Annotated in this window: 33 protein-coding genes, 1 tRNA gene, 1 pseudogene and 1 riboswitch (1 of these 36 cut by a window edge); of the genes and pseudogenes, 23 read left to right on the top strand and 12 right to left on the bottom strand. The window is 73.7% G+C overall.

The window, feature by feature from the left end:
• Together ACFVFS_RS18200 and ACFVFS_RS18195 are read left to right on the top strand one after the other, a co-directional pair.
• A partial coding sequence (locus ACFVFS_RS18200; protein WP_380625245.1) for an SUKH-4 family immunity protein occupies positions 1-1414 on the top strand: 1414 nt, incomplete at its 5' end.
• Between the two features lie 268 nt (positions 1415-1682).
• Entirely contained in the window at positions 1683-3053 is a 1371-nt protein-coding gene (locus ACFVFS_RS18195) for a hypothetical protein (protein WP_380625243.1), read from the top strand.
• Between the two features lie 87 nt (positions 3054-3140).
• Here the strand turns inward: ACFVFS_RS18195 and ACFVFS_RS18190 are convergent, their stop codons facing one another.
• Positions 3141-3803 (bottom strand): hypothetical protein, encoded by a 663-nt coding sequence (locus ACFVFS_RS18190; protein WP_380625242.1) that lies wholly within the window; start codon positions 3801-3803, stop codon positions 3141-3143.
• A gap of 404 nt (positions 3804-4207) precedes the next feature.
• Here ACFVFS_RS18190 and ACFVFS_RS18185 point away from each other — a divergent pair, with 404 nt between their 5' ends.
• Positions 4208-4609 (top strand): beta/gamma crystallin domain-containing protein, encoded by a 402-nt coding sequence (locus tag ACFVFS_RS18185; RefSeq protein WP_380625240.1) that lies wholly within the window; start codon positions 4208-4210, stop codon positions 4607-4609.
• Between the two features lie 97 nt (positions 4610-4706).
• Here ACFVFS_RS18185 and ACFVFS_RS18180 read toward each other — a convergent pair whose 3' ends face one another.
• Positions 4707-6023 (bottom strand): nucleotide sugar dehydrogenase, encoded by a 1317-nt coding sequence (locus ACFVFS_RS18180; protein ID WP_380625238.1) that lies wholly within the window; start codon positions 6021-6023, stop codon positions 4707-4709.
• Positions 6024-6749: 726 nt separating this feature from the next.
• Between ACFVFS_RS18180 and mfd the strand changes: the two genes are divergently transcribed.
• The 3 genes from mfd to ACFVFS_RS18165 all read left to right on the top strand — a co-directional run bounded on the left by mfd (position 6750) and on the right by ACFVFS_RS18165 (position 12699).
• Positions 6750-10379, top strand: a complete 3630-nt coding sequence (gene mfd / locus ACFVFS_RS18175) for a transcription-repair coupling factor (protein WP_380625236.1) — start codon at positions 6750-6752, stop codon at positions 10377-10379.
• 180 nt (positions 10380-10559) lie between these two features.
• On the top strand, positions 10560-11963 hold the full coding sequence (locus tag ACFVFS_RS18170; protein WP_380625234.1) for a sensor histidine kinase: 1404 nt from the start codon (positions 10560-10562) through the stop codon (positions 11961-11963).
• 73 nt (positions 11964-12036) lie between these two features.
• Complete coding sequence (locus ACFVFS_RS18165) at positions 12037-12699, top strand: response regulator (RefSeq protein WP_380625258.1); 663 nt, start codon at positions 12037-12039, stop codon at positions 12697-12699.
• A 162-nt stretch (positions 12700-12861) separates the two neighbouring features.
• On the opposite strand, the pseudogene ACFVFS_RS18160 reads toward ACFVFS_RS18165, so the two are convergent.
• Positions 12862-13338 (bottom strand): annotated as a pseudogene (locus tag ACFVFS_RS18160) (phosphatase PAP2 family protein); the annotation flags it as partial.
• A gap of 326 nt (positions 13339-13664) precedes the next feature.
• Between ACFVFS_RS18160 and ACFVFS_RS18155 the strand changes: the two are divergent.
• A complete protein-coding gene (locus tag ACFVFS_RS18155) occupies positions 13665-14711 on the top strand; it encodes a MazG family protein (RefSeq protein ID WP_380625232.1) in 1047 nt (348 codons plus the stop codon).
• Between the two features lie 52 nt (positions 14712-14763).
• On the opposite strand, the gene ACFVFS_RS18150 is transcribed toward ACFVFS_RS18155, so the two are convergent.
• Entirely contained in the window at positions 14764-15189 is a 426-nt protein-coding gene (locus ACFVFS_RS18150; protein ID WP_380625230.1) for an SDR family NAD(P)-dependent oxidoreductase, read from the bottom strand.
• A gap of 197 nt (positions 15190-15386) precedes the next feature.
• On the opposite strand from ACFVFS_RS18150, the gene ACFVFS_RS18145 reads away from it, so the two are divergent.
• From ACFVFS_RS18145 to ACFVFS_RS18115, 7 genes are all read left to right on the top strand, one after another.
• A complete protein-coding gene (locus tag ACFVFS_RS18145; RefSeq protein WP_380625228.1) occupies positions 15387-16673 on the top strand; it encodes a cytochrome P450 in 1287 nt (428 codons plus the stop codon).
• 231 nt (positions 16674-16904) lie between these two features.
• Positions 16905-17053, top strand: a riboswitch (cyclic di-AMP (ydaO/yuaA leader).
• Positions 17054-17058: 5 nt separating this feature from the next.
• Positions 17059-17988: a transglycosylase family protein gene (locus ACFVFS_RS18140; protein ID WP_380625226.1), complete on the top strand. Its 930-nt coding sequence runs from the start codon at positions 17059-17061 to the stop codon at positions 17986-17988.
• A 243-nt stretch (positions 17989-18231) separates the two neighbouring features.
• The gene (eno, locus tag ACFVFS_RS18135; RefSeq protein WP_350551731.1) at positions 18232-19518 is read left to right on the top strand and encodes a phosphopyruvate hydratase; all 1287 of its coding nucleotides are present in this window, start codon (positions 18232-18234) and stop codon (positions 19516-19518) included.
• Between the two features lie 149 nt (positions 19519-19667).
• The gene (locus tag ACFVFS_RS18130) at positions 19668-20177 is read left to right on the top strand and encodes a septum formation initiator family protein (RefSeq protein WP_380625224.1); all 510 of its coding nucleotides are present in this window, start codon (positions 19668-19670) and stop codon (positions 20175-20177) included.
• Positions 20149-20820: a DUF501 domain-containing protein gene (locus tag ACFVFS_RS18125; protein WP_380625255.1), complete on the top strand. Its 672-nt coding sequence runs from the start codon at positions 20149-20151 to the stop codon at positions 20818-20820. The genes ACFVFS_RS18130 and ACFVFS_RS18125 overlap by 29 nt, the downstream gene beginning before the upstream one ends.
• Complete coding sequence (locus ACFVFS_RS18120; RefSeq protein WP_380625222.1) at positions 20817-21758, top strand: exopolyphosphatase; 942 nt, start codon at positions 20817-20819, stop codon at positions 21756-21758. Before ACFVFS_RS18125 ends, ACFVFS_RS18120 begins: the two co-directional genes overlap by 4 nt.
• 429 nt (positions 21759-22187) lie before the next feature.
• Positions 22188-23558, top strand: coding sequence for an NAD(P)/FAD-dependent oxidoreductase (locus ACFVFS_RS18115; protein ID WP_380625220.1), 1371 nt, complete (start codon positions 22188-22190; stop codon positions 23556-23558).
• A 185-nt stretch (positions 23559-23743) separates the two neighbouring features.
• Here ACFVFS_RS18115 and ACFVFS_RS18110 read toward each other — a convergent pair whose 3' ends face one another.
• Together ACFVFS_RS18110 and ACFVFS_RS18105 are read right to left on the bottom strand one after the other, a co-directional pair.
• Entirely contained in the window at positions 23744-26302 is a 2559-nt protein-coding gene (locus tag ACFVFS_RS18110) for an ABC transporter permease (protein ID WP_380625218.1), read from the bottom strand.
• Between the two features lie 54 nt (positions 26303-26356).
• Positions 26357-27130: an ABC transporter ATP-binding protein gene (locus ACFVFS_RS18105; protein WP_380625216.1), complete on the bottom strand. Its 774-nt coding sequence runs from the start codon at positions 27128-27130 to the stop codon at positions 26357-26359.
• Between the two features lie 412 nt (positions 27131-27542).
• On the opposite strand from ACFVFS_RS18105, the gene ACFVFS_RS18100 reads away from it, so the two are divergent.
• From ACFVFS_RS18100 to ACFVFS_RS18090, 3 genes are all read left to right on the top strand, one after another.
• Positions 27543-27624 (top strand) — tRNA-Leu (locus ACFVFS_RS18100).
• Positions 27625-27768: 144 nt separating this feature from the next.
• Positions 27769-28677: a Bax inhibitor-1/YccA family protein gene (locus ACFVFS_RS18095; RefSeq protein WP_380625214.1), complete on the top strand. Its 909-nt coding sequence runs from the start codon at positions 27769-27771 to the stop codon at positions 28675-28677.
• 92 nt (positions 28678-28769) lie between these two features.
• Positions 28770-29219 (top strand): hypothetical protein, encoded by a 450-nt coding sequence (locus ACFVFS_RS18090; RefSeq protein WP_380625212.1) that lies wholly within the window; start codon positions 28770-28772, stop codon positions 29217-29219.
• A gap of 91 nt (positions 29220-29310) precedes the next feature.
• On the opposite strand, the gene ACFVFS_RS18085 is transcribed toward ACFVFS_RS18090, so the two are convergent.
• The 3 genes from ACFVFS_RS18085 to ACFVFS_RS18075 form a co-directional block, all read right to left on the bottom strand.
• Complete coding sequence (locus ACFVFS_RS18085) at positions 29311-30255, bottom strand: hypothetical protein (RefSeq protein ID WP_380625210.1); 945 nt, start codon at positions 30253-30255, stop codon at positions 29311-29313.
• A gap of 302 nt (positions 30256-30557) precedes the next feature.
• Positions 30558-31778: an acetyl-CoA C-acetyltransferase gene (locus tag ACFVFS_RS18080; RefSeq protein ID WP_380625208.1), complete on the bottom strand. Its 1221-nt coding sequence runs from the start codon at positions 31776-31778 to the stop codon at positions 30558-30560.
• Between the two features lie 59 nt (positions 31779-31837).
• Positions 31838-32923, bottom strand: coding sequence for an SGNH/GDSL hydrolase family protein (locus tag ACFVFS_RS18075; RefSeq protein ID WP_380625206.1), 1086 nt, complete (start codon positions 32921-32923; stop codon positions 31838-31840).
• A gap of 220 nt (positions 32924-33143) precedes the next feature.
• Here ACFVFS_RS18075 and ACFVFS_RS18070 point away from each other — a divergent pair, with 220 nt between their 5' ends.
• The 4 genes from ACFVFS_RS18070 to ACFVFS_RS18055 all read left to right on the top strand — a co-directional run bounded on the left by ACFVFS_RS18070 (position 33144) and on the right by ACFVFS_RS18055 (position 37437).
• On the top strand, positions 33144-34547 hold the full coding sequence (locus tag ACFVFS_RS18070; protein ID WP_380625204.1) for a cystathionine beta-synthase: 1404 nt from the start codon (positions 33144-33146) through the stop codon (positions 34545-34547).
• 468 nt (positions 34548-35015) lie between these two features.
• Positions 35016-35354 (top strand): hypothetical protein, encoded by a 339-nt coding sequence (locus tag ACFVFS_RS18065; RefSeq protein WP_380625202.1) that lies wholly within the window; start codon positions 35016-35018, stop codon positions 35352-35354.
• Positions 35355-35534: 180 nt separating this feature from the next.
• Positions 35535-36872: an Ig-like domain-containing protein gene (locus ACFVFS_RS18060; RefSeq protein ID WP_380625200.1), complete on the top strand. Its 1338-nt coding sequence runs from the start codon at positions 35535-35537 to the stop codon at positions 36870-36872.
• A gap of 55 nt (positions 36873-36927) precedes the next feature.
• A complete protein-coding gene (locus ACFVFS_RS18055; RefSeq protein ID WP_380625199.1) occupies positions 36928-37437 on the top strand; it encodes a DUF1203 domain-containing protein in 510 nt (169 codons plus the stop codon).
• Positions 37438-37455: 18 nt separating this feature from the next.
• Here ACFVFS_RS18055 and ACFVFS_RS18050 read toward each other — a convergent pair whose 3' ends face one another.
• Both ACFVFS_RS18050 and msrA read right to left on the bottom strand, forming a co-directional pair.
• Positions 37456-37824 (bottom strand): cupin domain-containing protein, encoded by a 369-nt coding sequence (locus ACFVFS_RS18050; protein WP_380625197.1) that lies wholly within the window; start codon positions 37822-37824, stop codon positions 37456-37458.
• A 145-nt stretch (positions 37825-37969) separates the two neighbouring features.
• Positions 37970-38635: a peptide-methionine (S)-S-oxide reductase MsrA gene (gene msrA / locus ACFVFS_RS18045; RefSeq protein WP_380625195.1), complete on the bottom strand. Its 666-nt coding sequence runs from the start codon at positions 38633-38635 to the stop codon at positions 37970-37972.
• A 142-nt stretch (positions 38636-38777) separates the two neighbouring features.
• On the opposite strand from msrA, the gene ACFVFS_RS18040 reads away from it, so the two are divergent.
• Positions 38778-39932, top strand: coding sequence for a cystathionine gamma-synthase (locus tag ACFVFS_RS18040; protein ID WP_380625193.1), 1155 nt, complete (start codon positions 38778-38780; stop codon positions 39930-39932).
• Positions 39933-39951: 19 nt separating this feature from the next.
• Here the strand turns inward: ACFVFS_RS18040 and ACFVFS_RS18035 are convergent, their stop codons facing one another.
• The gene (locus tag ACFVFS_RS18035; RefSeq protein WP_376093185.1) at positions 39952-40440 is read right to left on the bottom strand and encodes a MarR family winged helix-turn-helix transcriptional regulator; all 489 of its coding nucleotides are present in this window, start codon (positions 40438-40440) and stop codon (positions 39952-39954) included.
• 122 nt (positions 40441-40562) lie between these two features.
• On the opposite strand from ACFVFS_RS18035, the gene ilvA reads away from it, so the two are divergent.
• Positions 40563-40866: the beginning of a threonine ammonia-lyase gene (ilvA, locus tag ACFVFS_RS18030; protein WP_380625190.1), read on the top strand. It continues 908 nt past the right edge of the window; 304 of the gene's 1212 nt are visible here — the first part of the coding sequence; it begins with the start codon at positions 40563-40565; its stop codon lies off the right edge, out of view.

The raw sequence follows: 40866 nt of genomic DNA, 5'->3' as shown, positions 1-40866 counted from the left end.
GAACCCGGCCTCCGCCCCGCCGCCGCCCCCGCCGGCCGGTCTGCGCGGCGGCTCCGCCCCGGCCCCGGCCCCCGCCGGCGGCCGCAGCGCCTCCAGCGCCCCGCCGCCCCCGCCCCCGGCGGGTCTGCGGCCCAGCGACGCCCAGGCCGCCCCGCCCGTGCCGCCCGCGGCACCCGCTCCGGGCGGGGTGGCGTACGAGCGCACCCAGCTGGCGGGCGCGATCGACCCGGCGCTGCTCGGCGGCGCCCCCGTCGACCCGGGCACCCCGCCGTCCGGCGGTCCCGCGGTCCCGCCGCCCGGCGCGGGCGCGCCCGGGTCCGGTTACGGCTACCCGGGCGGCCCCGCTCCGGCCGGCGCCCCGGTGCCCGGACCGGCCCCCGTTCCGGCCGCCCCGCCGGCGCCCGTCCCCGGACCGCCGCCGGGCGCCCCGGTGCCGCCCGGCGTGCCCGCCGTCGGCCCGGGCTACTTCGCCGCGCTCAGCTACCGGGGCCCGGACGGCTCGGAGCAGAAGCTGCTGCACCGCAGCGAGCCCGGCACCCCGCACCCGGAGTGGAAGATCCTCCAGGACCTGCGGCGGCTCAACGTGCCGCCGGAGCAGGTGCTGGAGCTCTACACCGAGCTGGAGTCGTGCGACCTGCCCGGCGGCTACTGCAACCGGATGATCGCCGCCTCCTGGCCGAACGTCCGGCTCACCCACACCGCCGACTACGGCCGCGACCACCAGTCCCGGCAGGCCGGCATGGCCCAGCTGCTGGACCACCTGGACGAGCTGCACCAGCTGGCCTCCGGTCCGCAGCGGGTCCGGCCGTTCCGGGTGCCGCTGCCCGCGCCGGGCACCGTCCCGGCCCTGCCGCCGCTCGCGCCGCAGCAGCTCGCCCAGGAGACGGGTCAGGCCTTCGGGCCGAACGTGTTCCGCTTCGAGCAGCGCGCGGTGGCCCGCCAGGGCGTGCCCGAGCCGGTGGCGCAGACGCTGATGTGGTCGGGCCTGCCGCGCGAGTTCGGACCGTTCTTCTGGGCACAGGCCCAGGAGGGCCGGCCGATTCCGACGCTCGCCGAGCTGGCCGCCGAGCGCGGCCTGCCGGGCGGCCCGGACTTCGGCGGCTACCTGGTGCTCGGCAACGACTACGGTCGGCAGCTCTGCGTGCAGTACGGCACGGCGCACGTTGTCGCGGTGGACCTGGAAGGAACCGGTGAGCCCCCCCGGTTCGTCAACACGGGTGTACCGGAGTTCGTCCGCTCCCTGGCCCTGCTGGGCCGGATGTGGCGGCTGCGGTACGGGCTGACCCCGGACCAGGCCGGTCGCTGGACGACCGACTTCCAGGCCCAGCTCGCCGCGATCGACCCGGCTGCGCTGCAGTCCGCGGACACCTGGTGGGCCGTGCTGCTGGAGCAGTTCTGGGACGGCCTGCTCTAGGCAGGCCGTGCCGGATCCGCGCAGGTGGCGGGGGGTCGTTCCGGTGCCCCGGAACGGCCCCTTCGGCGTACCGGCGCGGCGGTGCCTCATTGGGGTTTCGTCCACATCCGCGCAAAATAGGTCAAGAGGATGGTCGCAAACGTCCATCCTCGGCATGTTTCGATCCGCCTGACGTCCGAATCCCGACCGGGTTCCCCGACCCGGCTCCCGAGCGGACCGATCCGTCCGATCATGGGCTCCGCAGCCCGCGACACGAGGGGAAGAGCCCATGAGCGACGCCGTCCCCCAGTACGGCTTCACCGTTGCCCGGCGCGGTTACGCGCCGGAGCAGGTCGACCGCGCCCTGACCGCGCTCACCGCGCAGCGCGACGAGGGGTGGGAACGGCTGAGCGTGCTCGGCGCCGGACTCCGCGAGATGGAGCGCCGGCTGGCCGAGATCCAGCAGACCGCCGCCGACGCCCCCGAGCCCGACTACCAGGTCCTCAGCGACGAGGCCGCCGGCCTGGCCCGGATGGCGGAGAACGAGGCCCGCGCCGTCCGCGACAAGGCCGAGCGGTTCGCCGAGGACCTCCGCGACGAGGTGTACGAGGCCGGCCAGGTGCTCGACCGCACCGCCAAGGAGTACGCGACCACCGCCCGCACCGAGGCCGACGCCGCCGCCCGCCGCACCGACGAGCGGACCCGGGCCGAGGCGGAGGGCATCCGGGCCGAGACCGACCGCGAGGTCCGGTCCGTCCGGGACGCCGCCACCGCGCACGCCGCCAAGGTCCGGGTCGCGGCCGCCGAGGCCTCCGAGCGGGCCGAGGCCAAGCTGGCCGAGCTGCGCCGCAAGGCCGACGAGATGTTCGTCGAGGCGCAGAGCGAGGCCGACGCCGAGGACGCGGCGGTCTCCGCCACCGCCGAGCGGCGGGTCAAGGAGGCCGAGCAGTTCCGCGAGACGGTGCTCGGCCAGATCAAGCAGAGCGACGCCGAGGCGCAGGCCCGGGCGGACCAGCTGATCGAGCAGGCCCGGCGCGAGGCCGAGCGGATCAACGCGGCGACCGAGCGCGAGCAGCGCGAGTACGCGACCAGGCTGGAGACGGTGCAGCAGCACCTCGACCACATCAAGGCGACGCTGGCCTCGCTGACCGGTGCGGCGGTCGGCGCGATCGAGCCCGCGGCGCTGGCGGCGGCGGCCCCGTCCCGGGCCTCCCTGCCGCCGGGATCGGGCGCCGGGGCGGTGGACGGCACTCCGCCGGACGGCACTCCGGTGGACGGCGTTCCGGTGGGCCGGGTTCCGGCCGACCGGGCCCCGGTGGACTCGGAGGCGGACACCGGGGAGATCCCGCTGCCCGTCCTCGCGGACCCGCGGGCCGACCTGCGCAAGGAGCCGGCCCCGGTGCCCGCCGACGAGGCGGCCACGGCGGTGCTGCGGGTCACCCCGGGGCGGGTCGCCCCGCCCGCGGCCGCGGCGGTCGCCACCGGACCGGTGCCGCCGAGGCCTGCCGCTCCGCCGTCGGTGGCGGGGGCCGGTGAGGGCGCGGGTGCCGCGGCCGGGCGGCCGGCCGAGGAGGAGACCCGGATCATCCCGAAGATCGTGATCGTCGACGACGGCAGCGACTACGCGACCCCGAACACGGTCGGCTACCACCGCCGCTGACCGGTCCGGTCCCCGTCGGGCCCCGAGCGCCAGTCCGGCGCCCGGGGCCCGACGCGTCCGGCGCCCGCCCCGCCGCCCGCGTCCGGCTCACGGGGCCGGCGCGGCGTCCCCTTCGGCGAGGAGCCGGGTGAGCCTGGCGTCCTGGGCCCGGACGGCCTCGCGGTGGGCGTTCAGGGCCGTGGCGTTGTGGTCGATCTGCTGGCGCTGGTAGCCCGCCAGGACGGTGAACCAGATGGCGGCGAGGTTGCTGCCGGTGGTGCAGTCGGCGTCGGCCCGAGCGGTGGCCAGCTCGGCGGGGGTGGCCTCGGACGCGGTCTGGAAGCGCTCCGGGAGGGTCGCCGGGTCCTCGGCCCGGAACCCCGCGGCGGCCATGCAGGCGGCCCACTGCGCGGTCGCCGCCACCACCCGCCCGTCCTTCCCGGTGGCGGCCATGGACTCGGAGAAGAGCCGCCCGATCAGGTCGGCCCCCGGCCCCGGCGGCGCGCCGATCCGGTCGGCGGCCTGCCGGTGGCAGTCGACCCGGGCGGCGTCGTAGGCCTCGCCGGCCGCCGGCACGGCGCCCGCCTCGGGCGCGGCCCGCCGGTGCGCGTGGAACCCCTGGACGGCCGCCACCTCCGGCCCCAGGTACCCCCAGGCGCCGGCCGGCAGGGCGGTGGCGTTGTCCGGCGGCCGGGCCTCCTGCAGGCCGTCCCCGCTGAACGAGGCGTAACCGGCCCGGCGCATGCACGAGACGACCAGCGAATTGCGCACCCGGATCTCCCTCAGGGCGGCCTGGTCGTCGGACTGATAAGCGGAAAGCGGAAGTCCGGTCATTCCGGCCCGGCCGGATTCCGGGGCTTTCGGTGCGTCGATGGCCGGCGGGGTCAGGACGGAATGTGCGGAACCTCCTCCGGATCCTCCGGAGCAGCCCGCGAGAAAGGCCGATAAAAAGACCGCCGCAGTGGTGGCGGTGAATCGCCCGAAACGCGCGCGGAGGGCCATCCGGAAGCTCCGATTCTCAAGAACGGCGGGACTGTTCGGACCCTAGCGCATGCCTGTGCGAGGCGGCCTCCGAGGCGCCGGGGCGGTGCGGCTTGGCCGGAAAAGAACTGTTCGGCCGTGCGGCGTCATGTCAGCCTCTGGAGTCGCAGACGCTACCCCTTCGGAGGGTTCACATGATTCGCCGCACAAATCTTCGGGAACGTTCTCCCGGGAATCATTCAGGAAATTCCGGGAGCCGCCGGATCGGTGCACTCGCCGTGCTCACCGCGGCGGCCGCCGCGTTACTGCCGGCCGCGAATGCCGGGGCCGTCAACCGCATCGATTGCGGAAACCGCAACGATTTCGCGAAGGTCTACAACTACGGCTACGGCGGCACGCTCTGCTTCGCGAACGACGGGTGGATGGCCGTGCGCATCTACAACGTCGACCGGATCGACGCCGGGAACAACAAGGTCATCACGTACCTCGGCGGCGGTATGGGCTCGTGGACCGTCTTCAACTGGGAGCAGTACGACTTCAACGGCCACGTGGGCCACGAGGTGATGATGTACGACGTCAACCTCTCCCGCTGGTAGGCCGCGGGGGACGGGCCCCGCGGGGCCGCGCGGGCGAGGAGGCCCGCTGACCCGCGGTGCCGGGCGGGTGCGGACGCCCGGCACCGCTTCCGAAGGGTCAGAGCACCTCGACCGCGGCGCCCCGGGGCAGCCGGCGCCGGCAGTCCAGCACGTACCGGGCGTGGGCGGTGACCGCCTCGTAGTCGAAGTCGTCGTGGTCGGCGAGCAGCACCACCGCGTCCGCCGCCGCCAGCTCCTGCGGGGTCGCCTCCACCCGGCGGACCGCGCCGAACGGGTCCCCGTGCGGGTCGTGCTCGGCGGCCCGCTGGCCGGGGATCACCGGCTCGGGCACGTGCACCCCGACCACCACGTGCGGATCGGCGGCCAGCACCTCGGCGCCCATCCGGACCAGCAGCTCGGCGACCCGGGCGGCCGGCGTCTCCCGGGCGTCGCCGGTGTTCTTCTTGTACGCCAGCCCGAGCAGCAGCACCCGCGAGCCCTTGACCGAGCGCTGCCGCTCGTTCAGCGCCTCGGCGAGCCGGCGGACCACGTAGTCGGGCATGTGGCTGTTGACGTCGTTGGCCAGCTCGACGAACCGGAACGACTGGCCGAGCGCCCGCTCGACCCGCCAGGACAGGTAGGACGGGTCGATCGGCAGGCAGTGCCCGCCCACGCCGGGGCCGGGGGTGAACCGCAGATAGCCGAAGGGCTTGGTGGAGGCCGCGTCGATGGCCTCCCAGACGTCGATGCCGAGGTCGTGCGCGAACATCGCCAGCTCGTTGACCAGCGCGATGTTGACGTGCCGGAAGGTGTTCTCCAGCAGCTTGGTCAGTTCGGCCTCCTTGCAGGAGGAGACCGGAACGGTCCGCTCGACCAGCCCGCCGTAGAAGCCGTCGACCGCCGCCAGTGAGGCCGGGTCGATCCCGGAGACCACCTTCGGGGTGTTCTCCAGCCGCCAGGTCGGGTTGCCCGGGTCGATCCGCTCGGGGCTGTAGCCGAGGTGGAAGTCCTGCCCGGCGGTCAGCCCGGATCCCTCCTCCAGCAGCGGCGCGAGCAGTTCCTCGGTGGTGCCGGGGTAGGTGGTCGACTCCAGGACGACGCACGCCCCCGGCCGCAGGTGCTGGGCGAGCAGGGCGGCCGAGGCCTCGATGAACGACAGGTCGGGCACGCCCTCGCGCAGCGGCGTCGGGACGGTGATCACCGCGACGTCGAAGCCCGCCACGTCGGACGGCTCGGCGGACGGCAGGTAGCTCCCGTTCTCCAGCAGCGGCCGCAGCCGCTCGGCCGGGATGTCCTCGACGTACGACTCGCCGACGGCCAGCCGTTTGATCCGGCGCTCGTCCACGTCGTAGCCGACTACCCGGTGTCCGGCCTCGGCAGCGCGGACCGCGAGCGGCAGCCCCACGTAGCCCTGGCCTGCGATGACAACGCGCATGACGAAGAACCCCCTCCATCGCGACGCCCCCTGGCCCCTCCGGGCGTCCCCCACACGGTCTTCACATCAGGGTAGGGAGCGGGGCCTGCCCGCGCGGGTTTTCCCGGGATTGCGCCGGAAGGGGCCGGAAAGGGGTGTCCGGGGCGAAGAGTGCCCGGGTCGGCCGGCGGCGGGGCGCAGGCCCGGCTGCGGAACGGCGGTGCGGCCGCGGGACGGCGGTGGTCGGGCCGCGGACCGGTGCGTCGAGGACCCCGGGGCGGGGAAGGAGTGTGGCCGAGACCCGTGGCGTCCTCCAGGAAAGGACGCCACGGTTCCCGGCGCGTGGGCGGGCGCCCCCACCCAGGGTCGCCCGGCCTCGCACTCCCGACCCCCATCGGGTGTGCGACCGTGCCCCCGCAGCCATCCCCCACGGTTGGGTGCGGCGGGCACATTCACCATGGTGCGCGATCTCCATGGACGGGCAGTGACAGGAGTATGTCCAGTTCGTGGCAGATCGCGACGGCCGGGAAACGGTCCGGCGAAACGACCGGAGCGGCAGCGTGCGACCGGTGGTTCGTCCGCGCCGGACCGCCCCCGGCCGGCCCCCGGCCGTGCGCCGGGTGCGGGTCGGCCTCGCGGCGTAGGCTGGAGACCCCCGGCCGCTCGGCGTGCCGGGCCGTTCGCGTTGCCCGGACGGGCCCCGGCCCCCAGGGCAGCACCAGCCACGGGACGAAGAAGAGACTCCAGATGAGCCTGACCGGACTGCTCGATGTCGTCGCGCGGGACGCGGCCCTCGCCGAGGCGATCGAGGCCGCGACCGCCACCGGTGCCGCGGCCGGCGGCCGCAGGCACCTCGACCTGGTCGGACCGCCCGCCGCCCGGCCGTTCGCGGTCGCCGCGCTCGCCCGGGCGCTCGCCGGGCAGTCGGCCGGGGACCGGGGCCGTCCGGTGCTGGCCGTCACCGCCACCGGCCGGGAGGCCGAGGACCTCGCCGCCTCGCTGCGCTCGCTGCTGCCGCCGGACGCGGTCGCCGAGTTCCCGGCCTGGGAGACGCTGCCGCACGAGCGGCTCTCGCCCCGCTCCGACACGGTCGGCCGCCGGCTCGCGGTGCTGCGCCGGATCGTCCACCCGCGTGCCGAGGACCCGGCCGCCGGGCCGGTGCAGGTGATCGTGGCGCCGGTCCGCTCGGTGCTCCAGCCGCAGGTGAAGGGGCTGGCCGAACTGGAGCCGGTGGCCGTCCAGCGCGGCGAGTCGCACGACCTGGAGGAGATCGCCCGGCGGCTTGCCGCGGCCGCCTACTCCCGGGTGGAACTGGTCGAGAAGCGCGGCGAGTTCGCGGTGCGCGGCGGCATCCTGGACGTCTTCCCGCCGACCGAGGAGCACCCGCTGCGGGTGGAGTTCTGGGGCGACGACGTCGAGGAGATCCGGTACTTCAAGGTGGCCGACCAGCGGTCGCTGGAGATCGCCGAGCACGGCCTGTGGGCGCCGCCCTGTCGCGAGCTGCTGCTGACCGACGAGGTGCGGGCCCGGGCCGCGGAGCTGTCCGCCGAACACCCGGGGCTGGCCGAGATCCTGGACAAGATCGCCGAGGGCATCGCGGTCGAGGGCATGGAGTCGCTGGCGCCCGTCCTGGTCGACGACATGGAGCTGCTGCTGGACGTGCTGCCGCTCGGCTCGGTCGCGGTGGTCTGCGACCCCGAGCGGGTCCGCACCCGCGCCGCCGACCTGGTGGCGACCAGTCAGGAGTTCCTGCACGCCTCCTGGGTGGCGGCCGCGGCCGGCGGCGACCGGCCGATCGACCTGGAGGCGATCGACGTCTCGGCCGCCTCGCTGCGCTCGCTCGCCGAGGTGCGCGAGCACGCCGCCGAGATCGGCCTGCCGTGGTGGTCGGTCAGCCCGTTCGCCACCAGCGACGCCTCGGTCGACGGCCTGCTGGAGTTCGACGCCAACACGCTGACCCTCGGCATGCACGCCGTCGAGGCGTACCGGGGCGACACCGCGCGGGCGATCGCCGACGCCAAGGAGCGGCTGGCCGCCGACTGGCGGGTCGTCATGGTGACCGAGGGGCACGGCCCGGCCTCCCGCCTCGCCGAGGTGCTCGGCAACGAGGGCATCCCGGCCCGGCTGGTCGCCGACCTGTCCGAGGCGCCGACCCGGGACGTCGTGCACGTGTCCTGCGGCTCGATCGAGTACGGCTTCGTCGACGAGGCGCTCAAGCTGACGGTCATCACCGAGACCGACCTGTCCGGGCAGAAGTCCTCCACCAAGGACATGCGGCGGATGCCGTCCCGGCGCCGCAACGCGATCGACCCGCTGGCGCTGGTGGCCGGCGACTACGTGGTGCACGAGGCGCACGGCGTCGGCCGGTACGTGGAGATGGTGCAGCGCACCGTGCAGGGCGCCACCCGCGAGTACCTGGTGCTGGAGTACGCGCCGGCCAAGCGGGGGCACCCCGGCGACCGGCTGTTCGTGCCGACCGACCAGCTCGACCAGGTCACCAAGTACGTCGGCGGGGAGGCCCCGACGCTGCACCGGCTCGGCGGCGCGGACTGGGCGAAGACCAAGCAGCGGGCCAAGAAGGCGGTCAAGGAGATCGCCGCGGACCTCATCAAGCTGTACTCGGCCCGGATGGCCGCGCCCGGCCACACCTTCGGCCCGGACACCCCGTGGCAGCGGGAGCTGGAGGACGCCTTCCCGTACGCGGAGACGCCGGACCAGCTGACCACCATCGCCGAGGTCAAGTCGGACATGGAGAAGTCCGTTCCGATGGACCGGCTGATCTGCGGCGACGTCGGCTACGGCAAGACCGAGATCGCGGTGCGCGCGGCCTTCAAGGCGGTGCAGGACGGCAAGCAGGTGGCGGTGCTGGTGCCGACCACGCTGCTGGTGCAGCAGCACTTCTCGACCTTCGCCGAGCGGTACGCCAACTTCCCGGTCACCGTGAAGGCGCTGTCCCGGTTCCAGACCGACGGCGAGGCCAAGGCCGTGCTGGAGGGGCTGTTCGAGGGCTCGGTGGACGTCGTCATCGGCACCCACCGGCTGTTCTCCTCGGAGACCCGCTTCAAGGACCTCGGGCTGGTCATCGTCGACGAGGAGCAGCGGTTCGGCGTCGAGCACAAGGAGCAGCTGAAGAAGCTGCGGGCCAACGTGGACGTGCTCACCATGTCCGCGACCCCGATCCCGCGCACCCTGGAGATGGCGGTCACCGGCATCCGCGAGATGTCCACCATCACCACCCCGCCGGAGGAGCGGCACCCGGTGCTGACCTTCGTCGGACCGTACGACGAGAAGCAGATCTCGGCCGCGATCCGGCGCGAACTCCTGCGCGAGGGCCAGGTGTTCTACATCCACAACCGGGTCGAGTCGATCGACAAGGCGGCCGCCCGGCTGAAGGACCTGGTGCCCGAGGCCAGGATCGCCACCGCGCACGGGCAGATGGGCGAGACCCAGCTGGAGAAGGTGGTCGTCGACTTCTGGGAGAAGGAGTTCGACGTCCTGGTGTCGACCACGATCGTGGAGTCCGGCATCGACATCTCCAACGCCAACACGCTCATCGTCGAGCGCGGCGACACCTTCGGCCTCTCCCAGCTGCACCAGCTGCGCGGCCGGGTGGGCCGCGGGCGGGAGCGCGGGTACGCGTACATGCTGTACCCGCCGGAGAAGCCGCTGACCGAGACCGCGCACGAGCGGCTGGCCACCATCGCCCAGCACACCGAGATGGGTGCCGGCATGTACGTCGCGATGAAGGACCTGGAGATCCGCGGCGCGGGCAACCTGCTCGGCGGCGAGCAGTCCGGGCACATCGCGGGCGTCGGCTTCGACCTCTACATGCGGATGGTCGGCGAGGCGGTGGCCGAGTTCCGGGAGTCGCTGGCGGGCGGCGGCGAGCCGGAGGAGGAGCCGCTGGAGGTGAAGATCGAGCTGCCGGTCGACGCCCATGTGCCGCACGACTACGCGCCGGGGGAGCGGCTGCGGCTCCAGGCCTACCGCTCGATCGCGGCGGTCAACTCGGAGGAGGACATCCAGCAGGTCCGGGACGAGCTGGTCGACCGGTACGGCAAGCTGCCCGAGCCGGTGGAGAACCTGCTGCTGGTGGCCGCGCTGCGGCTGTACGCGCGGCGGTGCGGCATCGCGGACATCACCCTGCAGGGCTCCCACGTGCGCTTCGGGCCGGTCGAGCTGCGGGAGTCGCAGCAACTGCGGCTGAACCGGCTCTACCCGCGCAGCCAGGTGAAGGCGGCGACCCAGCAGCTGCTGGTGCCGCGGCCGTCCACCGGGCGGATCGGCGGCAAGCCGCTGGTCGGGCGGGAGCTGCTGACGTGGAGCCGGGAGTTCCTGTCGACGATGTTCGACGACCTGGCGGGCGCCAAGAAGTAGGACGGGCGGGCACGGCGGGCGGACGGCGGTCCCGGGCGGTGGCGTCCGGGGCCGCCGCCGTCGTCGTCGGGGCGGTGGCGTCGGATCGCCACCCGGGGGCGGGCACGGGGGGCCGGTCCTCGGGGCGGGCATGACTTTCGACAGATCCGCGCGGCGGCCCGGGTCCGTAGGGTCGGGCGGGTGCGGAGAGAACGGTGGGTGGAGTGGGCGCTGCTGGTGGTGGCGGCCGGGGCGCTCGGGCTGAGCCCGGTGTCCCTCTGGTGGGCGCTGCCGGGCGTCGGCGCGGCGTTCGCGGCCGGGGTGCGGACGGAGCGGGTACGGTCGGCGGCCGTGCTGCTGGCCGTCCTGGTGGTGGCGGGCATGCTGGTGGCCGTCGCCCGGCCGGCCTGGTCGGAGCAGGCGACGTCGGTGGTCTCGGTCCTGGTCTGCGCCGGGATGGGACCGTGGATGGTGGGCCGGTTCTGGCGGCTGTCGCAGGAGCTGGTGCGGGCGGGCTGGGAACGCGCCGAGCGGGCCGAGCGCGAGCAGAGGCTGGTGGCCGAGCAGGCGCGGCTGCGTGAGCGGGCCCGGATCGCCCAGGACATGCACGACGCCCTCGGCCACGACCTGAGCCTGATCGCGCTGCGCGCGGGTGCGCTGAAGCTGGCGCCCGACCTGGCCCCGCCGCACCGGGAGGCGGCCCAGGAGATCCGGGTGGGTGCGGCGGCCGCCGTCGAGCGCCTCGGCGAGGTGATCGGCGTGCTGCGGGACGAGACGGACACGCACGCCGCCCGGGGCCCGGCCGACGCGGACGTCCCGCAGCTGGTCGCGGAGGCGGCCGCGGCGGGCCTGGACGTCCGGCTGACCGTCACCGGTGAGCCGGACGGGCTGCCGCGGGCGGCCGAGCACGCCGCGTACCGGGTGGTCCAGGAGGCGCTGACCAATGCCGCCAAGCACGCCCCGGGTGCGCCGGTCGAGGTGCGGGTCGGGTACGCCCCGGACGGTGCCCGGGTCCGGGTGGTCAACGGGCCGCCCCTGGGAGGATCGCCCGGTCCGGTGACGGGCGGCCGCGGCCTGATCGGCCTGGCCGAGCGGGTCCGGCTGGCCGGCGGCACCTTCCGGCACGGGCGCCGGGAGGACGGGGGCTTCGAGGTCGACGCCCGCCTGCCGCGCGCCGGTGCCCCGGCGGGCGGCCCCGCGCCGACGCCGGTCGCGGTCTCGCCGACCCGCGAACTGCGCCGGGCCCGCCGCCGGGTGGGCCGGATGATGGCGGCGGTGGTGCTGGCGCCGCTGTCCGTCGCCCTGGCCCTGACCGCGGTGCTGCGCGGCTGGACGATCCAGGCGGCCGGACGCTCCGTCCTCGACCCCGCCGACTACGCCTCGCTGCGCGTCGGCCAGGACCGGGCGTCCGTGGAGCCGTTCCTGCCGGAACGCCAGTTTCCGTACCATCCGTCCGTGGGCGACCCGCCGCCCGGCGGAGAGGGAGTGACGTGCGAGTACTACGCGATGACGGCCGAGGCCTTCCACAACGACCGCTCCGGGGACGCGTACCGGCTCTGCTTCCGGGACGGCGTGCTGATCTCCCTGGACGCCCTGGTCCAGTGAGCGCCCGGTGACGGGCGCGGGGCAGGAGGCCGGGCCCCCGCCGATCCGGGTGGTGATCGCGGACGACGAGCCGATGGTGCGGGCGGGCGTGCGCGCCGTGCTCGCCACCGATCCGGGGATCGAGATCGTCGCCGAGACCGGGAACGGCCGGGAGGCGGTCGAGCTGGTCCGGCGCCACCGCCCGGACGTCGCCGTGCTGGACATCCGGATGCCGGGCACGGACGGCATCGCCGCCGCCGCCGAGATCCGCCGGGGCGCCGTCGCCACCCGGAGCGGGGCGGAGACCGGGATCGTCATGCTGACCACCTTCGGTGAGGACGACTACATCCTGCGGGCCCTCGGAGGGGGCGCCAACGGGTTCCTGATCAAGTCCGGCGAGCCGGAGGAGCTGATCGCCGGCGTCCGGTCGGTGGCGGACGGCGCGGCCTACCTCTCACCCCGGGTGGCCGCCCGGGTGGTGGCCCATCTCGCCGCCACCGGGGCCGGAGGTCCGGCCGACCGCCGGGCCGCCGCCCGGCGCCGGGTGGCCGGACTGACCGCCCGCGAACGCGATGTACTGGCGCTGGTCGCCGCCGGGCTGTCCAACGGCCAGATCGCCCGCCGGATCGGGGTGGTGGAGGGCACGGTGAAGGCGCACGTCAGCAACGTCCTGGCGCGGCTGGGGGTGGCCAACCGCGCGGCGGCCGCCGTCCTCGCCCACGAGGCCGGCCTGGCCGCGGGCCCGCCGCCCGCCTGACCCCGGTCCGCCGCCACCCGGCGTCGGCGGACCGGCCGCCAGCGGAGCGTCCGGCTGCGGAGCGTCCGGCAGCGGACGGAGCAGCAGCCGGCCGAGCGGCCGCACACCGCCCAGCGTGCCGACCGCGGCCGTCGCGGAGGGCAGCAGCGCGACGACCACCGCCGCCGTGACCGCCCCGCCCAGGGCCGCCCCGGCGAGCACGTCGTGCGGGTAGTGCACCCCGGCGGCGACCCGCAGGGCGGCGGTCCCCAGACCGACGGGGACGGCCGCCCAGGCCCAGCGCGGCCGCAGCAGCACCAGACCGGTGGCCAGCGCGACGGCCAGGGTCGCGTGGTTGCTGGGGAACGACCAGTCGCCCGGCGGGGGGCAGTCGGCGAGCGCGGTGGACGGCAGGGCGGGCAGTACCCGGCAGGGCCGCTCCTCGTCCAGCACGAGCTTCAGCAGCTCGCTCGCCCCGTACGCGAGCACCGTGCCGAGGCCGGTGAGCGCGACACCCGCGACCGCGTCGGCGGCCCGCCGCCCGCGGGCCGTCCACCAGCAGAGCGCCAGCAGCAGGCCCAGCACCAGCAGCCCGGCCTCGGTGGCGGGCTCCAGCAGGGCGGCGAGCCGGGGCGGGGCGTCGGCGACGGCGTCGGCCATCCGCCGGTAGCCGGCCGCGGACCAGCCGGTGGCCACCCGGACCGGTCCGTCCCCGCCCGCGCGCCCCGGTGCCAGCCACCCGACCGCGCCGGTGCCCGCACCCAGCAGCACCACCGCGAGGGCCGTTCTGTTCCTGAGCGTGTTCGTCATGACACGGACGGTAGGAGTCGGAGGCGGGTGCCGACCCGACCCGAAAGACAGGGTCCGACCTGGACGATCGTCAGGGTTGACGCGCCACCCGCCCCGTGCGGGGGCGCGTGCGGCGGGGCGTGCCCGGGCCCGGAACCCGGCGGCGGGGGTGCGGACCGGACGGGTAGGTTCGGAGGGTGACGACGAATCCTCCGGGCCCGAAGCTGATCCTCCTCATCACCACCCACCGGGTGGCCCCCGGCCTGCTGTCCTGGCCCGCCTGGGAGGCGCTGCGCTCGGCCGGGCGGGTGCTCGCCGCGGACCCCGCCCACCCGCAGCTGCCCGCCCTGGCGCAGGCCGGCGTCGAGGTCCGGATCGTGGCGCCGGGCTCCGCCCCCGCGCTGGCCCGGCTGCTCACCGGGGCCCCGGCCGACCCGACGGCCGCGACCGCCGCGACCGCCCCGACGGTCTGGCTGGGCAGCCCGGACGGCGACCCGGGGCTGACCGACGCGCTGGCCCGCCTCGCGGTCGAGCACGCCGGCGAGGTGCCGGAGATCGAGGTGCTGCCCGGCTCCTACGACCTGCCGGGCGCCCGGCTGCTGGACCTGGTCTCGGTGATGGACCGGCTCCGCTCGCCGGGCGGCTGCCCCTGGGACGCCGAGCAGACCCACGCCAGCCTGGTGAAGTACCTGGTCGAGGAGGCCTACGAGCTGGTCGAGGCGATCGAGGAGGGGGACCGCGCCATGCTCCGCGAGGAGCTGGGCGACGTCCTGCTCCAGGTCTTCTTCCACTCCCGGATCGCCGAGGAGCACCCCACCGGCGCCTTCTCGATCGACGACGTCGCGGGCGACATCGTCGACAAGCTGATGTACCGCCACCCGCACGTGTTCGGCGACGCCGAGGCGGACGGCGCGGCCGAGGTGGAGGCCAACTGGGAGGCGCTCAAGGCGGCCGAGAAGTCGGAGCGCGAGTCGGTGCTGGACGGCGTGCCGGCCGGGCTGCCCTCGCTCGCGTACGCGGCGAAGCTGGTGTCGCGGGTGCGCCGGGCCGGGTTCACGGGCGTGCCGGACGAGCCGTACGGGCTGCCCGCCGAACTCACCGCGGAGTCGGCGGGCCGGCTGCTGCTCGCGGTGGCGCAGCGCGCGCACGACGCCGGGATCGACGTGGACGCCGCGCTGCGGGCCGCGGCGCGCGACTACCGGGACGCGGTGCGCGCCGCCGAGGGCCTGAAGCCCGCCCCGTGACGGGCCCGGCCGCACCCCGCGCGGACGCCGCCCGCCCGGACGGACGGCCGCCTCAGACGGCGGCGACCTGCTCCACCGGGCGGCGCTGCGCCGGGACGACGACCTCGCCGATCGCCTCGCCGACCAGGGCGACGAGTTCGGCGAGCCGCTCCAGGTCGAGGTGGTCGGGCAGGTCGGAGAGGGAGGCGATCCGCTCGCCGCCCGGCCCGGCCACGCAGAACAGGTCGATCGGTCCCAGGTGCTTCTCGGCGGTGTCCACCAGCGCGGCGACGTCGCTGGGGCGGCGGACGTCGCCGCCGACGCCGACGACCCGGCAGCCCGGCCGGTCGAGCTCGGCGGCGAGGTCCTCGGCGACCCCGGCCTGCTGATCGGCGATCAGCATCCCGGCGGCGCCCGCCGCGGTGAGCCGGCGGGCGAGGCCCGCCCCCGACCCGCCGTCGAGTACGGCGATCACGACGACCGAACCGGTGACCCGCATGGCCTTGCTCCTCCCTGTGGGCGGCTCCGCACCGGCGCCCACGGACATCTTGCGGAGGATCGTAGGCAGGTCCCGATCCCCCGCAACAGGAATTACCCCTCAGGTGACCAGGCTCACGCCTGCCGCGCGGAACGGACCCGCCCGGGCGCCGCGCACGCCGTGCGCCGGCCCGGATCGGCCCGGGATACCGTCGACCCATGCCAGCCGAGCCCGACGCCGCCCGTCCGCCCCTGTTCACCTGGGAGTTCGCCGCCGATCCGTACCCCGCGTACGCGTGGCTGCGCGAGCACGAGCCGGTGCACCGGACCACCCTGCCGAGCGGGGTGGAGGCATGGCTGGTCACCCGGTACGCGGACGCCCGGCAGGCACTGGCGGACAGCCGGCTCTCCAAGAACCCGGCGCACCACAGCGAGCAGGCCCACCGCACCGGACGGGTCGGCATTCCGGGCGAGCGCCAGGCCGACCTCATGACCCATCTGCTGAACATCGACCCGCCGGACCACACCCGGCTGCGCCGCCTGGTGTCCAAGGCGTTCACCCCGCGCCGGGTGGCGGCCTTCGAGCCGCGGGTGCAGCAGCTGACCGACCGGCTGATCGACGGCTTCGCGGCACGCGGCTCCGCCGACCTCATCCACGAGTTCGCCTTCCCGCTCCCCATCTACGCGATCTGCGACCTGCTCGGGGTGCCGCCCGAGGACCAGGACGACCTGCGGGACTGGGCGGGCGCGATGATCCGCCACCACGGCGGGCAGCGCGGCGGCGTGGGCCGCGCGGTGAAGAAGATCCGCGCCTACCTGCTGGAGCTGATCCACCGCAAGCGGGCGGACCTCGGCGACGACCTGATCTCGGGGCTGATCCGGGCCGGTGACCACGGCGAGCACCTGACCGAGAACGAGGCGGCGGCGATGGCCTTCATCCTGCTGTTCGCCGGCTTCGAGACCACCATCAACCTGATCGGCAACGGGTGTCTCGCCCTGTTCCGGAACCCGGGGCAGCGCCACCTGCTCCAGGAGTCCGTCGGGCGCGGCGAGAGCGCGCTGCTGGAGACCGGCATCGAGGAACTCCTGCGCTACGACGGGCCGGTGGAGCTGGCCACCTGGCGGTTCGCGACCAGCCCGCTGACCATCGGCGGGGTGGAGATCCCGGTCGGCGACCCGGTGCTGGTGGTGCTCGCGGCGGCGGACCGGGACCCGGCGCGGTTCTCCGACGAGAACACCCTGGACCTGGCCCGGGCGGACAATCCGCACCTGGGGTTCGGGCACGGCATCCACTACTGCATCGGCGCGCCGCTGGCGCGGCTGGAGGGGCGGGCCGCGCTGGCCACCCTGCTGACCCGGCTGCCGGACCTGCGGCTCGCCGCCGACCCCGGGGACCTGCGCTGGCGCGGTGGTCTGATCATGCGGGGACTCCGTGAACTTCCGGTGGAATTCACACCGGAGAAAAGGCCCGTCGAGGAGGCTCCGAGCATCCCTTCCGAGGGCTGACGGACCGGCACAACACGCTGACGGGCGCTCTCCGTTGCCCGCCCGACCGGGGTCTGAACCACCCTCAATCCGGACATACCTCCTCGGTTGGTAGGCAATCCATCACATGACGTGATGTCCATGTGATATCGGCGATATGAGCTTGTGATTGCTCTGAAGATCTGTCTAGTCTCCGTGGAGTTCGCAGCTGCGAGCCCCGTCCGCGGAACGCCGAGTCCTGCCCGCCGCGACACGGGACACCGACCAGAACCCTGGGCAGGGGCGGGGGACCCAGGTTTTGCGCCGTCTCCCACGGCTAGGGGTGAAGCCGCCTCCGCGCGGCCGGGCCACCTCCCGGTCCGAACCCGACAGCTCACCTCGCAGGCGTGCGGAGAGGGACCCCTTCATGCTGTTCGTTGGAACCGGTCGTCACCGTCGCCGTACCCAGGCCGAGAAGGCCATCGCCGTCGCCGGTGTCGCAGGCGTCGGACTGGCGATGCCGATCCTGAGCGCCACCGGCGCCTCCGCCGCCCCGGTCTCCACCTGGGACGCGGTCGCCCAGTGCGAGAGCGGCGGCAACTGGAGCATCAACACCGGCAACGGCTTCTACGGCGGCCTCCAGTTCACCTCCAGCACCTGGAAGGCGTACGGCGGCACCGCCTACGCGGCGCAGGCCAACCAGGCCTCGAAGGCCCAGCAGATCTCGGTCGCCGAGAAGGTCCTCGCCTCGCAGGGCCCGGGCGCCTGGCCGGTCTGCTCCAAGAAGGCGGGCCTGAGCAAGGGCGGCGCCCCGGCGGCGGTCGACACCTCGGCGGACGCCAAGCCGGCCGCCCCGAAGCCGCAGGCCCAGCCCCAGCAGCAGACCCCGAAGCCCGCCGCCCCGAAGCCGGCCGCCGCCGCGCCGCAGGCCCAGCCGCAGCAGCAGGCCGCCAAGCCGCAGGCCCGGCAGTACGCGCCGCAGAGCGCCCAGCAGGCTCCGCAGGCGCAGCAGCAGGTCCAGCAGCAGTCCCCGCAGTCCCCGGCCTTCTCCGGCAAGGCCGGCTGGGACGCCGACGCCAAGGTCTTCTGGTACCAGAACAACGGCGCCTGGTACTGGACCAGCCACCAGGGCGTCTACCAGCAGTACGCCGGCCAGCAGGCCGCCCAGGCCGCCCCCGCCGCGCAGCAGCAGCCGGCCGGCCACGGCTACACCGTCCGCTCCGGCGACACCCTCGCCGGGATCGCCACCGCCCAGGGCGTCTCCGGCGGCTGGCAGGCGCTGTACGACGGCAACCGCGGCACCGTCGGCGCCGACCCGAACCTGATCGTCCCGGGCCAGGTCCTGGCCCTCGGCTGACGACCGGTCCGACCGCACGGACGAAGGGGGGCCGATCGGTCCCCCTTCGTCCGCATCCGGACCTCTCCGGTCGGGCAACCAGGTGAACTACCGGTGGGTAGAGCGGCCACACGCTGAGACGGAACCGAGGCCGACGTGGCCCGGACAGCCCGTGCGGTTAGGCTCTGGTCGTAACGACTCCGCAATCGTCCGGCCGACTGCACCCCACCGTCAGCCGAACCTGCTTCCGCTAGGAGATGCCTCGTGCCGTCCATCGATGTCGTCGTCGCCCGTGAGATTCTCGACTCGCGCGGCAACCCCACGGTCGAGGTCGAGGTCGGCCTCGACGACGGCAGCACCGGCCGTGCCGCCGTCCCGTCGGGTGCCTCCACCGGTGCCTTCGAGGCGCTGGAACTCCGCGACGGTGACAAGAACCGCTACTTCGGCAAGGGCGTGGAGAAGGCCGTTCTCGCCGTCATCGAGCAGATCGGCCCCGAGCTGGTCGGCTACGACGCCACCGAGCAGCGCCTGATCGACCAGGCCATGCTGGACCTGGACGCCACCCCGGACAAGTCCTCGCTCGGCGCCAACGCCATCCTGGGCGTCTCGCTGGCCGTCGCGCACGCCGCCTCCGAGGCCAGCGACCTGCCGCTGTTCCGCTACCTGGGCGGCCCGAACGCGCACGTCCTGCCGGTCCCGATGATGAACATCCTCAACGGCGGCTCGCACGCGGACTCCAACGTCGACATCCAGGAGTTCATGATCGCCCCGATCGGCGCGGAGTCCTTCTCCGAGGCCGTCCGCTGGGGCGTCGAGGTCTACCACACCCTCAAGGGCGTGCTGAAGGAGCGCGGTCTGTCGACCGGCCTGGGCGACGAGGGCGGCTTCGCCCCGAACCTGGACTCCAACCGCGAGGCCCTGGACCTCATCGTCGAGGCCATCCAGAAGGCCGGCTACGTGCCGGGCAAGGACGTCGCGCTCGCCCTGGACGTCGCCTCCTCCGAGTTCTACGAGGACGGCGCCTACCAGTTCGAGGGCAAGGCGCTCACCTCCGCCGAGCTCATCGAGTACTACGCCGGCCTGGTCGCCGCCTACCCGCTGGTCTCCATCGAGGACCCGCTGGACGAGTCGGACTGGGACGGTTGGAAGGCCATGACCGAGAAGCTGGGCGACAAGGTCCAGCTGGTCGGCGACGACCTGTTCGTCACCAACCCGGCCCGCCTGGCCCGCGGCATCGAGACCGGCACCGCCAACGCGCTGCTGGTGAAGGTCAACCAGATCGGCTCGCTGACCGAGACCCTGGACGCCGTCGAGCTGGCCCAGCGCAACGGCTACCGCTGCATGATGTCGCACCGCTCCGGCGAGACCGAGGACGTCACCATCGCCGACCTGGCCGTCGCCACCAACTGCGGCCAGATCAAGACCGGCGCCCCGGCCCGCTCCGAGCGCGTCGCCAAGTACAACCAGCTGCTGCGCATCGAGGAGATCCTCGACGACGCCGCCGAGTACGCCGGCCGCGGCGCCTTCCCGCGGTTCAAGCACGAGGGCTGAGCCCGACCGGCGGCGCCCGGCCGGTATCGCCGGACGCCCGGTAGCGCACGCCTGACCGGTGCCCCGCCGTTCACCCCGTAGGGTGGACGGCGGGGCACCGTCGCGACCAGGAGGGGACACCGGAGATGGCAGGCTGGAGGATCCCGGGCTTGGCGGCCCGGCCTCGGTTCACGAGCCGGGCGACCGTCCTCGTGCTGGTGCTCTGCTCCCTGGTGGCGATCCTGGCCTATCCGACGCGGCAGTTCGTCTCGCAGCGCTCGGAGATCTCGGCCCAGCGCGCCCGGGCCGAGCACGCCCGGCAGCAGGTCGAGCAGCTGCGCCGGGAGAAGGCCCGCTGGCAGGACCCGGAGTACGTCAAGGCCCAGGCCCGCACCCGGCTGCACTACGCGATGCCGGGGGAGACCCCGTACATCGCGGTGGACCCGGCGGCCCGGGACGCGGCGAAGTCCGCGCTGGGCGCTCCGCCGCCCGCGGCGGGCCCGGCGGCCGGCCCGGCCAAGGCGGCCCGGCCCTGGTACGCCAGCGTCTGGGACTCCGTCGACGCCGCCGCCGCGCCGATGGCCGCCGCGCCCCCGGCCCCCGCCGCCCCGGGGCAGCCCGCCCCTCCCTCACCACCCGCCCCCGCCCCCGCTGGAGACAGCTCCTCCCATGACCACTGAGAACCACCCCACCGTCTCCGACGAGGACGTCGCGGCGATCGCCGCGCAGCTCGGCCGGGTCCCGCGCGGCCTGCGCGGCGTGGCCCACCGCTGCCCGTGCGGCAACCCGGACGTCGTGGAGACGGCCCCCCGGCTGCCGGACGGCACGCCGTTCCCGACGCTCTACTACCTGACCTGCCCCAAGGCCGCCTCGCTGATCGGCACCCTGGAGGCGGACGGCGTGATGAAGGACCAGAGCGCCCGGCTCGCCGAGGACCCCGAGCTGGCCGCGGCGTACCAGAAGGCGCACGAGGACTACATCGCCCGCCGCGACGCCATCGAGGTGCTGGAGGGCTTCCCGAGCGCCGGCGGCATGCCGGACCGGGTCAAGTGCCTGCACGTGCTGGTCGGCCACTCGCTGGCGGCGGGCGAGGGCGTCAACCCGCTCGGCGACGAGGCGCTCGGCATGCTGGAGGACTGGTGGGCCAAGGGCCCGTGCGTCTCCGCCGAGGAGGTCGCGGCCGCCGGCGACCGGGTGCTGCGCAACCGGGCCAAGGAGCAGGACCACGCGGCCGTGATCGCGGCCAAGGAGCGGAAGACCGCCGACCGCGCCGCCAAGCGGGCCGCGCAGGAGGCGGACGAGGCGGGGGAGGACGGCGCATGAGCACCACCCGGGTGGCCGCGATCGACTGCGGGACCAACTCGATCCGGCTGCTGGTCGCCGACCTCGACCCGGAGACCGGCGCGATCACCGACCTCGACCGGCGGATGATCATCAACCGGCTCGGCCAGGGCGTGGACCGCACCGGCCGGCTGCACCCGGACGCGCTGGAGCGCACCTTCGCCGCCTGCCGGGAGTACGCGGAGGTGATCGCCGGCTTCGGGGTGGGCCCGGAGCGGATCCGCTTCGTCGCCACCAGCGCCTCCCGGGACGCCGAGAACAGTGCCGAGTACGTCGACGGCGTGCGGGCGGCCCTGGGCGTCGAGCCCGAGGTGGTCAGCGGCGAGGAGGAGGCCCACCTCTCCTTCGTCGGCGCCACCAAGGAGCTCACCGGCGGTCAGTTCCCGGCCCCGTACCTGGTCTTCGACCTGGGCGGCGGCTCGACCGAGTTCGTGCTCGGGGCCGATTACGTGCAGGCGGCGCGCTCGGTGGACATCGGCTGCGTCCGGCTGACCGAGCGGCACTTCGGCGGCGCCGAGCTGCCCTCGGACGAGCAGATCGCCGAGGCCCGGGCGCACGTGCGGGCGGAGCTGGACCGGGCCGAGGAGGCCGTCCCGCTGACCGGCGCGGCCACCCTGGTCGGTCTGGCCGGCACCGTCACCACCATCTCGGCGATCGCCCAGGACCTGCCCCGGTACGACTCGGAGGCGATCCACCACTCCCGGATCCCCCGCGAGCGGGTCGCCGGGATCGCCGACCGGCTGCTGCACGCCACCCACGCGGAGCGGGCGGCGATCCCGTCGATGCACCCGGGCCGGGTGGACGTGATCGCGGCCGGCGCCCTGGAACTGCTGGAGATCATGGTGCGGACGGGCGCCGCCGAGGTGGTCGTCAGCGAGCACGACATCCTGGACGGCATCGCCTGGAGTATCGCCCGCTGACCAGGCGCGGGACTTACCGGACCGGCCCCGGACGCCCCCCCCCGGGGCTCCGGGGCCGGGGCGCGCCGGGGCGCCGCGGGAATGTTCGTGAATTTCTTCACATGAGGATCCAGCCTTTCGCGGGGCCGGGGGGTCCGGTCCGTCCGATATGTGGGACCGAAGGCTCGCTGGGCGTGATGGCCGTTGGATCGCAGGTTGCGGCCCGCCGGAGGTTTGAAAATCGAAATCCCGTGCGGGAACCGGGCCGGGTCATGGATCGTTGCTGCTCAGCGGCGCCGTCCCCGCGGACACGCCCGCCCGGGGGCCCCGGGGGCCGTGCGGGGCGGGGCGGGGGGTCGAAACGGGGGCGCGCAGTGTAGCAGAAGGGTTCCATAAGCTTGTGAGCGGGCTCACGAAGGCTGCTCCGACCGGTGCTGGATACTTTCGGATATGAGCACCACGGAGCGTCCTCGCATCCTCATTGTCGGCGGTGGTTACGTCGGCCTGTATGCCGCGATGCGCATCCTCAAGAAGATGCGCTACGGCGAAGCGACCGTCACGGTCGTGGACCCGCGGTCGTACATGACGTACCTGCCCTTCCTCCCCGAGGCGGCCGGCGGCAACGTCGCGCCCCGCAACCTCGTCGCGCCCCTGCGCACCGCGCTGAAGAACGCGGAGGTGCTCACCGGTGCGGTCACCGGTGTGGACCACGAGCGCAAGGTCGCGACCATCCAGCCCTCGGCGGGCGACTCGTACGAGCTGCCCTTCGACTACCTGGTCGTCGCGACCGGTTCGGTCTCCCGGACCTTCCCGATCCCGGGTCTGGCCGAGCACGGCATCGGCATGAAGACCGTGGAGGAGGCCATCGCCCTCCGCAACCACGTCATGGCGCAGCTGGACAAGGCCGAGTCCACCACGGACGAGGCGGTCCGCCGCAAGGCGCTGACCTTCGTCATCATCGGCGGCGGCTTCGCCGGCGTCGAGACGATCGCCGAGATCGAGGACATGGCGCGCGACGCCTCCAAGATCTACAAGACCGTCAGCCGCGACGACATGCGCTTCGTCGTCGTCGAGGCCGCCAACCGGATCCTCCCGGAGATGGGCCCGGACCTCGGTCTGTGGACCAAGGAGAAGCTCGAAGAGCGCAACATCGAGGTCTACATCGAGACCTCGATGGACTCCTGCGTCGACGGCCACGTCGTGCTGAAGAACGGCCTGGAGATGGACGCCTCCACCATCGTGTGGACGGCCGGCGTGAAGCCGAACCCGGTGCTGGCCCGGTTCGGCCTGCCGCTGGGCCCGCGCGGCCACGTCGACACCGCGCCGACCCTCCAGGTCCAGGGCTTCGACTACGTCTGGGCCGCCGGCGACAACGCCCAGGTGCCGGACCTCGCCGCCGGCGAGGGCGCCTGGTGCCCGCCGAACGCGCAGCACGCCGTGCGCCAGGCCGCCGTCCTCGGCGACAACGTGATCTCCGGCATGCGCGGCTTCCCGCAGCAGGAGTACAAGCACAAGAACCTGGGTGCGGTGGCCGGTCTCGGCCTGCACAAGGGTGTCGCGATCCTCTTCGGCAAGTACAAGCTGAAGGGCCGTCCGGCCTGGTGGTTCCACCGCCTGTACCACGGCGCCATGGTCCCCACCTTCAACCGGAAGGTCCGCGTCTTCACCGACTGGACCCTCGCCGTCTTCCTGAAGCGCGAGATGGTCGGCCTGTCGCAGATGGAGAACCCGTACCAGCCGATCCAGGAGGTCACGGCCCCCACCAAGCCCGCCGTCGAGGCCGCCAAGCCGGCCGCCGACAAGGAGCTCGCCAGCAAGTAGACGACTGCGGACCCCGGTGTGGGAGCACCGGGGTATGAGTCGGAGGCCCTCCGCCCGGCAGTGCTGCCGGACCACGACCTCCGTGGTGCTCAGCCGGCTGTGCGAGTCGGGCGGAGTACAGAAGTGAACGAGAAGGCCCCCGCCGAACCCTCCGGCGGGGGCCTTACTCGCATGTCGGTCGTCGGTCAGTCGGTCTTGATGCTGGTCAGGATGTCCAGTCCGGCGGCCCGGCGGGCGGGCCAGAAGGCGGCGACCAGGCCGACCACGCCGGCCAGGGCGAGGAAGAGCAGCAGCTGGCCGAAGGGGAGCACGGTGGCCAGGCCCGGCAGCTCGGACTTCAGGGTGCCGTTGATCGCCCAGGCCATGAAGCTGCCGAGCAGGACGCCGATGCCGGCGCCGAACACCGAGATCACCACGGACTCCAGACGGACCATCCGCTTGATGCCGGAGCGGTCCAGGCCGATCGCCCGCAGCATGCCGATCTCGCGCTTGCGCTCGAAGACCGACATCGCCAGGGTGTTGATCACCCCGAGGATCGCGACGATCACCGACATCGCCAGCAGGCCGTACATCAGGTTCAGCGCGAAGGTGATGGTCTGGCTGAACCGGTCCCGGAGGTCCTGGCGCGACTTGACCTCGATCACCGGGTTGGCGCCGGTGGCGTCCTTGAGCGCCTTCTTCAGCGCGGCGCTCTCCCCGTCCGTGCCCTTGACCAGGACGCCGCGCAGGTAGGGCTGGGGGTCGTGCTTGACGATCTCGCCGTTGGCCAGCACGGCCTCGCCGAGCAGTTCGTTCTTCTCGTAGACGCCGCCGATGGCCAGGGCGCCCTTGCCCGCGTTGCCGTAGCCGACCTCGACGGTCGAGCCGGTGGTGGCGCCGAGCTTCTTCGCGAGGTCCTCGTCGATCAGCAGCCGCCCCTGGCCGACGGAGGCCGTCGAGCCGCTCGTCATCTTCATCGTGACCAGCTTGTCGATGCTGTCGGCGTTCAGACCGGTGATCGACCGGTTGTCGCCGTTGAGCTTCCAGGACACGAGGGTCTGCGGAGAGGAGGCGGCCACCCCGGGGGCCTTGGCGAGCTCGGCCGGGACCTTGTCGGACAGGCTCATGTTGTTGGCCGTGCCCACCAGGAAGTCGGCCTTCAGCGAGCTGGTGACCGTCCGGTCCACGGCGTCGGCGACCGAGGCGCCGATCACCGTCAGGCCGCTGACCAGGGTCAGACCGATGGTGAGCGCGGCGGCGGTGGCGGCGGTGCGGCGCGGGTTGCGCACCGCGTTCTGCCGGGCCAGCTTGCCGGGGGTGCCGAACAGCCGGCCGAGGACCGGGCCGACCAGGGCGATCACCGGGCGGGAGAGCAGCGGCAGCAGGACGAAGACGCCCAGGACGGCGAGCAGCGCGCCGAACGCGATCGGCATCCGGCCGTCGGAGTTGCCCTTCGAGGCGCCGAAGGCGACCAGGGCGATGCCGGCGGCGGCCAGCAGCGAGCCGATCGTGTTCCGGACCACCAGGGACTTCTGGCTGACCGGCTGGTCGCCGCTGCTCATCGCGGCGACCGGGGCGATCCGCGCGGCGCGGACGGCCGGCAGCAGGGCGGAGAGCACCGTCACCAGGATGCCGACGAGCAGGGTGACCGCCACGGTCATCGGCTTGACCACCAGGGAGGCGGTCGGCATGCCGTCGTCCAGCGAGGCGATCAGGGACTGCATCCCGGCGCCGATGCCGAGGCCGGCGACCAGGCCCGCCGCGGCCGAGACGGTGCCGATGGCGAGCGCCTCGATCAGCACCGAGCGGGTCACCTGCTTGCGGCTGGCACCGATGGCGCGGAGCAGGGCCAGCTCCTTGGTGCGCTGGGCGACCAGCATGGTGAAGGTGTTGGCGATGATGAAGATGCCGACGAAGAGCGAGATCGCCGCGAAGGCGAGCAGCATGGTGCGGATGCTCTTGCTGCTCCGCTCGATCAGCCGCTCGTCCTCGGCCTTCAGGTCGGCGCCGGTGCGGACCTCGATCTGCTGCTCGGGCCGGAGCTTCTGGTTCACCTCGGAGAGCAGGGCGTCCTGGCTGGTGCCGGGCTTGGCGGCGAGCACGATGCTGCTGTAGCGGCCGGGCTCCAGCAGCAGCTGCTGGGCGGTCGCCCGGTCGAACAGGGTGAGGGTGCCGCCGCTGTTCACCACCGGGTCGTCGGTGGTGAAGATTCCGGTGAGCCTGGCCTCGACGACGGGGCCGTTGGAGCCGACCCGGACGGTGTCGCCGACCTTGTAGCCGCCCTTCTCGGCGGTCCTGCGGTCGAGGGCGATCTCCTTGTCGTTCTTCGGGCCCTGGCCCTCGGCCATCGGGTAGCGGGCGTCCTTGCCGTCTTGGCCGGGCGCGAAGTTGGCGCCCCTGGCCGTCCAGGGCTGGCCGATCAGGGTGCCGCTCTTGTCGGCCACGCCGGTGAAGCCGCTGACCACACCGCGGGCGCTCGCGGTGCCGGGCAGCGCGGCGAGCTGCTGCACGGTGGCGTCGCTCAGGGTGACCGGGCTCTTCTCGCTCTTCTCCTCGGCGGTCGCGGTGGCGCCGGAGGCGGTGTCGATGACCTGGACCGACACGTCGGAGTAGCTCGTGGAGTTGTTCTCCCGCATGGCCTTGCCGAAGGTGTCGGAGAAGACCATGGTGCCGGCCACGAAGGCGGTGCCCAGCATGACGGCGAGCGCCGTCATCAGCAGTCGGCCCTTGTGGGCCAGCACATTGCGCAGTGCGGTGCGATACATGGGGTGTCCTGGGGTCCTGAGGTCAACGAAGGGGCGGGCGGCCGGCGCGGGGCGTCAGCTGGTGCGGCCCTTGGCGTCGAAGCGGCGCATGCGGTCCAGGACGGCGTCGGCGGTCGGCTGGGCCAGTTCGTCGACGATGCGGCCGTCGGCGAGGAAGACGACGCGGTCGGCGTAGGAGGCGGCGACGGGGTCGTGGGTGACCATGACGACGGTCTGGCCGAGTTCGCGCACGGAGTTGCGCAGGAAGGAGAGGATCTCGGCGCCGGAGCGGGAGTCGAGGTTGCCGGTCGGTTCGTCGGCGAAGACGATGTCGGGCTTGCTGGCGAGGGCGCGGGCGCAGGCGACGCGCTGCTGCTGGCCGCCGGAGAGCTGGCTGGGGCGGTGGGAGAGCCGGCCGGAGAGGCCGACGGTCTCGACCACCTTGTCGAGCCACTGCTTGTCGGCCTTGCGGCCGGCGATGTCCATCGGGAGGGTGATGTTCTCCAGGGCGGTGAGGGTGGGCAGCAGGTTGAATGCCTGGAAGATGAAGCCGATGTGGTCGCGGCGCAGCTGGGTGAGCTGCTTGTCCTTGAGGCCGACGAGCTCGGTCTCGCCGATGGTGGAGGAGCCGGAGGTGACGGTGTCGAGGCCGGCCATGCAGTGCATGAGGGTGGACTTGCCGGAGCCGGAGGGGCCCATGATGGCGGTGAACTCGCCCTGCGGGAAGGTGACGCTGACGTTGTCGAGGGCGACGACGCGGGTGTCGCCCTCCCCGTAGACCTTGTTCAGGCCGGTGGCGCGGGCGGCCGCCCGGCCGGTACGGACGGCGGTTGCGGTCGACGTGCTCACGGGAGTGCTCCTCGGGTTTCGGCGGAGAGGGGCCGCGCGGTGCCGCGGCGGGGAAGAAGGCGGTGGGCCGGCCGGGCCCTTCGAGGGGCGTCCGGCCGTACCTCCATGCTCCGCCGGGTGATCACGGGTTCTCGTCGCTCCGCCGGACGGTTGGCCTGACCACCGCTGGGCGTACACCCAGGTGGCGCCCTCCTCCTGCGGTATGACACCGACCCCGAGCGGGAAGCGGTGGCCGGATCGAGCGGGTTCGGTGGCCTAATCACGGACTGTTCGTCAGATGGCAAGGAAACATGACAACTTCCCCGCCTTGGAACATGCGAAAGGGGAGGCCGGGATACTAGGCTCAGGGGTGGTCCGCACGGGCGGCGGAGCGATGCTCTCCGCTCCGTCGGCGGGGCCGGGTCCGCAGGACGCCCAGATGGTGGAACGCAGACACGGGCAGCTTAAAACTGCTTGGCCGAAAGGCCGTGCCGGTTCGAGTCCGGCTCTGGGCACACGTGCTTGCTCGCGGGGACGCCGACCGGCGTCCCCGTCGGGCATCGGCGGCCGAATCCTTCTCGCGGCGGATGCCGATTTCTTTGCCAAGCCATTACCCTTGTGGTTCGGGCGGTGCAGTGCCGCCACGGAGGGAATGAGCAATGAGAAGCAGCAACCCGGTCTTCTCGCGGGAGGGGTCCTTCTCCCGCGAGTCCGGCTACGCGGGTTTCGGGACCACCCAGACCCCGCCGGCCGGGGGCCCGACCGCCACCAACCCCTACGGCAACAATCCGTACGGCAACAACCCGTACGCCAACAGCCCCTACGCCCAGCAGCCGCAGGGCCAGGCCCCGCTGACCGACGAGCAGCTCGTCGAGATGTACAACGCCCCGTCCGCCGGTCCGCTGGCGACGGGCCGGATGACGCTCGACGACGTGGTCGCGCGCACCGCGATGACGCTGCTGACCCTGGTCGCGGCCGGCGGTCTGGCCTGGTTCGCCCTGCCGGAGCGGAACTTCGGCCTGGCCGGCGGCGCCTCGCTGATCGCCTTCGTGGTCGGCATGGTGATCTCCTTCAAGCGGAGCGTCAGCCCGCCGCTGATCCTGCTCTACGCGGGCCTGCAGGGCTTCGCGCTCGGCGCGATCACCAAGGTGTTCAACACCATCTGGCCGGGCATCGCGCTCCAGGCGGTGCTGGGCACCGCGGCGGTCTTCGCGGCGATGCTGATCGCCTACAAGACCGGCCGGATCCGGGTCACCCCGCGCTACACCCGGATCGGCATCGCGATCGCCATGGGCTTCGTGCTGCTGATGCTGATCAACATGGTGGCCTCGCTCTTCGGCGCCGACATGGGGCTGCGTTCCGGGCCGCTCGGCATCGTGGTCGGCCTGGTCGGCATCGGCCTCGGCGCGTTCTTCCTCTCGCTGGACTTCGCGGCCGTCGAGGAGGCGATCGCGCACGGCGCCCCGCAGAAGGAGTCCTGGCGGGCCGCGTTCGGGCTCACCCTGTCGCTGGTCTGGATCTACGTCGAGATGCTGCGGCTGATCGCGATCCTGCGCGGCGACGACTGATCCTCCGCCGCACCACCACTGCCGCCGGGCCCCGGAGCCACCCGCTCCGGGGCCCGGCGGCTTTCCGTGCCGGTGCGCCGTATGCTCGCGGCATGTCCGAGACGTCCGATGAGAAGACCCTGGCCGAAGCCGTCGACGCGCTGGCGGACCGGTTCCGCGCGATGCCGCAGAGCCGGCTGCTGGGCGCCGTCCCCGGGCACCCCTCCCGGGCGGCGGCCGGGCTGGCGCTGGCCCGCCGGCTGGCGGCCGCGGCGCAGGCGGCCGAGGCGGCGCGGGCGGACGGCGGGGCGGACGGCGGGGCGGACGGCAAGGCGGGCGGCGGGGCGGACGGCAAGGCGGGCGGCGGGCCGCTGCGCGAGCTGCCGGACGCCGGGGCCTTCGCCGTCGGCGACCAGCTCGCGGTGGTCGGCCACGACCTGGCGGCGGCGCTGGCCGCCCTGCCCGGGGACGCCGCGGTGGCACTGCCGGACGGACCGGCGACGGCGGAGGCGGTGCGGGCGGACGCCCTGCGCCGGCTCGCGGAGACCGCCGCGGCCGTCTGACCGCCCCGTCCGGAGGGCCGCAAGCGCCGGGGGCCGACCGGATCGGTAACCCCTGGATCCGGTCGGCCCCCGGGCCGTGTCGCGGGTCGGCTCAGATACTGGCCACCACCCGGTCGGCGAGCACGTACACGGCGTCCTCGTCGGTGGAGAAGGTCAGCGAGTAGGAGCCGGAGAACCGGGAGCCGCCGAGCAGCCGGACGTCCTCGCCGGCCCGGACGGCGTCGACCAGCCGGTACGCGGCCTCGCGGTCGCCCGGGGCCACGCAGAGCGTGGTGCCGTCGGCGAAGGCGTAGACGTCCAGGGTGCCGAGCGGGCCGGGGCGGACGTCGACCAGGGCGACGCCCTCCTCGGCGAGCTCGGTCAGCCGGGTGTCGGTCCACTCGCGGGACGGCGCCTGGCTGGGGACGAAGTCGGGGTGCGAGGGGTGGCGGCGCGGGTCGGGGGCGGCCACCGGGGCGTCCTCGACGGCCGGCTCGGCGTCCAGCAGTCCGGCCTCCAGGCCGGTGGCCAGCAGGTCGGCCTCGCGGCGGGCGCGGGCCTCCCCGGCGGTCTCGGCGGCCGGGGCGCCGGCCGGGTGGCCGGGGCGCAGCGGGGCGCCGCCCTCGGTGTCGGGCTGGGCCGGGCGGACGCCGCCCTCGTTGATGAGGTCCTCCAGCGCGGAGCGCAGCGCCTCGCCGAACTCCGGGTCCATGGTGCCCGCGTTGTCGGCCGCCTCGCCCGGCCCGGTCGGGCGGGGGAAGAACAGCGGCCACTCGTCGGTGGTGTTGAAGACCCCGGCGAAGGGGGAGTCGAACAGTGGCGCGTCCTCGGCCGCGCGGGCCTCCTGCTCGGCCCAGAACGCCCGGGCCTCGGTGATCTCCCGCTCGCGGTCGGCGGCCAGCGCGTCGGCGACGGCCCGGCGTATCGCCGCCTCGTCGACGGCCGGGGCGGCCGCGGCCCGCGCGTCCAGCCGGCGGGAGATTCCCCGGAGGTGGAGCAGCACGGAGGTCGACACGGCGATCAGGATCAGCAGCAGGATGGTGTAGACGGCGCTCACGGAACGTACTCCTAGCGAGGAGCGGAACGGGGTTACGCCTCCACATTGCCGCATCGGGCCCTGTTACCGCAGTGGCGAATGTCCACTTTGTCAGTGACTTTCGCTCTTGTCCCCAAATTGTTAGAGAGTCCCGCTCTACGCTGCGGAGTTGATCCGCTCCGCACCGTCGATTTCCGGTCCGGAAAAGAACGAGAAGAGGGCCGGATCGACCTCGCGGTGTGATCCGGCCCTCAATTACGCTGCGTCACTCCAAATGGGTGGTCTGGACCCCTTCGGGGTTGACGGGTGAGGGGTGGCGGGAGTCAGCTGAGCCGCTCGATGACCATCGCCATGCCCTGGCCACCGCCGACGCACATGGTCTCCAGGCCGAACTGCTTGTCGTGCCACTGCAGGGAGTTGATCAGGGTGGTGGTGATCCGGGCGCCGGTCATGCCGAAGGGGTGGCCGACGGCGATCGCGCCGCCGTTGACGTTCAGCCGGTCCAGGTCGACGCCGAGGTCGCGGTAGGACGGGATCACCTGGGCGGCGAAGGCCTCGTTGATCTCGACCAGGTCGATGTCGCCGATGGTCAGGCCGGCCCGCTTCAGCGCCTGCTTCGAGGCCTCGACCGGGCCGTGGCCCATGATCTCGGGGGAGAGTGCGCTGAGGCCGGTGGAGACCACCCGGGCGAGCGGGGTGATGCCCAGCTCGCGGGCCTTGGTGTCGGACATCACGACCAGCGCCGCGGCGCCGTCGTTCAGCGGGCAGCAGTTACCGGCGGTCACCGTGCCGTCCGGGCGGAACACCGGCTTCAGGCCGGAGACGCCCTCCAGGGTGACGCCCGCGCGCGGGCCGTCGTCCGTGCTGACCACGGTGCCGTCCGGCAGTGTGACCGGGGTGATCTCGCGCGCCCAGAAGCCGGCCTCGATGGCGGCCTCGGCGAGGTTCTGCGAGCGCACGCCGAACTCGTCCTGCTCGGCCCGGCTGATGCCCTTGAGGGCGGCCAGGTTCTCGGCGGTCTGCCCCATCGCGATGTAGGCGTCGGGCAGCAGCCCGTCCTCCCGCGGGTCGTGCCACGCGCCACCGCCCTCCTCGGCCCGCTTCGCGGTGCGCGCCCGGGCCTCGTCGAAGAGCGGGTTCATCGTGCCCGGCATGCCGTCCGAGGTGCCGTGGACGCTGCGCGAGACGGTCTCCACGCCGGCCGAGACGAAGACGTCGCCCTCGCCGGCCTTGATCGCGTGCAGCGCCATCCGGGTGGTCTGCAGCGAGGAGGAGCAGTAGCGGGTGATGGTCGCGCCGGGCAGGTGGTCCATGCCCATCTGGACGGCCACGATGCGGGCCAGGTTGTGGCCCTGCTCGCCGCCGGGCAGGCCGCAGCCGAGCATCAGGTCGTCGATCTCGCGCGGGTCGAGCTGCGGCACCTTGGCCAGGGCCGCCTGGATGATGTGCGCGGTCAGGTCGTCCGGGCGGACGTCCTTCAGCGAGCCCTTGAAGGCCCGGCCGATCGGCGAACGGGCGGCGCTGACGATGACGGCTTCGGGCATGGCAGGCTCCTCGCTGAGTGGCGGACAGGCGTCCGGGAGGAAAGTTACCGTCTGGTAGGTCAGTCGTCACCCGCCCGGGTGTGTGAGCTGGCCGACGTGTTCCCGGGGCCCGGGGCGCCCTCCGCGGACGGCTCCCCGGCGGCTCCGGAGCCCGGCAGGCCGACCCGCAGCCGGTGGCGCAGCAGCGCCCAGCGCCCGGCCGCGCCGCCCTCGCCGCCGACCGCCGCCACCTCGGAGCCGGACCGCCCGGCCGCGGCCGCCGCGGCCACCGCCACCGGCAGCACGGCCCCGCCCGGGACCGTCCCGTCCGGCCGCTCCTCCTGCGGCCAGAGGTCCAGGGTGGCGCAGACCGAGGGCAGCACGGCCATCGCGGCCGTCGCGTAGCCCTGGGCCGAGGGGTGGTAGCGGTCGGCGGCGAACATCTCCGGACGGGCCGCGAACTCGGGGCCCAGCAGCGAGCCGAGCGAGACCGTCCGGCCGCCCGCCTCCACCACCGCGATGGTCTGCGCGGCGGCCAGCTGCCGGCTCAGCCGGCGGGCCACCCAGCGCAGCGGCGGGCGGACCGGCTTGATCGTCCCGAGGTCCGGGCAGGTGCCGACCACCACCTGGCAGCCGGCCGCGCGCAGCGCGGCGACCGTCTCGCCGAGCTGGCGCACCGCGAGCTCGGCCGGGCTGTGCCGGGTCACGTCGTTGGCGCCGACCATGATCACGGCGATGTCGGGGCGGTGCGCCAGGGCCTGGTCCAGCTGGCCGGCCAGGTCGGCGGAGCGGCCGCCGGTGAACGCCACGTTGACCAGCCGGACCGGGCGCTCGGCGACCGAGGCGAGCCCGGCGGCGAGCAGCGCGCCCGGTGTCTCGCGGGCCCGCAGCACCCCCAGGCCGGCCGCCGTGGAGTCGCCGAGGAAGGCCAGCACCAGCGGCGGCTGCGGCGCGGCGGAGGTGTCGGCGAAGGCCTCGCCGTAGACGCCGTCGGCCTTCGGCGGAGCGCCCTCCAGGATGCCGATGGCCTGGACGGCGAGTCTGCTCTCGGTCAGCAGCAGGCCCACCAGGCCGACGCCCAGCACGCCGAGCCCGCCCCCGCCGTACGCCGCCGCGGTGGCGATCCGGCGGGCCACCCGGGCCCGCGACCCCTGTGCCGTTGACATCCGGTGCCCCCTTCGCGTCCTCGTGCCACCCGGTGAAGGGCCGCTCCCGATGCGTGTACACCCCTAGTACCCGCGATCGGCCCGGCCTACGACGGGGGTGGTCCGTTCGTGGGGCGTACGGGCCGGACGGGGCTCCTGGTACGGCCTAGGCTTTGCAGTACCGAAAGCGCCACGTGCATGCCCGCAGCCACTGCATGCCCACAGACCGGGAGGATCCCCCGTGCGGTACCACAACTCGATCATCGACCTGGTCGGCAACACCCCGCTGGTCAAGCTGAACAAGGTCACCGAGGGAATCAGCGCGACCGTGCTCGCCAAGGTCGAGTACTTCAACCCCGGTGGTTCGGTGAAGGACCGCATCGCGATGCGCATGATCGAGGCCGCCGAGGCCTCCGGCGCCCTCAAGCCCGGCGGCACCATCGTCGAGCCGACCTCCGGCAACACCGGTGTCGGCCTGGCGATCGTGGCCCAGCAGAAGGGCTACAAGTGCATCTTCGTCTGCCCCGACAAGGTCTCCACCGACAAGATCAACACGCTGCGCGCCTACGGTGCCGAGGTGGTCGTCTGTCCGACGGCGGTCGCCCCCGAGCACCCGGACTCGTACTACAACGTCTCCGACCGGCTGGTCCGTGAGACCCCGAACGCCTGGAAGCCGGACCAGTACTCCAACCCGGACAACCCGGCCTCGCACTTCCACTCCACCGGTCCGGAGCTGTGGGAGCAGACCGAGGGCCGGATCACCCACTTCGTGGCGGGCGTCGGCACCGGCGGCACCATCTCCGGCACCGGCAACTACCTGAAGGAGGTCTCCGGCGGCAAGGTCAAGGTGATCGGCGCCGACCCGGAGGGCTCGGTCTACTCGGGCGGTACCGGCCGGCCGTACCTGGTCGAGGGCGTCGGCGAGGACTTCTGGCCGACCGCCTACGACCGCACCGTCGCGGACGGGATCGTCGCCGTCTCCGACAAGGACTCCTTCCAGATGACCCGCCGCCTGGCCAAGGAGGAGGGCCTGCTGGTCGGCGGCTCCTGCGGCATGGCGGTCGTCGCCGCGCTGGAGGTCGCCCGCGGGCTCGGCCCGGACGACGTCGTCGTGGTGCTGCTGCCGGACGGCGGCCGCGGCTACCTGTCGAAGATCTTCAACGACGACTGGATGGCCGACTACGGCTTCCTGCCGTCCGCCACCGACGAGGCGCACATCGGCGAGGTGCTGGCCCGCAAGGACGCCATCGAGCACGAGGGCATCCCGCAGTTCGTCCACATGCACCCCAACGAGACGGTCTCCGAGGCGGTCCGGGTGCTGCGCGAGTACGGCGTCTCGCAGATGCCGGTGGTCTCGCCGGGCGCCGGCCACCCGGACATCATGGCCGGCGAGGTGATCGGCTCGGTGGTGGAGAAGCTGCTGCTGGAGGGCGTCTTCGCGGGCGACATCCAGCTGACCGACACCCTGGACAAGGTGATGTCCAAGCCGCTGCCGGTGGTCGGCTCGGGCGAGACCGTCACCAACCTGATGACGGTGCTGGAGAAGGCCGACGCCGCGGTGGTGCTGGTGGAGGGCAAGCCGCAGGGCATCGTCACCCGCCAGGACCTGCTGGGCTTCCTGACCGGCAGCCGCGCCGGGCACTGAGGCCGGGTCAGCCGCCGACCCCGACCCGGCGGCTGACGGCCTCCCGGGCGAGGACCTGCGGGGCGGAGGTTCCGTTTCCGGGCGAACTGGTACACCGGCGTCATCTCCGTGCAGCACGGGCTTAACACGGCTGCGCCATCGTTGTGCACACGGCAAGACGCCGAGCGAGACGGCGGTGACCGACCGGGAGCGGCTCCCCGGCGGCGCGGACCGTCTCGGGCACGACGGTCGGTCCTGATCCGACCGGTGGTGTCCCTGCCCGAGGAGACGCCGTCGTCCCGCCCCTGCCCGGCTCCGGCCGGAGGTCAGGGTGAGGCGGCTCCCCGGGCGACCGCGCCGCTTGGCGCGTCTCCGCGGCTCCCGGGTGGGGGAGCCCGGCGGAGGCGGCGGGGCCGGTCCTCCCCACGGAGGGCCGGCCCCTCCCGTTCCCGTGCTCCCGCGGCGGTGCGTTCCCGTAGTCTCACTGCCATGACCAGCACTGACACGACCGGCCAGGACGGCCCGCGCTACGTCCGGCTCAGCATCGAGCTCATCGCGGAGATCACCGACGAGGGCGCCCTCAAGGCGGCGGCCCTCGAGCAGGTGGCCGACGACGAGTACCTGGACGACGACGAGCGCGCCCAGTCCGTCGAGGCCATCGAGGTGGACCCGTCCGGCTCGCTCGCCCACTTCATCGACCCGGTGGCGCTGCTCGGCGACGTCCCGGGGATCGAGCTCGCCTCGGCGACCTGGGAGTCGGCGAAGACCGACTTCGACCCGGAGAGCGACGAGTGGGAGGAGTACACGGTGGAGGAGCCCGCCGAGTAGGGCGCTCCCGTCACAGCCCGTGAAGGCCCGGTCTGCTGTCCGCAGACCGGGCATTTGTCCATATTTGGCGCCGAGTTTCGGATTCTCGTACGATCGCAAGCCGTTGGTGATGGAACCGTGAACGCACGGATTGCGTTTCTGTATCCGTAATGCCCGGATGATGAGCAGGGAGTGGGCGACGTGACGGCACGGGAAGGCCAGGGCCGAGCGGCCGGCAGCAACTGGAGCCGGCGCGGCGTGCTGGCGGGTCTGATCGGCGCCCCGGTCCTGCTGCTGGCGGCCTGCAACGACAGCAAGAGCGCCGACAACGGCGCCGGCGCCGGGACCGGTGGCAGCGGCGGGTCGGGCGGCACCGGCACCACCGCGGGCGACGGCGGCACGACGGCCGCCGGCGGCGGCGCCCAGCCCACGCCCAGCCCCACCAGCACCCCGACCCCGAAGACCTCGGCCGCCGTGATCACCGTCACCCCGGCCGACGGCGCCACCGCCGCCAGCTTCAGCGACCCGGTGCGGGTCGCCGTCGCGGGCGGCGCCCTCACCACCGTCAAGGTCGCCGACTCCACCGGCAAGGCGCTGGCCGGCGAGCTGTCCGCCGACGGCACCGTCTGGACCTCCTCCGCGGCCCCGGCCAGCGGCACCAAGTACACGGTGTCCGCCGCCGCCCTCGACAAGGAGAAGCTGGAGGCCGACGCCAACGCCGTCTTCACCACGGCGACCCCGGCCAACACCTTCGTCGGCTACTTCACCCCCGAGGACGGTTCGGTCGTCGGCGTCGGCATGCCCGTCTCGATCAACTTCTCCAAGCCGGTCACCGACCGCAAGGCCGTCCAGCAGGCGATCACCGTGATAGCCGAGCCGGGCGTCGAGATCGTCGGGCACTGGTTCTCCAGCACCCGCCTCGACTTCCGGCCGCAGGAGTACTGGGCCAAGGGCACCAAGGTGACCGTCAAGCTCCGGCTGAAGGACGTCCAGGGCGCCAAGGGCGTCTACGGCACCCAGTCCAAGGACGTCCGCTTCACCATCGGTCGCGCGCAGACCAGCGTCGCCGACCTCGCCGCCAAGAAGCTCACCGTCACCACGGACGGCCAGGTCAGCGCCGTCTACGCGATCTCCGGCGGCTCCCCCGAGTACCGCACCTGGGGTGGCAGGATGGTGATCACCGAGCAGTACCAGCAGACCCGGATGAACTCGCAGACGGTCGGCCTCGGCAGCGAGTACGACATCCCGGACGTGCCGCACGCCCAGCGGCTCAGCACCTCCGGCACCTTCATCCACGGCAACTACTGGTCCCCGGCCTCGACCTTCGGCAGCCAGAACACCAGCCACGGCTGCGTCGGCCTGCGCGACGTCAAGGGCGGCCAGGACGCGGGCGCGGACGGCTACAGGTTCTTCAAGAGCTCGATGGTCGGCGACGTGGTCGAGGTCGTGAACTCCGGCGACAAGACGGTCGCGCCGTCCAACGGCCTCAACGGCTGGAACATGGGCTGGGCCGCCTGGAAGGCCGGCAGCGCGATCTGATCGCGACGGCCGAAAACCGCCGGACGCCGGGCCGGGGCGGGGGCAGGGTGGAGCCATGACGACGACCACCACCCCCACCCCCACCCCGTCCGTGCTCACCGTCCGGGCGATCGACCCGGCCGTCCACGGCGGGCTGCTGGAGCGCGACGACGCCGGGCACCCGCCCGTGCGCTCCGTCGACGGGACCGGCGGCGCCCCGCTGCGCTGCTGCCTCACCAGGGCCCGGGCCGGGGAGCGGATCGCCCTGGTCTCCTACGCGCCGCTGCGGCGCTGGGCCGCCGCGACCGGGGCCGAGCCCGGCCCGTACGACGAGCGGGGCCCGGTCTTCGTGCACGACGGGCCGTGCGACGGCCCGGCCGGACCGGGCTGGCCGGGCGGCTTCCACGGCGGGCGGCGGGTGCTGCGCGCCTACGACCGGCGCGGGCACATCCTCGGCGGCGAGCTGGTGGAGCCGGAGACCGCCGAGGAGGCCGCGGCGGGGCTGCTGGCCGACCCGGAGGTGGCCGTGCTGCACGTCCGGGCGGTGGAGTTCGGCTGCTTCATGCACGAGGTCCGGCGGGGCTGACCCGCGCCGGCCGGGTGCTCACGCCCGCTTGGCGTAGTCGACGTAGCCCTGCCAGTCCAGGACGACCGCCGGCTCGTCGCCGACCACCCAGGCGTCGTGGCCGGGCGCGCAGAGCATGAAGTCGCCGGGGCCGAACTCGTCCTCCTGGCCGTCGTCCATGACGACCTTCAACCGTCCGGAGAGGACGTAGCCGGCGTGGGCGGCCTGGCAGCTGTCGGTGCCGGCGATCGGCCTGACGTGCTGGGACCACTGCCAGCCGGGCTGGAACACCGCCCGTCCGACGCCCCCGCCGTCCAGGTGGACCAGGCGCATCTCGCCCTTGTCCGCCTCGAACGGGCGGACCTCGTCGGGATCGGTGTCGAAGTTCCTGCGGATGAGACCGGCCATGAGGTGCTCCTCGGGACAGGGGCGGCCGCGCCACCAGGGACGGTGACGCGGCCGCCCTACCGGTCCTTCCAGTCTGCGCCCCCGGGGCCCGGCGCGGGAACCCTGCGTGACGGAGGGACTCGGGCACCCTCCGTGACGACGGGCCTCAGGCCTCCGTGCGGGCCACCCCGATCGGGCAGCTGGCGCCGGTGCCGCCGAGGCCGCAGTAGCCGTTCGGGTTCTTGGCGTCCGAGAGGTACTGCTGGTGGTAGGGCTCGGCCGGGTAGAACGGGCCGGCCGGGGCGATCTCGGTGGTGACCGCGCCGAGGCCGAGCGCGGTGAGGGCCGGCTGGAAGGCGTCCCGGGTGGCGGTCGCGGCGGCGGCCTGGGCGGGGGAGTGGGTGTAGACGGCGGAGCGGTACTGGGTGCCCACGTCGTTGCCCTGGCGGTTGCCCTGGGTCGGGTCGTGCGCCTCCCAGAAGGTCTTCAGCAGCCGCTCGTAGGAGACCACCGCGGGGTCGTACACCACCCGGACCGCCTCGGTGTGCCCGGTCAGTCCGCTGCACACCTCCTCGTACGTCGGGTTCGGGGTGTGGCCGCCCTGGTAGCCGACCAGCGTGGTCCAGACGCCGGGCAGCCGCCAGAACGTCCGCTCGGCGCCCCAGAAGCAGCCCAGCCCGAAGTCCGCGACCTCAAGGCCCTCGGGGTACGGGCCGGTCAGCGGGTGGCCGAGCACGGTGTGCGGCTCCCGCAGCGTGAACGCCGGGGCCTGGCGGCCGGGCAGCGCCTGGTCGGCGGGAACGAGCGAGGTCTTGTGGCGGTTGAACAGCACGGCCTGCTCCAACGGTTCGGGGAGGGTTGCGGACGTTCCAACGCGGCCGGACACCGGGGGATTCCTGGCGCGCGGCGGCGCCCCGGCGGCGTCCCGGCGGTGTCCGGGAGGCGGCCGTCCGTGGGCCGACTACGCTCGGAGCATGACCGAGCACCAGCTTCCCCAGGGCTTCGAGACCCTCGCCATCCACGCGGGTCAGGAAGCAGACCCCCAGACCGGGGCCGTCGTCACGCCGATCTACCAGGTGTCCACCTACAAGCAGGACGGGGTGGGCGGCCTGCGGGGCGGCTACGAGTACAGCCGCAGCGCCAACCCGACCCGCACCGCGCTGGAGGAGTGCCTCGCCGCGCTGGAGGGCGGTGCCCGCGGCCTCGCCTTCGCCTCCGGCCTCGCCGCCGAGGACACCCTGCTGCGCACGATCCTCAAGCCGGGCGACCACATCGTGATCCCCAACGACGCCTACGGCGGCACCTTCCGGCTCTTCGCCAAGGTGCTGACCCGCTGGGGCGTCGAGTTCTCCGTGGCCAACACCCAGGACCTCGCCACCGTCCGCGAGGCGCTGCGCCCCAACACCCGCGCGGTGTGGGTGGAGACCCCGTCCAACCCGCTGCTCGGCATCACCGACCTGGCCGCGCTGGCCGAGATCGCGCACGGCGCCGGCGCGCTGCTGGTGGTCGACAACACCTTCGCCAGCCCGTACCTGCAGCAGCCGATCGCGCTCGGCGCCGACGTGGTCGTGCACTCGACCACCAAGTACATGGGCGGCCACTCGGACGTGGTCGGCGGCGCCCTGGTGATCGCCGAGGCGGGCCTCGGCGAGGAGGTCGCCTACCACCAGAACGCGATGGGCGCGGTCTCCGGCCCGTTCGACGCCTGGCTGGTGCTGCGCGGCATCAAGACCCTCGGCGTGCGGATGGACCGGCACAGCTCGAACGCCGAGAAGGTCGCCGAACTGCTCGCCGGGCACCCCAGGGTCAGCCAGGTGCTGTACCCGGGCCTGCCCGAGCACCCCGGCCACGACATCGCCGCCAAGCAGATGAAGGCCTTCGGCGGCATGGTGTCGTTCCGGGTGAACGGCGGCGAGGAGGCGGCGGTCGAGGTCTGCAACCGGGCGCGGCTGTTCACCCTCGGCGAGTCGCTGGGCGGCGTGGAGTCGCTGATCGAGCACCCGGGCCGGATGACCCACGCCTCGGTGGCCGGTTCGGCGCTGGAGGTGCCGTCCGACCTGGTGCGCGTCTCCGTCGGCATCGAGTCGATCGACGACCTGCTGGCCGACCTCGGGCAGGCGCTGGGCTGAGGCCCCGCCCCCGCGGGCCCTACGCGCCGCCGGCGCCCTGCCGGCCCGCCGTGTACTCCTCCATGGAGTGGTTGAAGCGGGCCAGCAGGGCGCAGAACGCCCGCTGCTCCTCGTGCGGCCAGTCGGCGACCAGCCGACGGGTCAACTCGGTTCTCCCGGCCCGCACTTCGGCCAGCCGGCCGGCGCCGAGCGGGGTCAGCGCGAGCCGGACGGCGCGCCGGTCGGCCGGGTCCTGGACCCGGCCGACCAGGCCGGCCGCGACCAGTGGCGCGACCTGCCGGGTGACGGTGGAGGAGTCGACACCCAGCGCGTCGGCCAGCGCCTTGACGTTGGCGGGGCCGAGGCGCTCCAGCCGTTCGAGCAGCAGGTAGGCGGCCCGGACCAGGGCGGCCACCCCGTCGGATCCGCGGACCTGTTCCATGCGGCGGGCGAACAGTGCCAGCTGGTACTGGAGTTGGGTGTGCACGGGGTCGGTGAGGTCGGTGGCCTGGGGCGAGGTCGTCGTCATCGCGGCTCACGATCGTCGTGCGGTGAGGAAGGCTCAGGAGCAGCAGAGTACGCGGGCCGGGCGGGCCCGGGAACAGGGCCGACGTCCCCGAACCACGTGTCGTGACGCCCTAGGCTGCTGTCATGCACAGCTGGCCGATCACCCTCGACGACGTCCGCGGCGCTCAGAAGATGCTCGCCGGGGTCGCCCGGGTGACGCCGATGGAGGGCAGCCGCCACCTCTCCGCGCTGGTCGGTGCGCCGGTCCACCTGAAGTGCGAGAACCTCCAGCGCACCGGCTCGTTCAAGCTGCGCGGGGCGTATGTGCGGATCGCGGGCCTCTCCCCGGTGCAGCGGGCCGGCGGGGTGGTCGCGGCGAGCGCCGGGAACCACGCCCAGGGGGTGGCGCTGGCGGCCGCGCTGCTCGGGGTGCGCTCGACGGTCTTCA

The organism is Kitasatospora sp. NPDC057692, from assembly GCF_042799475.1.
Lineage (GTDB): Bacteria > Actinomycetota > Actinomycetes > Streptomycetales > Streptomycetaceae > Kitasatospora.
Note: the sequence above shows the minus strand (reverse complement) of the source record. Positions and strands in the feature narration are given on the sequence as shown.

Bases quoted from the DNA above. Each gene is read 5' to 3' on its own strand.
- ACFVFS_RS18195 (WP_380625243.1), top strand. From the start codon at position 1,683: ATGAGCGACGCCGTCCCCCAGTACGGCTTCACCGTTGCCCGGCGCGGT.
- ACFVFS_RS18185 (WP_380625240.1), top strand. From the start codon at position 4,208: ATGATTCGCCGCACAAATCTTCGGGAACGTTCTCCCGGGAATCATTCA.
- ACFVFS_RS18180 (WP_380625238.1), bottom strand. From the start codon at position 6,023: ATGCGCGTTGTCATCGCAGGCCAGGGCTACGTGGGGCTGCCGCTCGCG.
- mfd (WP_380625236.1), top strand. From the start codon at position 6,750: ATGAGCCTGACCGGACTGCTCGATGTCGTCGCGCGGGACGCGGCCCTC.
- ACFVFS_RS18165 (WP_380625258.1), top strand. From the start codon at position 12,037: ATGGTGCGGGCGGGCGTGCGCGCCGTGCTCGCCACCGATCCGGGGATC.
- ACFVFS_RS18150 (WP_380625230.1), bottom strand. From the start codon at position 15,189: ATGCGGGTCACCGGTTCGGTCGTCGTGATCGCCGTACTCGACGGCGGG.
- ACFVFS_RS18145 (WP_380625228.1), top strand. From the start codon at position 15,387: ATGCCAGCCGAGCCCGACGCCGCCCGTCCGCCCCTGTTCACCTGGGAG.
- ACFVFS_RS18140 (WP_380625226.1), top strand. From the start codon at position 17,059: ATGCTGTTCGTTGGAACCGGTCGTCACCGTCGCCGTACCCAGGCCGAG.
- ACFVFS_RS18120 (WP_380625222.1), top strand. From the start codon at position 20,817: ATGAGCACCACCCGGGTGGCCGCGATCGACTGCGGGACCAACTCGATC.
- ACFVFS_RS18115 (WP_380625220.1), top strand. From the start codon at position 22,188: ATGAGCACCACGGAGCGTCCTCGCATCCTCATTGTCGGCGGTGGTTAC.
- ACFVFS_RS18110 (WP_380625218.1), bottom strand. From the start codon at position 26,302: ATGTATCGCACCGCACTGCGCAATGTGCTGGCCCACAAGGGCCGACTG.
- ACFVFS_RS18095 (WP_380625214.1), top strand. From the start codon at position 27,769: ATGAGAAGCAGCAACCCGGTCTTCTCGCGGGAGGGGTCCTTCTCCCGC.
- ACFVFS_RS18090 (WP_380625212.1), top strand. From the start codon at position 28,770: ATGTCCGAGACGTCCGATGAGAAGACCCTGGCCGAAGCCGTCGACGCG.
- ACFVFS_RS18080 (WP_380625208.1), bottom strand. From the start codon at position 31,778: ATGCCCGAAGCCGTCATCGTCAGCGCCGCCCGTTCGCCGATCGGCCGG.
- ACFVFS_RS18075 (WP_380625206.1), bottom strand. From the start codon at position 32,923: ATGTCAACGGCACAGGGGTCGCGGGCCCGGGTGGCCCGCCGGATCGCC.
- ACFVFS_RS18065 (WP_380625202.1), top strand. From the start codon at position 35,016: ATGACCAGCACTGACACGACCGGCCAGGACGGCCCGCGCTACGTCCGG.
- ACFVFS_RS18055 (WP_380625199.1), top strand. From the start codon at position 36,928: ATGACGACGACCACCACCCCCACCCCCACCCCGTCCGTGCTCACCGTC.
- ACFVFS_RS18050 (WP_380625197.1), bottom strand. From the start codon at position 37,824: ATGGCCGGTCTCATCCGCAGGAACTTCGACACCGATCCCGACGAGGTC.
- ACFVFS_RS18040 (WP_380625193.1), top strand. From the start codon at position 38,778: ATGACCGAGCACCAGCTTCCCCAGGGCTTCGAGACCCTCGCCATCCAC.
- ACFVFS_RS18035 (WP_376093185.1), bottom strand. From the start codon at position 40,440: ATGACGACGACCTCGCCCCAGGCCACCGACCTCACCGACCCCGTGCAC.